Genomic DNA, 56,226 nt, shown 5'->3' on the forward strand with positions numbered 1-56,226 from the left:
CCTGCCGTCTTTCGTTGGCGCGAAGCCGTACCACCAGGCATCGATGCGCGGCGTGAAACTGATCGGCGCAACGTGCCACTACGTGACCGAAGAGCTGGACGCCGGCCCGATCATCGAGCAGGACGTGGTGCGCGTCAGCCACAGCGACAGCATTGAAGACATGGTGCGATTCGGTCGCGACGTGGAGAAGATGGTGCTGGCGCGCGGCTTGCGTTATCACCTGGAAGACCGCGTGTTGGTACACGGCAACAAGACCGTCGTATTCTGATCCAACGCAGAACCCGGTGGTGAGGGAGCAAGCTCCCTCGCCACGATTAGCCTTGAGAGGGCATGGACCATGACCGATCCCTTGGACAAAGCCACCGCCAAAGCTCCGCCAACCGTGGGCGAGGGCTGCCTGAGCCGCTACGATCCCGACGCGTTGAGCCCCGAGGACGGCACTGAGTTTCCCGACGCCGCGAAGCTCTGGGACGAGCTGAACGACAAGCCTCAGGGCGACTCCGAACCCAATCAATAAAGGGTCAGGCCTGCCTGAGCCTGATCAGCTTCTTGATCAATGGTCGCCCGACCATCAGGAAAAACACTGGCCCTCCGGCCAGCAGATAGAAGTAATAGGTCACCGCTCGCCAGATCAGAATCGCCGCCGCCGCGGTGGATTTTCCTACCATGGGCGCCAGTAGCGCCGCCGAGGTCAACTCCGCCGCTCCGGCGCCGCCCGGCAGCAGGCTGAACTGCCCCGCGCTCAGAGAGAGCATTTGGATCAGGAAACTCCACGCCCATTGCAAATCCGCCCCCAGCCCTTTCAATGCCAGATAAAGCACGCTGTAGCGCAGCGCCCAGTGCAGGCAGGTCAAGCCGAACACTTGGAAAAGTGTCATTCGGGGCAACTTCAACGTATCGGTGAACGCCGCCAGGAAATTGAGGATCTTGCGCCCCCAACGCCGGCGAGTGCTGGTTTTCACCCGTAGATGGCGCAACACTCGGGCACCCAGCAGAATCAGCCGGCGATGGTAGCGCGCGACCAGGGCGCAGCAGGCCAGGCCGCCGAACATCGAAATCGCGCTCAACGCCAGCATCCATTCCATGCGCTGGCTGAGGTTCTGGAACAGCGCGTAGAACAGGATGCCCAGCAACGCACACAGGAAAAACAGCAGATCGCTCAACTGATCCATCGCGAATACGGCGCTGCCATGGGCCGGGCGCATGCCGTTGCGCGCCAGCAGGGCCATCAGCGTCAAGGGGCCGCCGCTGCCGCCGGGCGTCGCGCACATGGCGAACTCGGTGGACATCACCACGCCCATGCTTTTGACCGCGCCGATGCGCCCACGGTGCTCGCCCAGCAGCAAACGCAGGCGCATCGAGTTCAGCGCCCAGCACAGCACAATCATGCCGAGCATGACCAACAGCAGCGACAACGGAAAGCGCTGCACCCGCGACCACATTTCCCCACCGCCCACCAGCATCGGCACCACAAGCGCGATGAGCAGGGCGGCGACCAGCCAGATCAATCGCTTCATGCGGCGTTACTGACCCGCAGGCCCTGGGTTGCCAGCCAGCCGGCCTTGGTCATCGGCACACGTCCGTCCTCAAGCAGGCGCTGCAGGGTGCGTAGCCAATAATCCCGGGAAAAACCGTGGCGCATGTCCACCGGGTGCAGCCCCAGGCGAATCACAGGTGCCTGGCGCCAGCGCTGTTTGCGCTGGTCGCTGATGATTTTCGACAGGCCCCGGCGCCAGGCGCTGCGCGCGCTCCAGACCAGGCCCGGCGCATCGATCTGGGTGAACTCTGGCAAACGGTAAAGGTGTTGGGTATCGCTGGTGTAGCTCAGAGGCAGCTGGCGCAAGGCTTGCCGGGTGCCTTCGCTCATCAGCCAGGCGGGCGCGACGAAACCTTGGAGCGGCCATTGGTACCGCTGGAAGATTTCGATACCGGCTCGTAGGCGAGCGAGGGCGGCCTCTTCGGACAATCCATAGAACTCGCCTTCGTGGGTGTAGACCCGCCGCATGAAAAAGTCCTTGGGATGAAGGGCGGGCGGGCCGTCGTCGCAATGGTAGTAACCGTGCAAGACCAATTCATCGCCGCGCTCGACCCGGCCGTCCAGCAAGCGCCTGAAGCCGGGGTGATCGTCCAGCGCATTGGCATGATGGAAATCCGGCACCACCAGCCAGGTCATCGGCACCTGGCCAAGGGCGTCGACGGCTTCAACGAAGGGCTGGTAGTCGGGCCAGGTCTGGGGCGCGACGTCATGGAGCACCAACAGCAGGCTGGGGGTGGGATTCATTGCCATCGACGTCGCCTCAACCATTGGCCAGCAGCGGCATCTCTGCGCCGAGCACACTGTAGTAATGGCCCAACAGGCTATTGACCACCGTGTCCCAGGCGTAATGACGCTCTACGTGTCGCCGAGCCCTGGCGCCACGTTGCTCGCAACCTTCGGCGAACAGCTGTCGAACGGCATTGGCCATGGCCTGCGGATTGTCAGGTGTGCACAGCAGACCGCAGTCCTCCTGGACGATTTCGCTGAACGCGCCGGCGGCGACCGCTACCACCGGGATGCCGCTGGCCATCGCTTCGAGGATCACCAGGCCAAAGGTTTCCTGGTCGCCAGCATGTAGCAACGCGTCGGCGCTGGCCATCAGCCGGGCGACCTGGGGCGCCGGGCAGAATTCGTCGATGACGGTGACATTGTCCGGCACCAGGGCGGGCATCGAAGAACCGACCAACAACAAGTGGTAGCGCTCGCCCAGGCGTTTCATGCACTTGAGCAGCACCGGCAGGTTTTTTTCCTTGGAGCCGCGACCGGCGAAGATCAGCAATCGCGCGTCTTCGGCGATGCCCAGCTCCGCCCGCAATTCGGGGTCGCGGGCGGCGGGGTTGAAGGTCTGGAGGTCTACCCCCAAGGGCTGTACATAGACGTTCTTGACGCCCAGCCCGGTCAGTTTGTCGGCCATGACCTGGCTGGGGGCCAGGACTCGGTCGAAGTTGCCGTACAACTTGCTGACGTAGGCCTCGATGTTGGGCGTGAACCAGCTTCCCATGCGGTTGCTGACCAGCAGCGGCAAGTCTGAATGATAAAAACCGATGACAGGCACATCGAGCTGGCGCCGGGCATCGAGGGCCGCCCAGGCGGTGAGATAGGGATCGCCTACTTCAATGAGATCAGGCTGCAAGTCGCGCAGGACATTACGCCAGGGCGCCAGGCGAAGCGGGAAGCGATAACCCTTGCCAAAGGGAAGCGGAGGGGCTGGAACTTTATAGATTCCGTCCTGCTCACTCAGGTGAGCGCCAGGAATCAAGAGGCTATGGCGGATACCGGGCCGATTGCCCAGGCGCCGGTGCTTGGCATCCAGATAAGTGCGCACGCCACCGCTGGCGGGGGCGTAGAACATGGTTATGTCCGCTATATGCACGATGAACGTCCCTCCGGTCTGTGTTCTCCTGTGTTGACCTTTAGTAAGAATAGATGTTCGGTTGGGGTTGTGAGGGCGGGTTGTCAGTGGAGTATTGCTGGGTTTGACAAGGCCTCATCGCGAGCAAGCTCGCTGCCACATGGGACCTGTGCGTACCACAACCCTGTGCGAGCTTGCTCGCGATAGGGCCCGCCCTGATTCGCAGCTATTATTCCTGCTGCCAACGCCTTAATGCCCAGGCATGCTTTTATTTAAGCGCGCAGAATGGCGTCATATCGCAAACACCACGGGTGACGAAATGCCTGACTCATCGCAACTGATCATCGGGGCCGATCTTGCCGGCCAACCTGTCGCCCAGGCCATGCGCCTGGCGAACCGCCATGGACTGGTGGCGGGTGCCACCGGCACGGGCAAGACCGTTACTCTGCAGCGCCTGGCCGAGATGTTCAGCGATGCCGGCGTGGCCGTCTTCGCGGCAGACATCAAGGGCGACTTGTGCGGCCTCGGTGCTGCCGGCGCTCCCCAGGGCAAGATCGCCGAGCGTATCGCCGGCATGCCTTGGCTTGGCCACAAGCCCCAGGCTTATCCGGTGACGCTGTGGGACATTCACGGCCAATCGGGTCATCCGCTGCGCACTACCTTGAGTGAAATGGGCCCGTTGTTGCTCGGCAGCCTTTTGGAACTGACGGACAGCCAGCAATCGGCGTTGTACGCGGCGTTCAAGGTCGCTGATCGGGAAGGCCTGCTGCTGCTGGACCTCAAGGACTTGAAGGCGCTGCTCAACCACCTCAAGGACAACCCCGAATTGCTAGGGGACGATGCCGCCTTGATGACCACGGGTTCCAGCCAGGCGCTGATGCGACGCTTGTCCACGCTGGAACAGCAAGGGGCCGACGCCTTGTTCGGTGAGCCGGCGTTGCAGTTGGAGGACATTCTGCAACCGGCCAGCGATGGTCGCGGCCGTATTCATCTGCTGGACGCCAGCCGCCTGGTCCATGAAGCGCCGAAGGTCTACGCGACATTCCTGCTGTGGCTGCTGGCCGAGCTTTTCGAGCAACTGCCCGAGCGCGGCGACGCGGACAAACCCTTGCTCGCGCTGTTCTTCGACGAGGCGCACCTGTTGTTTGCCGGCACGCCCAAGGCGCTGCAGGATCGCCTGGAACAAGTGGTGCGACTGATCCGCTCCAAGGGCGTCGGGGTGTATTTCGTGACCCAGTCGCCGGGGGATCTGCCGGACGATGTGCTGGCACAGTTGGGATTGCGCATCCAGCACGGCCTGAGGGCTTTTACCGCCAAGGAACAGAAGTCCTTGCGGGCGGTGGCGGAGGGTTTCCGACCGAACCCGCAATTCGATGCCTTGGCGGTACTCACCGAACTGGGCATCGGTGAAGCCCTGGTCGGCACCCTGCAAGAAAAAGGCACGCCGGAAATCGTCCAGCGCGTGCTGGTGGCGCCACCGCAGTCGCGTATCGGGCCGCTGAGCGAGGCCGAGCGGGCCGGGTTGATTGCCAGTTCACCGTTGCAGGGACGCTACGACAAGCCTATTGATCGCGAGTCGGCCTATGAAGTGCTGATGGGCCGCAAGGGGCTGGAACCGCAAGCCGAAGCGACACCGGGCAAGCCCACCGCTGAAGAGCCAAGCTTTACCGAAAAGGCCGGGGAGTTCCTTGGCACCGCGGCGGGCCAGGCCTTGAAATCAGCGATGCGCCAGGCGGCCAATCAACTGGGCCGGCAGTTGGTGCGGGGGTTGATGGGGTCGCTGCTTGGGGGCAGCAAGCGGCGGTAGTCGAGACCGAGTCGCCCCATCGCGAGCAAGCTCGCTCCCACAGTAGGTTTCTGCCAGATACAAAATTTGTGTTCGCCAGATCCCCTGTGGGAGCGAGCTTGCTCGCGATAGCTATCTAACAGGCGCCAGAAATCTCAATCCTTGGGCCGCGCATGTGCCGCCAACCGCTCCAGCGCCGCCTTCAGGTTAGGGTCGCTGATGCCCTCGGCGGTGGCCTGGATGGTCGCGGCCGCGTCGGTGGACAGGTCCAGGGTATGTCCCTTGGCGCCGGCCTGTATGGTCGGCGGCTGGACCTTGAACAGGATCCGCGTCAGGTTGGCGAATTCATCGAATGCCTGCAATTGACGCAGCAGGCGCTTCTGTTGGTAGCGCAGGCGCGTGGCCCAATGGCCGTCAGTGACGATCAGCAACAAGCTGCCTTCGCGCCAGGACGCTACGTGGCAATGCTCACGCGCGGCGGGCTGCAACTGGCTGTCCACCAGCCGTTGCAGATGACCGAGGCGCCTGGCGTGGCCGAAAATGGCTTTCAGCGGCTTGGCTTCGCGCAGCAGAACGGCGGGCGCCTTGGCTGGAAGAGGGCGGAAGGCCATGGTTGAATACCGCAAAATGACAGAGGCGCCATGGTAGCAGAAGCACCGGTCGCCCCGCCGCCCTGTCGCCCAGCGGCTTTAATCCCACACAATCAATAAGTAACTTATGCGCTTTGTGGGTTGAAGTTCGCGCAAAAGCCCTTATTTTAGGGAGGCCCCGTCACAGCGCTGTGCCAGCATCGTGGAATAACGCCACTTTCCTCACCATCGTTTCCGGGTAGAATGCTCGTTCGCATGCGGCCATGAGGGCTGCACGGGCGACTCACGGGGCCGCCCTCCATCCCTTTAGTGTGGAAGATCCTGCCGATATGTTTGCGCCTTTGTTAAAGAAACTTTTTGGAAGCAAGAATGAGCGTGAAGTCAAGCGCATGCTCAAGACGGTACAGATCGTCAATGCCTTCGAAGAGCAAATGGTGGCCCTTTCGGACGATCAGTTACGCGCCAAGACCGCCGAATTCAAGGACCGCATCGCCAAGGGTGAGACCCTTGACCAGATCCTGCCCGAAGCCTTTGCGGTCTGCCGCGAAGCCGGCAAGCGGGTCATGGGCATGCGTCACTTCGACGTCCAGTTGATCGGCGGCATGACCTTGCACGAAGGCAAGATCGCCGAAATGCGTACCGGTGAGGGCAAGACCCTCGTGGCGACCCTGGCGGTGTATCTCAATGCATTGTCCGGCAAGGGCGTACACGTGGTCACGGTCAACGATTACCTGGCCCGCCGCGACGCCAACTGGATGCGCCCGCTCTACGAGTTCCTCGGCCTGACCGTCGGCGTCGTCACGCCGTTCCAGCCGCCGGAAGAGAAACGCGCCGCCTACGCCTCGGACATCACCTACGGCACCAACAACGAATTCGGCTTCGATTACCTGCGCGACAACATGGCGTTCAGCATGGAAGAAAAATTCCAGCGTGAACTCAACTTTGCCGTCATCGACGAAGTCGACTCCATCCTCATCGACGAAGCCCGTACCCCGCTGATCATTTCCGGTCAGGCCGAGGACAGCTCCAAGCTGTACATCGAGATCAACAAGTTGATCCCGCAGCTCAAGCTGCACGTGGAAGAGGTCGAGGGCGAAGTCACTCAGGCCGGTCACTACACCGTCGACGAGAAGACCCGCCAGGTCGAGCTCAACGAATCCGGCCACCAGTTCATCGAAGAGATGCTGACCCGCGTCGGCCTGCTGGCAGAAGGCGAAAGCCTGTACTCGGCCCATAACCTGGGCCTGCTGACCCACGTCTATGCCGGCTTGCGTGCCCACAAGCTTTTCCACCGCAATGTCGAATACATCGTGCAGGACGGCCAGGTCGTGCTGGTGGACGAGCACACCGGCCGCACCATGCCGGGCCGTCGCCTGTCCGAAGGCCTGCACCAGGCCATCGAGGCCAAGGAAGGTCTGAACATCCAGGCCGAGAGCCAGACCCTGGCCTCCACCACCTTCCAGAACTACTTCCGCCTGTACAACAAGCTGTCCGGCATGACCGGTACCGCTGACACCGAAGCGTTCGAGTTCCACCAGATCTACGGCCTGCAAGTGGTGGTTATTCCGCCGAACAAGCCGCTGGCGCGCAAAGACTATAACGACCTTGTGTTCCTGACCGCCGAAGAGAAATACGCGGCGATCATCAATGACATCAAGGAAGGCATGGCCCAGGGCCGTCCTATCCTGGTGGGCACCGCCACCATCGAGACCTCCGAGCACATGTCCAACCTGCTCACCAAGGAAGGCATCGAGCACAAGGTCCTGAACGCCAAGTTCCACGAGAAGGAAGCCGAGATCATCGCCCAGGCCGGTCGCCCGGGTGCGTTGACCATCGCCACCAACATGGCCGGCCGTGGTACCGACATCCTGCTGGGCGGCAACTGGGAAGTGGAAGTCGCTTCCCTGGAAAACCCGACCCCCGAGCAGATCGCGCAGATCAAGGCCGACTGGCAGAAGCGTCACCAGCAAGTGCTCGAATCCGGCGGCTTGCAGGTGATCGCTTCCGAGCGTCACGAATCCCGCCGTATCGACAACCAGCTGCGTGGCCGTGCCGGTCGCCAGGGTGACGCAGGCTCCAGCCGCTTCTACCTGTCGTTGGAAGACAGCCTGATGCGCATCTTCGCCTCTGACCGGGTGAAGAACTTCATGAAGGCTCTGGGCATGCAGCCAGGCGAGGCGATCGAGCACCGCATGGTGACCAACGCGATCGAAAAGGCCCAGCGCAAGGTCGAAGGCCGCAACTTCGATATCCGCAAGCAATTGCTGGAGTTCGACGACGTCAACAACGAGCAGCGTAAAGTGATCTATCACATGCGCAACAGCTTGTTGGCCGCCGACGACATTGGCGAAACCATCGCCGATTTCCGTCGTGAGGTGCTCGACGCGACCATCAGCGCCCACATCCCGCCGCAATCGTTGCCGGAACAGTGGGACGTCGCTGGGTTGGAAGCCTCCCTGCGCAGCGATTTTGGCGTGTCGTTGCCGATCCAGCAGTGGCTCGACGAAGACGATCACCTGTACGAGGAAACCCTGCGCGAGAAGCTGCTGGCCGAACTGATCGCCGCGTACAACGAAAAAGAAGACCAGGCCGGCGCCGAGGCGCTGCGTTCCTTCGAGAAGCAGATCGTTCTGCGCGTGCTGGACGACCTGTGGAAAGACCACTTGTCGACCATGGATCACCTGCGCCACGGTATTCACTTGCGCGGCTACGCCCAGAAGAACCCGAAGCAGGAATACAAGCGCGAGTCCTTCACGCTGTTCTCCGAGCTGCTGGATTCCATCAAGCGCGACTCGATTCGTGTGCTGTCCCACGTTCAGGTTCGCCGCGAAGACCCGGTTGAAGAAGAAGCTCGCCTGCGCCAGGAAGCCGAAGCCTTGGCTGCCCGCATGCAGTTCGAACACGCCGAAGCGCCAGGGCTGGAAGTGGCCCAGGCGATGGAAGAAGGTGTCGACGTGGATGTTGCACTGGCCACCGCGCCGGTGCGCAACGAGCAGAAGCTGGGCCGTAACGAGCTGTGCTATTGCGGCTCGGGCAAGAAATACAAGCATTGCCACGGGCAGATTCAATAATCCCGTTTCAACGCTGAACGACCCGCGCCGCGACAGGTAACCCCTGTCGCGGCGTTTTGCCATTTGATTCGCCGTTTCGATGAAAACGGCGTCGATTTATCTATTAAGGAGCGCATTCATGGCTGTTGGTCTTGGTCCGTTGCCAACGTTGCACCCGGTTGCCGGTTTTGAACTCGGTATCGCCTCGGCGGGCATCAAGCGCCCCGGGCGCAAGGATGTGGTGGTGATGCGTTGCGCCGAGGGTTCGACGGTCGCGGGCGTGTTTACCCTCAATGCGTTCTGCGCCGCGCCGGTGATCCTGGCCAAGCAACGCGTGCAGGGACCGGTGCGTTACCTGCTGACCAACACCGGTAACGCCAATGCCGGCACCGGCGCGCCAGGCCTGGCCGCCGCCGAGCGCACCTGCGCCAAGCTGGCTGAACTGACGGGCGTCGACGCCAACCAGGTACTGCCTTACTCCACCGGTGTAATCGGCGAACCACTGCCGGTCGAGAAAATCGAAGGCGCGTTGCAAGCCGCCCTTGATGACCTCTCGGAAAACAACTGGGCCGCCGCCGCCAGCGGCATCATGACCACTGACACCCTGCCCAAGGGCGCGAGCCGCCAGTTCCAGCACGACGGCGTCACCGTCACGGTCACCGGCATCAGCAAAGGCGCCGGCATGATCCGCCCGAACATGGCGACCATGCTCGGCTACATCGCCACCGACGCCAAGGTTTCGCGCCAGGTGCTGCAAGACCTGATGCTCGACGGCGCCAACAAGTCGTTCAACCGCATCACCATCGACGGCGACACGTCTACCAATGACTGCTGCATGCTGATCGCCACTGGCAAGGCCAACCTGCCGCAGATCACCGAGGCCAGCGGCCCGCTGTTCATGGCCCTCAAGCAGGCGGTGTTCGAAGTGTGCATGGAAGTGGCCCAGGCCATCGTCCGTGACGGCGAAGGCGCGACCAAGTTCGTGACCGTGCAGGTCAACGGCGGGGGCAATCACCAGGAATGTCTGGACGTCGGCTACACCGTGGCGCACTCGCCACTGATCAAGACCGCATTGTTCGCCTCCGACCCGAACTGGGGCCGTATCCTCGCCGCTGTCGGCCGTGCCGGCGTGCCTGAGCTGGACGTGAGCAAGATCGACGTGTTCCTTGGCGAAGTGTGCATCGCCAGCCAGGGCGCCCGCGCCGCAACCTACACCGAAGCCCAGGGCGCGGCCGTGATGCAGCAGGAAGAGATCACTATCCGCATCGAGCTGGGACGGGGTGATTGCAGCGAAACCATCTGGACCACTGACCTGTCCCACGAGTACGTAAAGATCAACGCTGAGTATCGGACTTAAGACCGAGGCGCTCCTATCGCGAGCAAGCTCGCTCCCACAGGGCAACAGTGTCGTTCGTGTGGGAGCGAGCTTGCTCGCGATGGGCGGGAACCGACTCCATCAACGCTGAGGAATAGCGCGGTGAAACGAATCCACGTAGCGGCGGCGGTCATTCGCGATGCCGCCAGCAGAATCCTGATCGCCCGGCGGGCCGATACCCAGCACCAAGGTGGCCTGTGGGAGTTTCCTGGCGGCAAGGTCGAGGCGGATGAATCCGTCGAGATCGCCCTGGCCAGGGAGCTTCATGAAGAATTGGGCATCGTTGTCGGCGCCGCTCGGCCGCTGATCAAGGTGCGTCATGACTACCCGGATAAGCAGGTGTTGCTGGACGTCTGGGAAGTCTCGGCGTTCAGTGGCGAGCCCCACGGTGCCGAAGGCCAGCCGTTGGCCTGGGTGACGGCCCGTGAGTTGACGAATTATGAATTTCCGGCGGCCAATCAGCCGATCGTCGCGGCGGCCCGTTTGCCGGGCGAGTACCTGATTACGCCCGAAGGCCTCGAAACGCCGGCGTTGCTGCGCGGCTTGCAGAAGGCGATCGGGGGTGGGATCAAGCTGGTCCAACTGCGCGCGCCCAACGGCTACGATCCGCAATACCGTGATCTGGCGGTGGACGCGGTGGGGCTGTGTGCCGGCAAGGCCCAGCTGATGCTCAAGGGGCCGTTCGAATGGCTGGGGGATTTCCCGTCGGCCGGCTGGCACATCACCGCCGCACAACTGCGCAAGCATGCGGCGGCCGGTCGACCGTTCGGCAAGGATCGCTGGCTGGCAGCCTCGTGCCATAACGCAGAAGAGCTGTCCCTGGCGCAGCAGATGGACGTGGATTTCGTGACGCTCTCGCCGGTGCAGCCGACCCAGACCCATCCCGATGCCAAGCCGCTGGGATGGGACGAAGCGGCGCGGTTGATCGAGGGCTTCGACAGGCCGGTCTACCTGTTGGGCGGAGTAGGGCCGGATGAGCGGCAAAAGGCATGGGACGCCGGGGCCCAGGGCGTGGCGGGGATTCGGGCGTTTTGGCCTGAGGCGTGAGAGTGTGCAACAACTGACGCCATCGCGAGCAAGCTCGCTCCCACATTGGATTTTAGGCGGTCACAAAACCCCTGTGGGAGCGAGCTTGCTCGCGATGGCGGACTGACAGATCAGCCCCCAGGCTTGGCCGCCGCCTCCCAAAGTACCTCAGCCACCCCTTGGCGCCGGGCAATGACCCGCGCGGCCACGAACAACAGATCCGACAATCGATTGATGTAGGCCAGCCCCGGCCCGGCCAGCGGCTCCACTGCGTTCAATTGCTGGCAACGACGCTCGGCGCTGCGGGCCATGCTTCGGCAGACGTGGGCTTGGGCGATCAGCGTCGAGCCGCCGGGTAGGATGAAGTTCTCCAGCGGACCCAATTCCTCGTTCCATCTGTCAATCGCCGCTTCCAGCCGTTCGACTTCCGCCACGTTAAGCGCTTGATAGGCGGGCATCGCCAATTCACCGCCTAGGTCGAACAAGCGGTGCTGACATGGCGCCAACACCGTGATGACGTCTTCCAGCGCGGGATGCCGGGCCGTTTCCTCGGCCAGACCGGACAGCAACAGGCCCAACTGGCTGTTCAACGTATCCACTTCGCCGATCGCCTCGACCCGCGGGTGGTCCTTCGCCACGCGGCGACCATCCCCCAGCCCGGTTTCACCTTTGTCACCGGTGCGGGTGTAAATCTTCGACAGGCGAAAACCCATTGTTCAGCGCTCCACTTGCTTGTGTTCCTGGGCCACGATCGAAGTGCCCGCCAGCGGCAGGCGCAGGGTGAAGCAAGTGCCCTGGCCTGGCGCGGATTGCACTTCCATCTGGCCCTTGTGGTTGTTGGTGATGATGAAATACGAGACCGACAGCCCGAGGCCCGTGCCCTGGCCGATTTCCTTGGTGGTAAAGAACGGTTCGAAGGTGCGTTTGCGCACGTTCTCGCTCATGCCGATGCCGTTGTCCTCGACCTGGATTTCCGCCCACGGTGGATTCAGCCGGGTGCGCAGGATAATACGGCCGGGCTCGCCGTCGTCCTGGCGCTGATGGATGGCCTGGGCAGCGTTTTTCAGCAGGTTGAGCAACACCTGCTCCAGTTCGTTGGCGGTGCCTGGCACCGGCCCCAGGTTCGGGTCGAACTGACGGATGATGGCCTGGCCTTTGAAGTCGAAACCGATCGCCAGGTCGAAATCGTTGCCCGCAATCTCCACGGCCTGGTCGATCAAAGCGGGCAAGTCGCAGGGGGCCATCTGCCGGGTGCTGCGTCGACTGAAGCTGAGCATGTGGGTGACGATCTTCGCGGCCCGGGCACCGGCCTGCTGGATGCCGTCGAGCAGTTGCGGGATTTCCCGGCTCTCCAGGTAACGGTAGATCACCGGCAACTCGATGCCCAACTGCTCGGCCTGTTCGAGGTTCTTCGGCAGTTCCGCCGACAGGCGTCGGCGGATGTTCTGCACGTTGTGCAGGATCGCTCCGAGCGGATTATTGATCTCATGGGCCATGCCCGCCGCGAGGCCACCGACCGAGAGCATCTTCTCCGATTGCACCATCATTTCTTCCAGCGACAAGCGCTGGGTAATGTCATCGATACGGATCACCACGCCCCGCCCGGCACCGCCCATCAACGGATAGAACGTGAGGGCGTAGTGCCGGGCTTCGTCGTCCTTGGTCCAGGTGACACGTTCGATCTTGGCCACCGTGTGCTGTTCGACCGTCTGCTTGAGCTGTGGCAGATAGGGCTTGAGCGGTTCGAAGGCGAGGAAGATCGGCTGGTTCAGCGCTTCGTCCAATCGTGTGCCGGAGAGCGCGCTGGCTTCCTGGTTCCATTGGGTGACGTAGAGCTGTTCGTCGAGGGCGATCAGGGCCGACGGCATGGAGTCGATGATGCTGTTGAGGTAGTTCTGGAAGCCGGTGAGTTTTTTCTCGATCTTGCTGCGCACCTGGACTTCCAGTTCCAGCTTGCGGTTGGTGTGGCGGGTTTCCTCCGCCAGCCCCTGGGCCTGGTCATAGGCGGCCTGGGAATCGTCACGGGCTCGCTTGAGTTGCTGTTCGCGGGCTTCGATGCGCGACAGCATGGTGTTGAACGCCTCGGCCAGGCTGCCGATTTCGTCGTGGTTGCCCCGGGCGGCGCGCAGGGAATAGTTTTCCTCGCGGGTCACCTGGCGCGACAACTCTTCGAGCTGGTGGATCGGTTGGGTGATCAGCCGCTTGATCTGCTGGGCAATGACCAGCCACAGCAGCACGCTGAAGATGAGGATGCCGAGGCTGGCGGTCAACGTGCCGGTGTAGAACGCGGTGGGCAATTCGCTGCTGGCGACCAGCAAGAGATGGCCCGGCGTGGTGCCGGGACGGGGCAGGGTAATGACCTGGTTGCTGCGGAACTCGCCGGCCTGCCAGGTTTGCATGTGGCGGAAATGTTCCGGCAGCCTGAGTTTTTCGCCCTGTTGCAGCTGGGCCAGCCGTTCGCCTTGCCCATCGTAGAGTGCCGCTGCTCGCAGCGGGGCGTAGCTGTTGAGCTCATCGAGCAGGCGTTGGGCGCTTTGCGGCGATTGCAGCGCGTCGGCGATCAGGCTCGGGTTGGCCACCAGCCGGCCAATGGTCTGCAACGCCTGGGGGGCCATGCTTTCCTGGGAAATGTAATAGGCCGCGCTGATGAAGGTCAGGTTGGCCACCAGCAAAACGGTGGTCAACAACACCAACAGGGCCGCCAGCAGTTTCTGGCCGACCGGTAGATTTTCAAGGCGCTGGCGCAATGGCATCGGACTCGTCGCTAACAAGGAACACGAGGGCCAGCGTAGCCGCTGCTCAGTCGCTGGGCAATCCAAGGTTGTGCAGGTGGGCGATCAGTCGCTCGCGCATTTGTCCGAGATGCGGCACCGCCACGCCATGCCGCTGGGCGACCGCGCAGGCATGGCCGAGCAGGTAGCTGATTTCGGTGCGCCGCTGGTTGGCGACGTCCTGGTACATCGAGGAATAATTGGCGGCGGTGGCCTGGATCACCCGTTCGACTTCCGTCTGCAAGTCTTCGGCCGCCGCAGGCTGGCCGCAGCGTTCAAGCAGGTCGGTGAGTTCGGCGCAAAGGGTCGCCACTTCGCAGCGGTGGTCCTGCAGGCCACCGTTCTTACAATGTTGCAGTACCGTGAGTGGGTTGATCGCACAGTTGAGGGCCAGTTTGCGCCAAAGGCGGGTGAGGATATCGGCGCTCCATTCATGGGGGATGCCGGTGGCGGCCAAGTCATCCAGCCAGACCGGTGCCACCGGCTGGGCCGGATCGCCCAGCCAGGTGAAGCCGTGGCCGGCGAACACCACGCGCCAATCGCCATCGCGAAACGCGCCTTCGGTGCTGGAAGCGCTGATGCAGCGGGCCTGGGGCACGCGGTTCGCCACGGCGTCCTGGCTGCCGAGGCCGTTCTGCAACAGGATCAGTTCCGACTCGGCGCCCAGTCGATGGGCAATCGAAGCCACGGCTGCTTCCGCGTCGTAGGCCTTGCACGCCAGGAGCAGCCGCTGAACAGGCTCGGTGCCTTGCGCGGTTTCGCCGGGCACCGGGTAGCACTGCGCCTGGCCTTGTTCCACCAAGGTCAGGCCGCCGGCCTCGCGGTAAGCCTGCAACCGCTTTTCATTGCGCAGCACCAGCCGCACCGGCAGGCCGGCCCGGGCCAGGCGCGTCGCCCATAACGTGCCGAGGCTGCCGGCTCCAAGGACATGCCAGGTGGTGGACATCAGTTTTTTACTCGGTTTGGCGCAGGCATCTGAAGGGCTCGCGGTAAAGGCGGGAAAAGACCCGTTATAATGAGCCCGATTTTAACCACAAGCCAAGTGCGCGCCTTTGTCATGAGCGCGCCTTTTTATTTGGAGAACACTACATGCCGTCATTCGACGTGGTATCCGAACTGGACAAGCACGAAGTCACCAACGCCGTTGAAAACGCCGTCAAGGAACTCGACCGTCGGTATGACCTCAAGGGCAAGGGCAGCTTCGAGTTCAAGGAAAAGGATCTGACTGTCAACCTGACCGCCGAGGCCGACTTCCAGCTCGAGGCGATGATCGAAATCCTCAAGCTGGCGCTGGTCAAGCGCAAGATCGATGTGCAGTGCCTTGAAGTCAAGGACGCCTACGCGTCGGGCAAGCTGATGAAGCAGGAAGCCGTGCTCAAGGAAGGCATCGACAAGGAACTGGCAAAGAAGATCGTTGCCCACATCAAGGACGCCAAGCTCAAGGTCCAGGCCGCCATCCAGGGCGAGCAAGTGCGGGTGACCGGCAAGAAGCGTGACGACTTGCAGGAAGCCATCGCCGCGCTGCGCGGCAAGGAGTTCGGCATGCCGCTACAGTTCAATAACTTCCGCGACTGACACCAGGCTGTTCGCAATGACAGTGGCCCGATGCTGCTCCCGCCGGTAAGGCAGCGACCCATCAAAAAGGCGCTGCTGGGTAACCAACGGAGGCGATGTTTGGCCACACAGTGTTTGCACGGGTGTTGCGTGCAACGGGAAAAAAGGAGAACACGATGGACTTGAACGCTGAAGTGGACCACCTGGTCAAGGCCTCCCAGGCTTGGATACCGATGATCATGGAGTACGGCAGTCGTGTACTGCTGGCAATCGTTACCCTGGCCATCGGTTGGTGGCTGATCAACAAGGTTACGCAGAAACTCGGGGCGCTTTTGGCTTTGCGCAACGCCGACCTCGCCTTGCAAGGGTTCATCGGTACCCTGGCAAACATCATCCTCAAGATATTGCTGATCGTCAGCGTCGCGTCGATGATTGGCGTGGAAACCACGTCGTTCGTCGCGGCCATCGGTGCGGCAGGCCTGGCGATTGGCCTGGCCTTGCAGGGCAGCCTGGCGAACTTCGCCGGCGGCGTGCTGATTTTGCTGTTCCGTCCGTTCCGCATTGGCGATTGGATCGAAGCCCAAGGCGTGGCCGGCACGGTCGACAGTATCCAGATATTCCACACGGTGCTGCGTACCGGTGACAATAAGACAGTTATCGTGCCGAACGGCAACCTGTCGAACGGCATCATCACCAACACCAATCGCCAGCCCACCCGCAAAGTCGTGTTCGACGTGGGCGTGGATTACCAGGCCGACCTGCAAAAGGCTCGGGAAGTATTGCTGGAGTTGGCCAAGGACGAGCGCGTATTGGCTGATCCTGCGCCAGAAGCGGTGATTTCGACCTTGGGCGATAGCTCGATCACGGTTTCCCTGCGTATCTGGGTCAAGACCGCGGATTACTGGAACGTGATGTTCATGCTTAACGAACAGGCGCGGGACCGCTTGAAGGAGGCGGGCATTGATATTCCGTTTCCGCAGCGGGTGATCCGGATGGTTCATGAATCCACGTCGGCGTAACCGCTTCGCTTGTCGGATCCGACCAGGCATCCAAAAGTAGCGAGCATAAAAAAGGCCCATCCGAAGATGGGCCTTTTTTGATTACCGCAAACTGACTTTCGGCAATTACAGAACCGAAATCGGGTAGTCGACGATCAGGCGGAACTCTTTCACGTCGCCTTCGCCTTCGTCTTCGTTAGCGTAGTGCCAAGCTTGACGAATGCGGAAGGAGAGGTCTTTCGCTGGGCCAGACTGGACAACGTACTTGGCTTCGAAGTTGGTTTCGTTGTGCTTGCCGTTATTGCCGTACAGAGGGTTGCCGTCCTCGTCGCGGTATACGCTGTTAGCAGGCAGATCGGTACCATCAATGTCCCAACCCTTAACGTAGCGGGTCATGAAGCTCAGACCAGGAACGCCGTACTCAGCCATTTTCAGGTCATAACGGATCTGGGCAGATTTCTCGTTAGGCGCGTTGAAGTCGGAGTACTGGATGGAGTTGGCGAGGAAGATCGAGTCGCCGCCGCGGTTGTTCTTGCCCACGCCGATGTAGTCGAACGGCGTGTCGCCGTTGACCTTCTGGAAGGCCACGGTGATGGTGTGTGCTTTCAGGAACGAGAAAGCAGCTGCCAGGGAGAACGTCGTGTTGCTGATGTCACCGGCTTCGGCGCTGCCGGCATCGGTGGTGCGGTAGATGTTACCGTCCAGGTTCAACGACTGATCGCCACCCATTGGGATGGTGTAGTTCAGGTTGGCGTAGTACTGGTTCCAGATGTCTTCCAGCTTGGCGCCGTACAGCGATGCGCTCAGGTTGTCGCTGATCGCGTATTTGCCGCCCAGGTAGTCGATGGTGTTGGCTTCGACGCCAGCGTAGGTTGCGTACAGGCCGCCATTGCGGGAGTTACGATCCTGGCTGGTACCCGAGTAGAAGTGACCGGCTTCGAGGTCAAGGTCTTTGACTTCGCTGCTCTGCAGTTGGAAACCGCTGGCAGTTTGAGGAAGGATACGGGAACCGCCAACGGCAAACACTGGAGCAGTGCTTGGCTGCATGTCACCGACTTTCAGCTCGGTCTTGGAGACGCGGAATTTGATCGCTGCGCCGGCCTTGCCCTGGCTGTCGTTTACATCGCCATCGGCGTCGCGGCTCATGTTGCCGGTGCCGCCGGTGCCGTCGCCACCGTCCAGTTTCAATGCCAGGTAACCGAATGCATCGACGCCGACGCCAACAGTACCTTGGGTGTAGCCGGAGCTGAAGTTGCCCCAGATACCCTGGGTCCAGTCTTTCTGGTCGTTGCCACCGTTTTTGTTATCACGGTTGAAGTAATAGTTGCGCAGCAGCAAGTCGAACTTTGCGTCTTCGACAAAGCCTTTGGCTTCAGACTGGTCACTTACGAAAGGTGCGGCCGTAGCCATTTGAGTACTGGCTGCTGCAGCAACGGCCAGTGCGATCATGCTCCACTTCATCACGCGCATCGTGATTTGCTCCTTTGGTTTTAAGAGTACTGCCGTCCCACCTGTTTTATTATCTGGGCGGCTCTTTCTTTTTGTGTCGGCGCAAACTTATATCACGCCGACATTCTTTGGCGATACTTGCCCATTCAACCTTTCAGCTTCTTTACGACCATGTCGCCAATGGCTCGATCCATGTCGTAATTCAGCTGCTCCGAGGTAGGTGGAAGACAACTTCAAGTTGCTCTTTTTTCCACCATCGGCGTAAAGAGTCCATAAGTACAACGCTTGAAGCTCCTGAGGGCAGCCTTGCCACTTTAATTCTCATGCCTGCAGGTTTCGCGTCCGGCGATGCCCTGTAGGCGATATGGGCATGAATGCAACAAGCATGCACAAACCCGGTTTTCGTTCACATTTTTTTCACATTTTAGCTGCGGTTGCGGCGAAACCTCATGAAACCGGGCTCCAAAGGCCTTGTTTTAAATGGGGTTGACTGCTGGGCAGCTGACATGTTTGAAGCCGATAAACCTCGCGGGACAACCAAAAACGTTACCGGTTCACCCCGTCAGTGGGTAAAACACGGATGCCACGATCACAAAGCGTAGACGCATTGTGCTGTTTTGGTGCAAAAATTCTCAACGCTGGACGAAAAGAGAACAGCGCTTGTGCCAGCTAGCTGCAAAATGCGCTTTTACGATTCCGGGCGCCCGGTATTGGTGCGCAGTGAACGTTGCGCCGTTCACAGGTATGCTGGCGGCCTGCGTCCGGTGGCAGCCCGAAGGGCGTCGCATCGGGCCATCGATCAACGAGCGAGGAGTACGCCGGTGTTTGCCTTAGATCCACGATTGCAACAAGACACATTGCCCATCGGCGATTTCCCGCTGTGCCGCTTGCTCTTGTCCAATGACTCGAACTACCCGTGGTTCATCCTCGTGCCGCGACGGGAAAATATCAGTGAATTGTTTCAATTGGATGACGCTGATCAATCGCAGTTGTGGAAAGAAACCACGGCACTGGCTGAAACGCTCAAGGACTCGTTCGATGCCGACAAGCTGAATGTTGCAACCTTGGGTAACGTCGTCAGTCAATTGCACATGCACGTGATCGTACGCAAGCGAGAGGATGCCGCCTGGCCGGCGCCGGTCTGGGGCAAGCACCCGGCCCAGCCTTATGATGCCGGGCAGGTAGCGGCCATCCGCAAACGGTTGCGAGCGGTGTTGACCGATGATTTCAAGTTTCTGGAGGGCTGAGACCATGAATCTTGAAGAGCGCGTAACAGACCTGGAAAGCCGCCTGGCGTTTCAGGATGACACTATCCAGGCATTAAATGACGTGCTGGTGGAGCAGCAACGAGTCGTTGAGCGTTTGCAGCTGCAGATGGCGGCGCTACTCAAGCGCCAGGAGGAAATGGCCGGACAGTTCGAATCCTTCGAGGAAGACGCGCCACCGCCGCATTACTGACCGGTCCGAACGGCAGTCGATAAAAAACCGCGAGCAGCCAGGCTGCGTCGCGGTTTTTTTACGCCCGGATCAGCGGCGCGGCAGCGCGGCGATCACGTCTTCGGCCTGTAGGCCCTTGTCGCGATGCATCACCGAGAACTCCACGCGCTGGCCTTCGACCAGAACGCGGTGGCCTTCGCCACGAATGGCCCGGAAATGCACAAAAATGTCATCGCCGGAGTCGCGGGAAATGAAGCCGAACCCCTTGGAAGTGTTGAACCACTTCACGGTGCCGGTATCGCGGTTGGACATGTCGTAGTTCTGGGAGGCGGCCGCTGGCGACGACTTCCTGTAGAAGCTGACGGCCAGGTGCAGCAAGACAGCGAGCAATGCCGCGGCCAGGCTGGACAGGATGGCGGGTTGGCCGCCGATTTCCGGCATGGGCGCCAGCAAGGACAGGGTTTGCAAGGCAACAGCCAGTACCAGCAAGCCGCTGACAAGGTTTTGCAGTTGATGACGTGGACCTTTGTTCCAGTAAGGGATGACGGGTGCCAGGGTCAGGTTGAGCAGGCCGAAAAAGGCCAGGTACAGCGCGTCGGGATGTTGCAGGTAAGGTGTGGCTTCGGAACCCAGGCTAGGGATGAAGGACAGCAGCAGGGCAGCTGCGCCCATTAGCAAGTGGACGATTTTCAACATTTTGATTGGCTCACGGTTAAGACAGATCACAAGGAAGAGCTGGTCGGGGGCGGTTCGCTCCAGAAATGAGAGGCGTAGGAACACGCACCCGGATCAGCCTATGCGCGACGCCCGGAAAAATAGGCGTAGCGACACACTGCCTATTTAACAGCAAAGCCGGGGCCTTCTCAAACGTGTTACAGAGGCGCGGCACGCTGTTCGTCGGCCAGGGGCATGGGAGGGACGCTTGCCGGCGACGGGCAATGGATGTTGAATTTTCACCGTCTTGCCGGAACCGTCCGACATCCCGGCTTGTCGGTTCAGGATGGCTGGCGATTTGTCGCAGGCTATCGACGGCGACACCCGCTAGAGTGAATTCACCATCGTCAGGAGATCAACCATGGCAATTGATATCGGTATCAGCGAAGAAGATCGCAAGTCCATCGTCGACGGACTTTCGCGGCTGCTGTCGGACACCTACGTGCTGTACCTCAAGACCCACAACTTCCACTGGAACGTTACCGGGCCGATGTTCCGCACCTTGCACCTGATGTTCGAAGAACAATACAACGAGCTGGCGCTGGCGGTGGATTCGATCGCCGAGCGAATCCGTGCGCTCGGCTTCCCGGCGCCTGGCGCTTATTCGGTGTATGCGCGTTTGTCTTCCATCAAGGAGGAAGAGGGCGTACCGGCGGCAGAGGATATGATCCGGCAATTGGTCGAGGGGCAGGAAGCGGTGACGCGCACCGCCCGCGGTATCTTTCCTTTATTGGACAAGGTCAGCGACGAGCCCACCGCCGACCTGTTGACGCAGCGTATGCAGGTTCACGAAAAAACCGCGTGGATGTTGCGTTCGTTGCTGGAAGATCGCTAAGCCCCGGGCCGGCGATGGTGCTGCCGTTGGCGTCATCGCCCGCCACTGCGTGTAGGAACGCATGATTCATCGCCAGCGCCCTGTTGGCTTGTCCTACGTTGATGGTCAAAAAGTCATCTGGAACTGGCGATCCAGTTGAGCTTCCATAGCACCACAGATCGGTTGTTCCGACTGAGGTTCGTATGGCAAAGGAGTGTCAACGGTATGATCCAAGGAAAAGACCCCAGGGAAAGTGTGCGCGGACGACCGCAGTCCGTGAAGATCGACCCGTTCGTCAGTGGTTTTGACATGCAATTGGCGCGGCCGCTGGCCCGCTCCATCCGACTCAACGGATTCGCCACCTGCCTGCGGCTGGAGCAGGTCTATTGGGATATTCTCGGTGACCTGGCGCAGCTCAACAGCTGCTCCGTCAGCACCTTGCTGTCCCATGTGGACAGGGAGGTCCACCTGCGTCATGGCGGCGTGCGTAATTTCAGTGGGCTGGTGCGCGTTGTCTGCGTGGTTCACAGCCTGAAGGAAATGCACGGGAGTGATCCAGGTCTTGGCTGAACGATATTATCGGCAATGACTGTGCGGTCTTACGGCTGCACAGGCCGCATTTAATGGATATAATCCCGCTCTTTGCCGCAAAGCCGGGCTTTGCGTGAATAACCTGATCGCCGAGACAACCCCCATGCCGATGTACGACTATCAATGTGCTTCCTGTGGTCATCAGATGGAAGCCATTCAAAAAATCAGCGCGGCACCGCTGGTCGATTGCCCCGCCTGCCAAGCGCCGGAGCTGAAAAAGATGCTGTCCATGCCTGGTTTCCGCCTCGGCGGCACGGGCTGGTATGAAACCGACTTCAAGACCGGCGCCAAGAAGAACCTGGCCGGTGGCGACAAGGCTGACTGAGTTGAACACGCGCGGGTTCTTGCACGGGCAGGGCCTCCAACCGAATTTCGAATTACGAGAAGTGAAACCACTACCATGATGCGCAGCCATTATTGCGGCCAACTGAACGAAAGCCTGGAAGGTCAGGAAGTTACTCTTTGCGGATGGGTCCATCGTCGCCGTGACCATGGCGGGGTGATTTTCCTCGATATCCGTGATCGTGAAGGCCTGGCCCAGGTAGTGTTCGATCCTGACCGCGCCGAAACCTTCGCCACCGCCGACCGCGTGCGCAGCGAATACGTCGTCAAGATCACCGGCAAGGTGCGCCTGCGCCCGGCTGGCGCTGGCAACGCCAACATGGCGTCCGGCATGATCGAAGTGCTGGGCTACGAGCTGGAAGTGCTCAACGAGGCGGAAACCCCGCCGTTCCCGCTCAACGAATATTCCGACGTAGGCGAGGAAACCCGCCTGCGCTATCGTTTCATCGACCTGCGTCGTCCGGAAATGGCCGAGAAGCTGCGTCTGCGTTCGCGCATGACCACCAGCATCCGTCGTTACCTGGACGAGAACGGCTTCCTCGACGTCGAGACGCCGATCCTGACCCGCGCCACGCCGGAAGGCGCCCGCGATTACCTGGTGCCGAGCCGTACCCACCCCGGCAGCTTCTTCGCCTTGCCGCAATCGCCACAGCTGTTCAAGCAACTGCTGATGGTGGCCGGGTTCGATCGCTACTACCAGATCGCCAAGTGCTTCCGCGACGAAGACCTGCGTGCCGACCGTCAGCCTGAGTTCACCCAGATCGACATCGAGACCAGCTTCCTCGATGAAAAAGACATCATGGGCCTGACCGAAGGCATGATCCGCAACCTGTTCAAGGAAGTGCTGGACCTGGAATTCGGCGATTTCCCGCACATGACCTTCGAAGAAGCCATGCGCCGCTACGGTTCCGACAAGCCAGACCTGCGTATTCCGCTGGAGCTGGTGGACGTGGCCGATCAGCTCAAGGAAGTGGAGTTCAAGGTATTCAGCGGCCCGGCCAACGATCCGAAATGCCGTATCGCTGCCCTGCGCGTTCCCGGTGGCGCGAGCATGCCGCGCAAGCAGATCGACGACTACACCAAGTTCGTCGGCATCTACGGTGCCAAGGGCCTGGCCTACATCAAGGTCAACGAGCGCGCGGCGGGTGTCGATGGCCTGCAATCGCCGATCGTGAAAAACATCCCGCAGGACAACCTCAACGTGATCCTCGATCGCGTGGGCGCGGTCGATGGCGACATCGTGTTCTTCGGCGCCGACAAGGCCAAGATCGTCAGCGAAGCCTTGGGCGCATTGCGCATCAAGCTGGGTCACGACCTGAAGCTGCTGACCTGTGAGTGGGCTCCGCTGTGGGTCGTTGATTTCCCGATGTTCGAAGAAAACGAGGACGGCAGCTTCTCCGCGCTGCACCACCCGTTCACCGCGCCGAAGTGCTCGCCACAAGAGCTGGAGGCCAACCCGGCCACCGCCCTGTCGCGTGCGTACGACATGGTCCTTAACGGCACCGAGCTGGGTGGCGGTTCGATCCGTATCCACCGCAAGGAAATGCAGCAGGCCGTGTTCCGCCTGTTGGGTATCGATGAAGCGGAACAGGAAGAGAAGTTCGGCTTCCTGCTGGACGCCTTGAAGTACGGCGCGCCGCCCCATGGTGGCCTGGCCTTCGGTCTGGATCGCCTGGTGATGCTGATGACCGGCGCCCAGTCGATCCGCGAAGTCATCGCGTTCCCGAAAACCCAGAGCGCGGCGGATGTCATGACCCAGGCGCCTGGCGTCGTGGATGCCAAGGCATTGCGCGAGTTGCACATTCGTCTGCGTGAACAGCCAAAGGCTGAGTAAGGCTGGCTCTTGAGAGGGCGCATCTTCGGATGCGCCTTTTCATTGGGGTCGATATTTTTGCTTGTCGGCTACCGCGCATGCGCGGGGGCGGGCAATGTTCCAGAGAAAAACCGGAGCGAGTTATGGCAGGTCATTCCAAGTGGGCGAACATCAAGCACCGCAAAGAACGTCAGGATGCCAAGAGAGGCAAGATCTTCACCAAGTGGATCCGTGAACTGACAGTCGCGGCCCGCCAGGGTGGCGGCGATCCGGGCTCCAACCCGCGCTTGCGCCTGGCATTGGACAAGGCCTTGGGCGCGAACATGAGTCGCGACATCATCGACCGAGCGATCGCCCGTGGCGCCGGTGCGACCGAGGCCGACAATGTCGAGGAGCTGACTTATGAAGGCTACGGCCCGGGCGGCGTGGCGGTGATGGTCGAATGCATGACCGACAACCGCAACCGCACCGCCGCGGCCGTGCGCCACGCATTCAGCAAATGCGGCGGCAACCTGGGCACTGACGGTTCGGTGGCTTATCTGTTCGAGCGCAAGGGGCAGATCAGCTTCGCGCCGGGTATTGATGAGGATGCCCTGACCGAAGCGGCCCTGGAGGCCGATGCCGATGATGTGGTCGGTCACGAGGACGGTTCGTTCGACGTGTTCACGTCGTTCGCCAGCTTCTATGCCGTGCGCAACGCCCTTGAGGCGGCCGGTTTCAAGCCTGCCGACGCGGAAATCGTGATGCAACCGACCACCAGCGCCGAACTCGACCTGGAAGGCGCCGAGAAAGTGCTCAAGCTGATCGACATGCTGGAAGACCTGGATGACGTGCAGAACGTTTATTCCAACGCTGATATTCCTGAGTCGGTGGCTGAACAACTCGGCTGATAGGCGTAATGCTGCATGAGGTTTGTTTGAAATCATCGTGGCGAGGGAGCTTGCTCCCGCTGGGCTGCGCAGCAGACCTTTTTTGTGAGCGCTTCGCACTCAAGCGGGAGCAAGCTCCCTCGCCACGGATTCACTGAAAGCCTTTGATGAGCTGTATCCTTTTGCAACCGCATTACCTTTCGCAGGCGTTATGACTTTAATCCTTGGTATCGACCCTGGTTCGCGCATCACCGGCTATGGCGTGGTTCGCGACACCGGTCGCGGCTGCGTGTACGTCGCCTCTGGTTGCATCCGCACCGGCGCGGGCGAGCTGCACGAGCGCTTGCAGATTGTTTATCGCGGCGTGCGCGAAGTCATCCAGACCTACGGTCCGGTGACGATGGGCATCGAAAAGGTTTTCATGGCCCGCAATGCCGACTCCGCCCTGAAGTTGGGGCAGGCCCGGGGGGCGGCCATTGTGGCGGGCGCCGAGGAAAGCCTGGAGATTGCAGAATACACGGCGACCCAGGTCAAGCAGGCGGTCGTCGGCACTGGCGCGGCGAACAAGGAGCAGGTGCAGATGATGGTGATGCACTTGTTGAAACTGGTCAGCAAGCCGCAGATAGACGCCTCTGACGCCCTGGCCATCGCCATTTGCCATGCCCACACCCGTTCCAGCCTGTTGCCCCATGGCCTGGGAACCGCACGCAGTCGTGGCGGGCGCCTGCGTCTCTGATAGCATCAGCGCTTCATTCATGAGCCCGAGCGAATTGCGCCTGTGTCGTCGGCCTTCTGCTCGTGTTGTTATTCGCCAGCCAGTGGCTGGCCAACGCCCAAGGATCTGAAACGTGATTGGACGCTTGCGCGGCACCCTGGCTGAAAAACAGCCGCCGCACCTGATTCTGGATGTAAACGGCCTGGGCTATGAGCTCGAGGTGCCGATGACCACGCTGTATCGCTTGCCGTCGGTCGGTGAGCCGCTGACGCTGCACACTCATCTGGTCGTGCGCGAGGATGCGCAGTTACTCTATGGCTTCGTCGGCAAGCGCGAACGCGATTTCTTCCGCGAGTTGATCCGTCTCAATGGTGTTGGCCCGAAACTGGCCCTGGCCTTGATGTCGAGCCTGGAAGTCGACGAGTTGATTCGTTGCGTGCAATCCCAGGACACCTCGGCCTTGACCAAGGTGCCGGGGGTCGGCAAGAAAACCGCCGAGCGTTTATTGGTGGAGCTCAAGGACCGCTTCAAGGCCTGGGAAGCCGTGCCGGCAATGTTCGCGCTCGTTCCGAACCAGCCGGATGCGCCCGCACCGGCAGCCAGTGCTGAAAACGATGCGGTCACCGCGCTGATATCCCTGGGCTACAAGCCTCAAGAAGCCAGCAAGGCGATTTCCGCGATCAAGGAAAAAGGCTTGAGTACCGAAGACATGATTCGCCGCGCCCTGAAGGGAATGATTTAAGTGATTGAAGCCGATCGTCTGATTGCCGCCACGGGCGCGCCCCGAGACCGCGAGGAAGTCCAGGACCGCGCGATTCGCCCCGTCAGCCTGGCCGACTATATCGGCCAACCGACCGTGCGCGAGCAGATGGAACTGTTCATCCAGGCAGCCCGTGGACGCAGCGAATCGCTGGACCACACCCTGATCTTCGGCCCGCCGGGCCTGGGCAAGACCACCCTGGCCAATATCATTGCCCAGGAGATGGGCGTGTCGATCAAGAGCACGTCCGGGCCGGTGCTCGAGCGGCCAGGCGACCTTGCGGCGCTGCTGACCAATCTGGAGCCCCATGACGTGCTGTTCATCGACGAAATCCACCGGCTGTCGCCGATCGTCGAGGAAGTGCTGTACCCGGCCATGGAAGATTTTCAGCTCGACATCATGATCGGCGAGGGGCCTGCGGCGCGCTCCATCAAGCTCGACTTGCCACCTTTTACCCTGGTGGGCGCCACCACCCGCGCCGGCATGCTGACCAATCCGTTGCGGGACCGTTTCGGCATCGTCCAGCGCCTGGAGTTCTACAGCAACGCCGACCTGGCAACGATTGTCAGCCGCTCGGCCGGCATCCTCGGGTTACCGCTGGACCCGGACGGTGCGTACGAAGTCGCCCGGCGCGCCCGGGGTACACCGCGTATCGCCAACCGCCTGCTGCGTCGGGTCCGGGACTTTGCCGAAGTCCGGGCCAAGGGCCACATCACCAAGCCGATCGCGGACCTGGCCTTGAACCTGCTGGACATCGACGAGCGCGGTTTCGATCATCAGGACCGGCGCCTGCTGTTGACCATGATCGAGAAATTCGACGGTGGCCCGGTGGGCGTGGACAGCCTGGCGGCCGCCATCAGCGAAGAGCGTCACACCATTGAAGACGTGCTGGAACCCTACCTGATCCAACAGGGCTATATCATGCGCACCCCACGCGGGCGCGTGGTGACGCGTCATGCTTATCTGCACTTCGGCTTAAACATCCCGACACGAATGGGGGAGATGCCGGTGGTAGACGAGTTCCTCGATGCGGTAGACGATTGAGCGCGCGCTGTACGACGACTTTTTTTCAGTTCGTGCTGTCCCAGACCACGCCTGGAGCGTCAATGCGTTCGAGAATGAAAAAACAGTTGCCTGGCCGGATTGGCAACCTGAGGAGTAAGCACTAGAGTATGCGCGCGCAAAACGGGCTGGAGTCGTTCGCACATCGCTGTCGCGTTTATTACGAGGACACCGATGCCGGCGGCATCGTTTACTACGTCAATTACCTCAAGTTTATGGAACGGGCTCGAACCGAACGGCTGCGGGAACTGGGTTTCGCCCAATCCGCGCTGGCAGGGGAGGACCTGTTATTCGTCGTGCATTCCAGCGAAGCGCGCTACCACGCGCCGGCGCGACTGGACGACGAGCTTGTGGTGACTGCCGATGTCATCGAATTGAACCGCGTCAGCCTGCGCTTCAAGCAGCAGGTCAGGCGCGCTGCGGATAATGTGCTGCTCTGCGAAGGGCAGTTTTTGGTGGCCTGTGTGCGCACCCATAGTTTGAAACCCCGGGCCATTCCCGAAGCTCTACGCGCGGCCTTTGCCGGCGTGAGCGGCGCGGGTACACACTCAGAGCAGGAGATAAAGCGTGGAAGCTAACGTCGTCGACCATTCCTCCATGTGGAGCCTGGTCAGCAATGCCAGCGTCGTGGTGCAACTGGTAATGCTGACCCTGGTAGCCGCATCGGTGACCTCATGGATCATGATTTTTCAGCGCAGCAACATGCTGCGCGCCGGTCGCCGTGCCTTGGAGAGCTTCGAAGAGCGCTTCTGGTCCGGTATCGACCTGTCCAAGCTGTACCGCCAGGCCGGCAGCAACCCGGACCCGGATTCGGGCGTCGAGCAGATCTTCCGCGCCGGCTTCAAGGAGTTCTCCCGTCTGCGCCAGCAACCGGGCGTCGACCCTGAAGCGGTGATGGAAGGCGTGGCCCGTGCGATGCGCGTGGCCATCTCCCGCGAAGAAGAAAAGCTCGAACAAGGTTTGCCGTTCCTGGCGACCGTCGGTTCGGTCAGCCCGTACATCGGCCTGTTCGGTACCGTCTGGGGGATCATGAACTCCTTCCGTGGCCTGGCATCCGCCCAGCAAGCGACCCTGGCCACCGTGGCCCCGGGCATCGCCGAGGCACTGATCGCCACCGCCATCGGCCTGTTCGCGGCGATCCCGGCCGTTATCGCCTACAACCGTTTCGCTGCCCGCAGCGAAACGCTGACCAGCCGCTACTACACCTTCGCCGATGAATTCCAGGCGATCCTGCACCGCAAAGTGCACACCAGCGAAGAATAAGCAGGTATTTCCCGATGGCTTTAATCGCTCGAGCCCGAAACAAGCGCAAGCCGGTTGCCGAGATGAACGTAGTGCCCTACATCGACGTGATGCTGGTGCTGCTGGTCATCTTCATGGTGACCGCGCCCATGCTCAATCAGGGCGTGAAGGTCGATCTGCCCAAGGTTTCCAGCGAAGCCTTGCCGCAGGACAACAACACCCAGGTACTGACCATTTCGATCAAGGCTGACAAGACCTACTACTGGAATCTTGGCAGTGAAGTGGACACCGAGAAGCAGCAGGACCGGGCCATGACCTTGCCGCAGATGACCGACGCGGTGACCAAGATCATCAATGCCGGCAACAGCAATGGCAAGCGTACGCAGGTCTTCATTCGTGGCGACAAGACCGTCGACTACGGCGCCGTGATGGGCGCCATGGGCGGCCTGCAGAAAGCCGGGGTCGGTAATGTTGGCTTGATCACCGAGGCCCCCTGATGCAGCAACAGCGAGAGCCGTCCGCCTCGGAAAGCTACTTCTGGCCCAGTGTTCTGGCAATCGGCCTGCATGTGCTGGTGTTCGGCATGCTGTTTGTCAGCTTTGCCATGACCCCGGAGCTGCCGCCGGCCAAGCCGATCGTGCAGGCGACCCTGTACCAGCTCAAGTCCAAAAGCCAGGCCACCACGCAGACCAACCAGAAGCTTGCCGGCGAGGCGAAGAAATCCGCTGCGCGCCAGACCGAAGTCGAGCAGATGGAGCAGAAAAAGGTCGAGCAGGAAGCCGTAAGGGCAGCGGAACAAAAGAAAGAGGAAGCTGCTCAAAAGGCCGAAGAAGCGAAAAAGGCCGATGAGGCAAAAAAAGCGGACGAGGCTAAAAAGGCAGACGAAGCCAAGAAAGCCGATGACGCGAAGAAAGCCGCCGAGGCCAAGAAGGCAGAAGAGAAACAATTGGCTGATATAGCCAAGAAGAAGGCCGAAGAAGAAGCCAAGAAAGCCGCTGAAGAAGAGGCCAAGAAAGCGGCCGCTGAAGAAGCGAAGAAAAAGATTGTCGAGGACGCGAAGAAAAAAGCGGCCGAGGACGCCAAGAAGAAAGCTGAAGCTGAAGAGGCGAAGAAGAAAGTCGCCGAAGACGCGAAGAAGAAAGCCGCCGCCGACGCCGCCAAGAAAAAGGCCCAGGACGCAGCGCGTAAATCCGCCGAAGAGAAAAAGGCCCAGGCCCTGGCAGATTTGCTTTCCGACACGCCGGAACGCGAGCAGGCGTTGGCCGACGAGCAGGGCGATGAAGTCGCCGGTAGCTTCGACGATCTGATTCGCGCCCGGGCGGCGGAAGGCTGGGCTCGTCCGCCTTCGGCGCGCAAAGGCATGACAGTTGTATTGCAAATCGGCATGTTGCCCGACGGTACGGTTACCTCGGTCAGCGTAGCCAAGTCCAGTGGCGATGGTCCGTTCGACGCTTCGGCGGTCGCGGCGGTCAAGAACATTGGGCGGTTGACGGAAATGCAAGGGATGAAGCCGAGCGATTTTGCTCCGTATCGTTCGTTCAAGATGACATTCACACCTGAGGATCTAGCCTTGTGAGAAACCTTCTTCGATCAATGCTCGTCGTTATCTGCTGCTTGGCAGGGATAGCGGTAGCAGAGGAAAAGAACATCCTGGTCACCAGCGGCAGCGACCGGGCGACGCCGATCGCCGTCGTTCCGTTCGGTTGGCAGGGCGGCAGTGTCTTGCCGGATGACATGGCTGAGATCATCGGCAACGACCTGCGTAACTCCGGTTACTACGCGCCGATTCCGAAGCAGAACATGATCAGCCTGCCGACCCAGGCCAGCGAAGTCATCTACCGTGACTGGAAGGCGCTGGGCGCCCAGTACATCATGGTCGGCAGCATCGTTCCGGCGGGCGGTCGCCTGCAGGTGCAGTACGCCTTGTTCAACGTCGCCACCGAGCAGCAAGTGCTGACCGGCAGCGTATCGGGCAGTGTCGACCAACTGCGCGACATGGCCCACTACATCTCCGACCAGTCGTTCGAAAAACTCACCGGCATCAAGGGCGCGTTCTCTACCCGCATGCTTTACGTGACGGCCGAGCGCTTCTCCGAGAACAACACCCGCTACACCCTGCAACGCTCCGACTATGACGGCGCGCGCGCGGTGACCTTGCTGCAATCGCGCGAGCCGATCCTGTCGCCGCGTTTTGCCCCCGATGGCAAGCGCATCGCCTACGTATCGTTCGAGCAGAAGCGTCCGCGTATCTTCGTGCAACACATCGACACCGGTCGCCGTGAGCAGATCACCAACTTCGAAGGCCTGAACGGCGCGCCAGCCTGGTCGCCGGACGGTTCGCGCCTGGCGTTCGTACTGTCCAAGGACGGCAACCCGGACGTCTACGTGATGAACCTGGCTTCGCGCTCGATCTCGCGCGTGACCAATGGCCCTGGCATCAACACCGAACCGTTCTGGGGCAAGGATGGTTCGACCATCTACTTCACCTCCGACCGCGGTGGCAAGCCACAGATCTACAAGACCAGCGCCGGTGGCGGTGGTGCCGAGCGCGTGACTTTCGTCGGCAACTACAACGCCAACCCTAAATTGTCGGCGGACGAAAAGACTCTGGTGATGATCCATCGCCAGGACGGTTTCACCAATTTCAAGGTGGCGGCCCAGGATTTGCAGCGCGGTAGCGTAAAAATCCTAACTGATAGCACTCTGGACGAGTCACCTACTGTTGCGCCCAACGGCACCATGGTAATCTACGCCACCCGCCAGCAGGGCCGGGGAGTCTTGATGCTCGTGTCCATTAATGGACGCGTGAGGCTCCCGCTTCCTACCGCTCAAGGCGAAGTCAGAGAACCGTCCTGGTCCCCTTACCTGAACTGACGCGGCGCAATACGTTTTACTTAACACACTGGGGTTCATTAGGAGTTTCACGATGGAAATGCTGAAGTTTGGTAAATTTGCTGCGCTGGCTCTGGCCATGGCTGTAGCTGTAGGTTGCTCGTCCAAAGGCGGCGACAACGCCGGTGAAGGCGCTGTTGATCCAAACGCTGGTTACGGCGCTAACACTGGTGCAGTTGACGGCTCCCTGAGCGAAGAAGCTGCTCTGCGCGCAATCACCACCTTCTACTTCGAATACGACAGCTCGGACCTGAAGCCAGAAGCCATGCGCGCTCTGGACGTTCACGCCAAAGACCTGAAAGGTAACGGCGCTCGCGTTGTTCTGGAAGGCAACACCGACGAACGTGGTACTCGTGAGTACAACATGGCACTGGGCGAGCGTCGTGCGAAAGCCGTTCAACGCTACCTGGTTCTGCAAGGTGTTTCCCCAGCTCAGCTGGAACTGGTTTCCTACGGCGAAGAGCGTCCAGTTGCTACCGGCAACGACGAGCAGTCCTGGGCTCAAAACCGTCGCGTCGAACTGCGTAAGTAATTCGTCATGCGAACGTGCCGTCGTGCTGTAACTGTCCTGGCTCTCAGCCTCGCGCCGCTTGCGGCGTGGGCTGCGGTTCCTGTGGTCGATAACGACTCCGGCTATAACAATAGCGGGAGCAGCTATCCGCCTGCGGGTTACGGTACGAACGGCGCCTATGCCGGGGGAGGGGTTTCGGCCCCTGTCTCGGCACAGGGCGAGCTGTTCAACCAACTGCAGCAAATGCAGGATCAACTGTCACGCCAACAAGGCGCGATTGAAGTTCTGCAAAATGAAGTGTCGCGCATGAAGCAGGAAAGCCTGGAGCGATACCAGGATCTTGATCGGCGCATAGGAACCGGCGTTGCACCTGCCGCGACTCCTGAGAATTCTCCAGCCGGTGGCGACTTGAACGCCCCCGGTGCAGCCGCAGGCGCTGGGGCTAGCGCTCCAGCAGCACCTGCAGCCGGTGGCGAACCGGCGGACCCGGCGAAGGAAAAGCTCTATTACGATGCTGCCTTCGACCTGATCAAGGCCAAGGATTTCGACAAGGCCAGCCAGGCCTTTACCGCTTTCCTGCGCAAATACCCCAACAGTCAATATTCGGGTAACGCCCAATACTGGCTGGGCGAAGTGAACCTGGCCAAGGGCGACCTGCAAGGCGCCGGCCAGGCGTTCGCCAAGGTTTCGCAGCTGTATCCCAAGCACGCCAAGGTGCCGGATTCGCTGTACAAGCTCGCTGACGTAGAACGCCGCCTCGGTCACACCGACAAGGTCAAGGGCATTCTGCAGCAGGTGGTGGCCCAGTATCCGGGGACTTCCGCCGCCCAGTTGGCCCAGCGTGATCTGCAACGCATGTAAGGCTGTTTGACCTGCTTTGAAGAAACCCGCGCCTGTCGCGGGTTTTTTCGTTAGAATTCACGCCCTTTTTATGAAACACGCTTCCTGGGATCTACGCGTTGGCGGGGTTCCTCGAAGTGCCTGACGGAGGCGGACAGCCTGTTTAGCTGTTACGCCCGTGGCGACTATGCAAGACACATTGAGAATTACCGAAGTTTTTTACTCTTTGCAGGGTGAAACGCGAACGGCCGGGCTGCCCACTGTTTTTGTGCGCCTCACCGGCTGCCCGTTGCGTTGCCAGTACTGCGACAGCGCCTATGCCTTCAGCGGCGGCACAATGCGAACCCTCGACGATCTTCTCGAACAAGTGGCCGGCTTCCGTCCGCGCTATGTTTGCGTCACTGGGGGCGAGCCATTGGCGCAGCCCAATGCCATCCCTTTGCTCAAGCAGCTGTGCGACGCCGGCTATGAGGTCTCCCTGGAAACAAGCGGTGCGCTGGATATCTCGGCGGTCGATCCCCGCGTCAGTCGCGTCGTGGACCTCAAGACGCCTGGTTCCAAGGAAGCCCATCGCAACCGCTACGAGAACATTGAACTGTTGACCCGCAACGACCAGGTCAAGTTTGTCATCTGCTCCCGGGAAGACTATGACTGGGCGGTGTCCAAGCTGATCCAGCATGGACTCGACCAGCGAGCCGGCGAGGTGTTGTTTTCGCCAAGTCATCACGACCTCAATGCGCGGGATCTGGCGGATTGGGTGGTGGCGGACAATTTGCCGGTGCGCCTGCAATTGCAGTTGCATAAATATCTTTGGAACGACGAGCCGGGGCGCTGACATGACTGAACATTCAACCACTGCTGAAAAACGCGCGGTCATCCTGCTGTCGGGCGGCCTGGACTCGGCAACCGTCGTGGCCATGGCTCGTGCCGAAGGTTATCGCTGCTACACCATGAGTTTCGATTACGGCCAGCGCCACCGTGCAGAATTGCAGGCCGCTGAACGGGTCGCCCGGGATCTGGGCGTGGTCGAGCACAAAGTCATCGGCCTGAACCTCAACGGCATTGGCGGTTCGGCCCTGACCGACAGCGCCATCGACGTTCCCGAAGCGCCGAGCGAAGGTATCCCGGTGACGTACGTGCCGGCGCGCAACACCGTGTTTCTGTCCCTCGCGCTGGGCTGGGCCGAGGTGCTGGAGGCGCGGGATATTTTCATCGGCGTCAATGCGGTGGACTATTCCGGTTATCCGGATTGTCGACCGGAGTTCGTCGAGGCGTTCGAGCGCATGGCCAACCTGGCGACGAAGGCCGGTGTAGAGGGACAGGGTTTCCGCATCCTGGCGCCGCTGCAAAACCTCAGCAAGGCCGAAATCGTCAAGGCGGGCGTGAGCCTTGGCGTCGACTATGGGCTTACCGTTTCGTGCTATCAGGCCGACGATCAAGGGCGCGCTTGCGGCAAGTGCGACAGCTGCCGGCTGCGTGCCGAAGGCTTCGCTGCGGCGGGTGTGAGCGATCCAACACCTTATTTTTGATTTTTTTGAAATTAGGTGTTGAATAGTCCTTAAAAATCAGTATTATACGCGCCACCACACAGAGGGTCGTTAGCTCAGTTGGTAGAGCAGTTGGCTTTTAACCAATTGGTCGTAGGTTCGAATCCCACACGACCCACCATTTTCTGTAGTTTTAAAAGTCTGGAAGGCCCACGAAAGTGAGGATTTCCGGATTTTTTTTTGCCCGCGAAAAAGTCGGATCGATGCCGTGGTCAGCGCTGGCCGACCTCGGCGCAAACGTCCATGACCTGCTGGCGCAACCAGGTGTTCCGGTTGTCCTGGCTCGCTTTTTCGCTCCACATCATCTCAAGCGTAAAGCCCGGCAGCCCTGGTGGCGGCTGGCGCTCGCCGAATCGTTGGTCGTCGCAAAGCAATGCCTGGATGCGTTTGGGCAGGGTCAGGATATAGTCGGTTCCAGTGACCAGGGCCAAGGCTGTCACGTAGCTATTGGCGCGCGCGACGATCTGTCGCCTGGAGCCCTGGCGAGCGAGCCAGCCATCGATCATGTTGGTGTCGGATGTCCAAGGGGTCGGAAATACATGCTGCCCCGCGACAAATGCGTCGAGGCTGAACGCTTGCCCAGGGCCGGGGAAATGTTTATCCACCACGCACACCAGCTCATCCGTCAGCAGTACCCGTGATTGCAGACCCTTGGCATCGCCATGGAAATGCGGGCCGAAACCCACTGCAAGATCGAAGCGATCGTCCCTCAGCGCGTCGACCGGAATATCGCGCCGGAACTTCGTGGTGTTGATCACCACCGGAACACGGTTGCCGATGAAGCGCTTGACCAGCTTCGGAAGGATCAGGAGTTCGAAGTATTCCGGCGCGCAGAGGTTGAATGTGATCTCTTCCTGACGTGGATCGAATGGCTGGATGCCGGAGTGGCATTGGTTGATCGTGTTGAGCACCCCCAGCACCTGGCCATACATGACGATGGCCTTCCGAGTGGGGCTCATGCCTGCGCGTGTCACGGTGAACAGTTCGTCTTCGAAGCTGGTGCGCAGTTTTTTCAGACAATAGCTGACGGTCGACTGGCTGACACACAGGGCTTCGGAAACCAGGGTGACGCTGCGCTGTTCGAACACGGCGACGAACACCATCAGGTCTTGCATATCCAGCTTTCGAAGCAGGTTACTAATGAGCATCAGCTAATCTCGGCGCCATCCTTGCGTAACATCCTGTTCCCACGAAGGCCTCCTTTATACAGGAGCCTTGGCCGTTTATCTTTCGGCAGGGTAGATGTTTTGCTAGGACAGCGACGACTAGCCAATATGCCGCGCGTATTGCCTGGGGTTGAAGCGCAACACCATCAGGATCATCAGCCCCATCACCACCGCAAGCGACCACCACGCCCATTCGAAACTGCCCGATTGGTCACGGATCACTCCGGCAATCAATGGCGACAGGCCGGCGATCAGGTAACCGATGCCTTGCACGAATGCCGTCAACGCGCCGGCCCGGCGCGGGTCGTCCAGGTGGTCGAGGGAGACGATCAGGCTCATCGGGAACAGACCGCCGATACCGAGCCCCAGCAAGCATGGCCACAGCAGGCTGAAGCGATCCGGGCTGAGGATCAAGCCGCAGAAGCCAGCCATGATCAATGTCAGCAGTACCGTCAGTATCGGGCGTTTGTCTTGGCTGCGGTTGGCGATTGCCGGGGTGACCAGGCCGGACAACACTTCCATCGCTGTGAGGAACCCCAAGACCAGGCCGGCCTGCTGTTCGCTCCAGCCTTTTTCCAGGTAATACGGCGCCAGCCAGGCCAGTACGCACGTATAGGACGCGGTGCCCAGGCCGAAGAACAGGGCCAGCAGCCAAGCCCGGCGGTTGGCAAAGAACGAGCCCTGTTGTCGTCCCGGTGCTCTGGGTAATGGCATGACGACCGAGCGTTGAGCGTGCCAGCAGCCCAGCGCGACCAGCACCAGCAATGCCCAGATCGCCAGGCCGATGCGCCAGCTGCCCGTCTGCGCCAGGACGAACGGGGAAAATGACGCCGCGATGGCCGCGCCACCCATGATCGACGTGACGTACAGCCCCATGAACAACGAGACGTTATCGCCAAGCCGCGACTTGATCAGGGCTGGCAGCACCGCCTGGATCAGGGCGATGCCGATGCCGGCCAAAACGGCGCTGATGATCAGCGCTTCGGCGCTATCCAGGTACAGGCGCGAGACCGTGGCAAGGCCGATGACTACCAGCGACAGGACGATGGTGCGGTGTTCGCCAATGCGCAGGGCGACTCGCAGGCCCAGGAACATTGCCAAGCCCATGGCCATGACCGGCAACATCGTCAGCAACGATGCCATGCTGAACGTCAGGGGCACTTCGCCCCGAATGGCGGATAGCAAAGGCCCGACCGCCGCCATCGAAGGGCGCAGATTCAGCGCCACGCATACGATGCTGGTCATCAGCCAGAATACGCGGGTACTTGAGGCTTGAACGTTTTCCATGACAAGGCCTTGGCGGGGAAGAAAGCGCCATTTAGGCCCGGCCGCGTTGGGCTCGGCAAACTGAAAACTGGCTGGGGGAATTGAATAATTAAATACGTCACGCTCAGAACCACAGGCGCAGGCGCAAAGTCGTCTGCCGGGGCACAGGTCAGAATGATCTTTTGCAACGGCGGGATATTCTGTAGCCTTGCCGGCTTCACGCTGTCCCGTGCCTGATGACACTCACTTTCCCAGCGGTACCCGAGTGGTCCGGAGCCGGGTGTATACTCGACTTTCGCGCTAAACGCGCCTATAGGTCTTGCGAACATGACGCAGATTTCCGAACGCCTTCTGGTCCAGGCTCACCTCGATGCCAAGCAGCCCAAGCCGCTGTCCGCCGAGCAAGAGGCCTGGTACCGCGCCGCCATTGCCGCCGAGCTCAAGGCTCAGGACGCGGTGCTGGTTGCGCATTTCTACTGTGACCCGGTTATTCAGGCCCTGGCCGAGGAGACTGGGGGCTGTGTCTCCGACTCCCTGGAAATGGCCCGCTTTGGCAACGCCCATCCGGCCAAGACCGTGGTGGTGGCCGGGGTCAAATTCATGGGCGAGACCGCCAAGATCCTCAACCCAGAAAAACGCGTGCTGATGCCGACTCTGGAAGCCACTTGCTCCCTCGATCTGGGTTGCCCGGTGGATGAATTCTCGGCGTTCTGCGACCAGCATCCGGAGCGCACCGTGGTGGTGTATGCCAACACTTCGGCGGCCGTGAAGGCCCGTGCGGACTGGGTGGTGACGTCCAGCTGTGCCCTGGAAATCGTCGAGAGCCTGATGGACAACGGCGAGACGATCATCTGGGGTCCGGACAAGCACTTGGGCACTTACATCCAGCGCAAGACCGGCGCCGACATGTTGCTCTGGGACGGCGCCTGCATCGTCCACGAAGAGTTCAAGTCCAAGCAGTTGGAAGATATGAAGGCGCTGTACCCGGACGCCGCCATCCTGGTGCACCCGGAGTCACCGACGTCGGTGATCGAACTGGCGGATGCCGTGGGTTCCACCAGCCAGTTGATTGCCGCCGCCCAGACTTTGCCGAACAAGACGCTGATCGTCGCCACCGACCGCGGCATTTTCTACAAAATGCAGCAGCTGTGCCCGGACAAGGTCTTCATCGAAGCCCCTACCGCCGGCAACGGCGCGGCATGCCGCAGTTGCGCGCACTGCCCATGGATGGCGATGAACACGCTGGAGCGCACGCTTCAGGCGCTCAAGGAAGGCAGCAACGAAATATTCGTCGACCCGGCATTGATCCCCCAGGCGATTCGCCCGCTCAAGCGCATGCTGGACTTCACCCAGGCGGCGCGAATGAAGTTGGCGGGTAATGCCTGACGCTGAACAGATTTGAGGCCTGCCGGGCTTTTTGTGGCGAGGGAGCTTGCTCCCGCTGGGCTGCGAAGCAGCCCCAAACGAGACACTGCGGGGTTATTCAGTCATACCGCATTGGCTGGATTACGACTGCTGCGCAGCCGAGCGGGAGCAAGCTCCCTCGCCACGGGGTTGTAGTGAGTTCCTACTTGGTCTTCTTGGGAATCCGCACCAACTGCGTATCCGAATAGATGTCATGCCAGCCCCGCTTGCGCTTGTCGAAAAGCGCCCAGATGAAGCCCAGCCCCACCAGCAGCAATGACGCAATCGACACCACGAATCGCAACAACGCCTGCCACAAGCTAATGGCGGTGCCATCGGTGTTCTGCACGCGGATGCACCAGACCTGCATGCCCAGGGTCTGGCCGTTGTGGGTCCAGAACTTGGCGAAGAAGCCGAACAGCACGAACAGCAACACCGTGGACAGCAGCGGATCGCCATCCAGCGCGCCGGCGTCGGTAAGGGCACGCATCTTTTCTTCGCCGATGATCATCATCTGGATCATCTTGTACACGCCACCGGTGACGATCAGCAGCGCCGTGCACAGCAAAAAATCATAGAACATCGCGGCCAGGCGACGACCCAGGCCGGCGGGAGGGAAGTCACCCTGTGGGGTGAGCACGTGTTTGGACATGACGGCCTCGAACCAAAAAGAAGCCATTTTACGGATTTACGCCCATAAAAAAGCCCCTGATATCAATCAGGGGCTTTTTAGTTTGCGAAAGCTTAGCCTTCGGCTTGAACCTCGTCAGCCTGCATGCCTTTCTGGCCTTGCACGGCAACGAAAGTGACTTTCTGGCCTTCTTTCAGGCTCTTGAAGCCGTTGCCCTGGATGGCGCGGAAGTGCACGAACAGATCCGGACCGCTTTCAGGAGTGATGAAACCAAAACCTTTTTCGTCGTTGAACCACTTGACGGTACCGCTCTGACGTTCAGCCATTTTCTTATTTCCTTGACGCTAAATTAATGACAGCCTCTTTCCAGACGAAAGAGTACTGGGGCTGGGTTGCAGGAAAGTAAGATGACGTCGAACGGGTTGTAGCTAACTTCTTAGGCTACTGCCCAGGTCACGATCCAAGCGACCCATGCAAACACAGTGACGAAACTCTACGCCAACTTCCAAGGAAAAAACAACCCCCCTGAAGGCCCCGGATTTGCTCAGCTTGCTGGCGTTTTAGATGTTTTGCGGGAGGGGGCTTATTCAAAAGGCTAGTCCGATAGTTCCGTAGCGTTATAAGCCCGGTTGAATATCACTACATGCACCTTTTTATGGCGGTTGCGTTACACATTAGTGCACGTATAACGAAACCGCGTTACTTATAGAAACAACCAATCAACCACGGTAGTAGCGCTGCGGAACGAATGGCATTTTGCTTACAAGCAAAGGCACTTTTTTCCCACGCACAATGGCCCAGACCGGCGTGTCCAAGGCGACGAAGGCGCTGTCCAGATAACCCATCGCCAATGGACCGCCCAATGTCGGCCCGAACCCGCCGCTGCAAACCGTGCCGATGATCTCGCCGGCTTCGTTGACGATCTCCGCGCCTTCACGCACCGGTGTGCGTTCTTGGGGCAGCAGGCCGACACGTTTGCGCTTCACGCCTTGCTGTTGCTGGGCAAAAACAGTTTCCGCTCCGGGGAAGCCCCCGGCGCGCGCGCCATCGGCGCGGCGGACCTTGGAAATCGCCCACAGCAGGCTGGCTTCAATGGGTGTGGTTTCGGTGTTCATATCGTGGCCGTAGAGGCACAGGCCCGCTTCCAGGCGCAGGGAATCACGGGCGCCAAGGCCGATGGCGGCGACTTCCGGTTCGGCCAGCAGGGCGCGGGCGAGTTTCTCCGCATCGGCGGCTGGCACGGAAATCTCGAAACCGTCTTCACCGGTGTAGCCCGAACGGCTGACAAAGCAATCCACGCCCAGCAGAGTGACGCGCTGGAATTGCATGAAGGTCATCTTCGCCACTTCCGGCGCCAGACGCGCGAGCACGGTCACGGCCGCTGGGCCTTGCAGCGCGAGCAGGGCGCGGGCTTCGAACAGCGGCTCGATGCTGCACTGACCGCCGATGTTCGCTTGCAGGTGGGCCAGGTCCTGATCCTTGCACGCCGCGTTGACCACCAAAAACAGCTCATCATTGCCCAGGTTGGCGACCATCAAATCGTCGAGGATGCCGCCGTTGTCGTTGGTGAACATGGCGTAGCGCTGCATGCCCACGGGCAAGTCGATGATGTCCACCGGCACCAGCGTCTCCAGTGCCTTGGCCGCACCCGCGCCGGTCAGGCGGATCTGGCCCATGTGGGACACATCGAACAGCCCGGCCTGAACCCGGGTGTGCTGGTGTTCTTTCATCACGCCCAAGGGGTATTGCACCGGCATGTCGTAGCCGGCGAATGGCACCATGCGGGCGCCGAGTTCGAGGTGCAGCGCGTGCAGCGGGGTTTTCAACAGTTGTTCGGTGGACATATCAGCTCCTGGAAAATGAAAGGGGCACGCATCAGCATTCGATGATGTTGACCGCCAGACCGCCGCGGGCGGTCTCCTTGTATTTGCTTTTCATGTCGGCGCCGGTCTGGCGCATGGTGCGGATGACTTTGTCGAGGGAGACGAAGTGATGACCATCGCCGCGCATGGCCATGCGCACCGCATTGATGGCCTTTACCGAGCCCATGGCATTGCGTTCGATGCAGGGCACCTGGACGAGGCCACCGATGGGGTCGCAGGTGAGCCCGAGGTTGTGTTCCATGCCGATTTCGGCGGCGTTTTCCACTTGTTGCACGGTACCGCCCAGCACTTCGCAAAGCGCACCGGCGGCCATGGAGCAGGCCACGCCAACTTCACCCTGGCAGCCGACTTCAGCACCGGAGATGGAGGCGTTTTCCTTATAGAGGATGCCGATGGCGGCGGCGGTCAGCAGGAATCGCACCACGCCATCTTCGTTGGCCCCGGGAATGAAGCGCATGTAGTAGTGGAGCACGGCCGGAATGATGCCCGCCGCACCGTTGGTGGGCGCGGTGACGACACGGCCGCCGAAGGCGTTTTCTTCGTTGACGGCCAAGGCATACAGGTTGACCCAGTCCAGCACGGACAGCGGATCGCGCAAGGCCGCTTCAGGGTTCTTGCACAACTGGCGATACAACGCCGCAGCCCGGCGCTTGACCTTGAGGCCGCCCGGCAAGATCCCCTCGTTGCGACAGCCCGCCGCCACACAATCCTGCATGACCTGCCAGATCTTCAGCAGGCCGGCGCGGGTCTCGGCTTCGGGGCGCCAGGCGCTTTCGTTGGTCAGCATGACCTGGCTGATGGACAGACCGTAGGTGCTGCAGTGGGCCAGCAGATCTTTTGCGCTCTTGAACGGGAAGGTCAGGGGCGTGGCATCTTCGACGATACGGTCGGCGCCGGCGGCGTCTTCATCCACGACGAAGCCGCCGCCCACCGAGTAGTACTCGCGGCTGCGCACTTGCAGGCCGGCGGCGTCGAAGGCGCGGAAGATCATGCCGTTGGGGTGGTAGGCCAACGGTTTGCGGATCATCGCCAGGTGCAGTTTTTCATTGAATTCGATGGTGTGTTCGCCGAGCAGGTTCAGGCGACCGCTGCTGCGGATCTCCTGGAGCCGGGCGGTCACTGTTTCGGTGTCCACGGTGTCCGGGTGCTCGCCTTCCAGTCCCAGCAGCACGGCCTTGTCACTGCCGTGGCCCTTGCCGGTGGCACCGAGCGAGCCGTACAGCTCGACTTTGACGCTGGCAGTGGTATTGAGCAACTCATCACGACGCAACCCTTCGACGAAACGGGCCGCGGCACGCATCGGACCGACCGTGTGGGAGCTGGAAGGACCGATGCCGATCTTGAACAGGTCGAACACGCTTAACGACATGGTGTTTCTCCGGTTTCTTTTTATGGGTTCGACGGTTTACAAGATTTGAAAACAGATTCCCTGTGGGAGCGAGCCTGCTCGCGAAGGCGGCGTGTCAGTTGACATCTGATTGGCTGACATATCGCCTTCGCGAGCAGGCTCGCTCCCACAGGGGAAGATTCGGAGGGCGGATGGACCGCCCTCCACTTACCTCAAGCGTAGCTTTCGATCGACGGGCAGGCGCAGACCAGGTTGCGGTCGCCGAACACGTTGTCGACCCGGCCTACGGGCGGCCAGTATTTGCCTTCGATCAACGACGCCACCGGGTACACCGCCTGCTCGCGGCTGTAGGGGTGAGTCCAGTCGCCGACGAGTTCCGCCGCGGTGTGCGGGGCGTTCTTCAGCGGGTTGTCGTCTTTGTCCAGGCTGCCGTTTTCCACCGCGCGGATTTCTTCGCGGATGCAGATCATGGCGTCGCAGAAGCGGTCCAGCTCTTCCTTGGATTCGCTTTCGGTCGGCTCGATCATCAACGTGCCGGCCACCGGGAACGACATGGTCGGGGCGTGGAAACCGAAGTCGATCAGGCGCTTGGCCACGTCATCGACACTGATGCCGCTGCTGTCCTTGAGCGGGCGCAGGTCGAGGATGCATTCGTGGGCCACCAGGCCGTTGCTGCCGGAGTAGAGCACCGGATAATGCTCTTCCAGGCGACGGGCGATGTAGTTGGCGTTGAGAATCGCCAGCTGCGAAGCGCGCTTGAGGCCCGCGCCGCCCATCATGCGGATGTACATCCAGGTGATCGGCAGGATGCTCGCACTGCCGAACGGCGCCGCGCACACCGCGCCTTCCTTGCGTTCCATGTTGGCGTGGCCCGGCAGGAACGGCGCCAGGTGCGACTTGACGCCAATCGGGCCGACGCCCGGGCCGCCACCGCCGTGGGGAATGCAGAAGGTCTTGTGCAGGTTCAGGTGCGAGACGTCGCCGCCGAATTTGCCTGGGGCGCAGAGGCCGACCATCGCGTTCATGTTGGCGCCGTCGATGTACACCTGGCCGCCGTTGTCATGAATGATGCCGCAAATCTCGCGGATGCCTTCCTCGAACACGCCGTGGGTGGACGGGTAGGTGATCATCAGCGCGGCGAGGTGCTCGCGGTGCTCGATGGCCTTGGCCCGCAGGTCTTCGATGTCGACGTTGCCACGGGCATCGCAGGCGGTCACGACCACGCGCATGCCGGCCATGTTGGCGGTGGCCGGGTTGGTGCCGTGGGCCGAAGACGGGATCAGGCAGATGTCGCGACGGTCTTCGCCACGGCTCTGGTGATAGGCGCGGATCGCCAGCAGGCCGGCGTATTCGCCCTGGGAACCGGCGTTGGGTTGCAGCGACACCGCGTCATAGCCGGTGGCGGCGCAGAGCATGGCTTCGAGCTCGTCGGTCAGTTGCTGATAGCCGGCGCTTTGCTCGGCCGGGGCGAACGGGTGCAGGGCGCCGAACTCTGCCCAGGTCACCGGGATCATTTCGCTGGCGGCGTTGAGTTTCATGGTGCAGGAACCCAGCGGGATCATGGTGCGATCCAGCGCCAGGTCCTTGTCGGCGAGCTTGCGCAGGTAGCGCATCAGCTCGGTTTCGGAGTGGTAGCGGTTGAACACCGGGTGGCTGAGGATCGCCGATTGGCGCACCAGCTCGGCCGGGATGCGGCTTTGCATGCTGGTGGCCAGTGCGGTGAAGTCCGGCACAGGCTTGCCGTCGGCCAACAGGCTCCACAGTGCTTCGATGTCAGCCTGGTTGGTGGTTTCGTCCAGGGACAGGCCCAGGCGTTCGGCGTCCACTGCACGCAGGTTGATGCGCTGGGCGCGGGCCTTGTCGTGCAGCGCGGCGGTTTGCGCGCCAGTGTGCAGCGTCAGGGTGTCGAAGAAGCTTTCTTGCTCGACCTTCAGACCCATTGCGCCCAGACCCTTGGCAAGGATCGCGGTCAGGTGATGGATGCGGTTGGCAATTTGCACCAGGCCCTTGGGACCGTGGTACACAGCGTACATGCTGGCGATGTTGGCGAGCAGAACCTGGGCGGTGCAGATGTTGCTGGTGGCTTTCTCGCGGCGGATGTGTTGCTCGCGGGTCTGCATCGCCAGGCGCAGGGCCGGCTTGCCGAAACGGTCCACGGAAACGCCGACCAGCCGGCCCGGCATGTCGCGCTTGAACGCATCCTTGGTGGAGAAAAAGGCCGCGTGCGGACCGCCGAAACCCAGGGGAACGCCGAAGCGCTGGGCGCTGCCGATGGCAACGTCGGCACCGAACTCACCCGGAGGGGTCAGCAGGGTCAGGGCCAGCAGGTCGGCGGCCACGGCCACCAGGGCATTGGCGGCGTGGAAGCGTTCGGTCAGCTCGCGGTAGTCGAACAGGTCGCCATTGCTGGCCGGGTACTGCAAGAGTGCGCCGAAGAAGCTGCTGACGTCGCTCAGTTCGCGCTCGTCGCCCACGACCACGTCGATGCCCAGGGGCTCGGCACGGGTGCGCAGCACGTCGAGGGTCTGCGGGTGGCTGTGCACGGAGGCGAAGAACGCATTGCTGCCCTTGTTCTTGCTCAAGCGCTTGCAGAAGGTCATGGCTTCGGCGGCGGCGGTGGCTTCGTCCAGCAGGGAGGCGTTGGCGATCGGCAGGCCGGTGAGGTCGCTGATCAAGGTCTGGAAGTTCAGCAGTGCTTCGAGACGGCCCTGGGAGATTTCCGGCTGGTAAGGGGTGTAGGCGGTGTACCAGGCCGGATTTTCCAGCAGGTTGCGCAGGATCGGTGCCGGCGTATGGCAGTTGTAGTAGCCCTGGCCGATGTAGGTCTTGAACAGTTGGTTCTTGCCGGCGATGGCCTTGATCGAGGCCAGTGCATCGGCTTCGCTCTGGCCGTCGCCCATGTCCAGGACGCTGGTGCCTTTGATGCTTTCCGGGATCACGCTGGCGCTCAGGGCTTCCAGGGAGTCGTAGCCCAGGCGTTCGAGCATGGCTTGCTCGTCGCCTGCACGCGGGCCGATGTGGCGGGCGATGAATTCGTTGGCGGTGCCGAGATTAACGGTCATGGTGCGCTCCTCAGGCTTCGGCGTTGGCTTTGATCAGGCGGTCGTAGGCGTCTTGATCCAACAGCTTAGCCACTGCATCGGCGTCGGTCGGTTTAAAACGGAAGAACCAGCCTTCGCCCATCGGATCTTCGTTGACCAGCTCCGGGCTGTCGCCGAGTGCTTCATTCACTTCCAGCACTTCACCGTCCAGTGGCATGTACACGCCGCTGGCGGCCTTGACGGACTCAACGGTGGAGGCCTCGTCGCCTTTGGCGTAGGCCTGCAATTCAGGCAGTTGCACAAAAACCACGTCGCCCAACGCGTTCTGCGCGAAAGCGGTAATGCCTACGGTGACGCTGCCGTCGGTTTCGGCGCGCAGCCATTCGTGATCTTCAGTGAAACGCAACTCGCTCATGGAAACTCCTGGGGCCAGACTCGTCTGGTGGACGCGAAGAAAGGCGCGGGGCTTGGCCCGGCCGAATGGTTAAACCTTTAGCAAGAACGTGGCCAATGTTTAAAAGTCTTTGTTTATCAATGCATTGGATGGTTTTCCAGCGCACTCGCTATTACAAGCTGTAGCGAAAACGCTACAGCTAGGCGCCTGGAAAAAATCGTTGCGGGATCAAAGCCTTGCGCAGAGCAGGTCAGCGCGGGGTGTAGCGATATCGTTCCGCTGTAGCGCTTTCAGTACAGATGGAGGTCGTTTTTGACTAACTTTCAAATACGCCTCAGACCAATGTGGGAGCGAGCCTGCTCGCGAAAGCAGTTTTTCAGTCAATAATGATGTTGGCTGATATACCGCTTTCGCGAGCAGGCTCGCTCCCACAGGTAGCCGAGTAAAGCTAAGGCTTCCCGGAAATCCCGTACTTGCGCAACCGATGGGCAATTGCGGTATGGGAGGTCTGCAGTCGGCTGGCGAGCTGGCGAGTAGAAGGGTAATTGGCGTAGAGGCTTTCGAGCAGATGCTTCTCGAAGCTTTCCACCGCCTGCTCCAGGCTTTCGACTTCGACGTCGCCCTGACGCGCCACGGAGGTGCCGGCGATGTCCAGGTCGCCGATATCCACGAGGCTGCTTTCGCAGATGGCGGCGGCGCGGAAGATCACGTTCTGCAATTGCCGCACGTTGCCCGGCCAGCGGTTGCCCAGCAAGGCCGGGTAAGTGCCAGGGGCCAGGCGGCAGACCGGGCGCTGGATCTGCGCGCAGGCCTGCTGCATGAAATACCGCGCCAGCAGCAGGATGTCCTGGCCGCGTTCACGCAGCGGCGGGACTTCGACATTGAGCACGTTCAAGCGATAGAACAAGTCTTCGCGGAACGAGCCTTCGTTGACCATTTTCTCCAGGTTACGGTGGGTCGCGCTGAGAATCCGCACGTTGACCTTGATTTCCCGGTCGCCGCCGACCCGGCGGAAGCTGCCATCGTTCAGGAAACGCAGCAGCTTGGCTTGCAAGTACGGCGACATTTCGCCGATTTCATCGAGGAATACCGTGCCCTGGTTCGCCAGCTCCATCAGCCCGGGCTTGCCGCCCCGTTGCGCGCCAGTGAAGGCGCCCGGGGCGTAGCCGAACAGTTCACTTTCGGCCAGGTTTTCTGGCAGTGCCGCACAGTTGAGGGCCAGGAACGGTGCGCTGTGTCGGGCACTGATGGCGTGGCAGGCGCGGGCCACCAGTTCCTTGCCGGTGCCCGTCTCGCCTTGGATCAGCAGCGGTGCATCCAGGGCCGCGACCCGTTGGGCGCGGGCCTTGAGGGTGCGTATCGCCGGGGATTCGCCCAGCAGCGCGTCGAAGCCTTCGGCGTGATCGTGGTGCAGCGCCGACAGGCGTTCACCGATACGGTTGGGCTGATAAAGCGTCAGCAGCGCCCCGGCATCGGTGATGGGCGTGGCATCGAGGAGCAGCGTCTGGCCGTTGACGGTGATTTCCCGCAGCGGCAAGCGAAAACCGTTTTCCAACAGCGCGTCCAGCAGCGCCGCGTCATCGAACAGCTCCGCGACGCTTTCACCGGCCGGTTCGCGACCGTACAGGGCGATCAGCGCCGGGTTGGCGAGCAACACCTTGCCGGCGCTGTCCAGGGCGAGCACCGGGTCGGTCATGGCGGCGAGCAAGGCATCGAGCTGCAAGTGCCGGCGCTGGCCCGGCAGGATGTCCACCACCGTGACCGCCTGCACGCCGCGCACGCTGAACAGCGCCTCGCGCAACTCATCCAGCACCTGTGGGCTGAGAGTCGGGGCGTCGATGTAGACGTTGGGCGGGACCATCTCCACCGCATCCAGGTTGAGATTGCGCCCACCAAGCAAGGCCAGGACTTCCTGGGTGATGCCGACGCGGTCGATGAAACTGACGTGGATACGCATGGGGCGGCTTTGGGTTCTGGAATGCGGAGGGTGGCAAGTATGCCTTGGGGCGGGCTAATGGTGAAATCCTGGCGCAAGGCTTAAGGCTGTACAGAGATCCCTTGTGGGAGCGAGCTTGCTCGCGATGGCTGAGTGTCAGCCACCCTTTTATTGACTGATACACCGCTATCGCGAGCAAGCTCGCTCCCACAAAGGTTCCCGCAGAGGTAGCTACAACCCCACATCCCACGCCGGTGTTTCGGGAAACCTGAGCACCAGAAAATCCAGCAGGCTGCGCAACGCCGAGGGCATGTGCTTGCGTGAGGCATACACCGCATACATGTTCATCCGGCGCGGTTCGGCGTGGGGCAGCAGGCGCACCAGTTCGCCGTTCTGGATATGAGGGCCGACCTGGTAGCTGGGCAGCATCGCCACACCGGCGCCGGCTATCGTTGCCTGGAGCAAGGTGCTGGCTTCGTTGGCGCTGATGTTGCCCTGTACCGGCACCGACAGCTGTTCGCCGTCCTGCTCGAAATGCCACAGGCTTTTGCCTACGTAGGAATGGGTCAGGCAGTTGTGCTGGCTCAGGTCTTCCACCCGTTGCGGTGTCGAATGTTCGCGCAGGTAGCGGGGGGAGGCGCAGATGACCGAACGGCAGACCGTGAGACGCCGGGCGATCAGGTTCGGATCGAGATCGTTGCTCATGCGGATCGCCAGGTCGATGCGTTCGTCCACCAGGTTGACGGTGCGATCGAGCATTTGCAGGTCAACGCTCACGCCCGGGTAGCGCTGGACGTATTCGGCCATCGCACTCGCCAATTGCGACTGGCCGAACGAGGGGCTGGCGCTGATGCGCAGCATGCCCCGTGGCGCGTCTTCGGGCGTGCTGACGGCCGCTTGCATGTCGCCGCACAGCTCCAGCATCTGCCGGCAGCGGGGCAGGGTCTCCGTGCCTGCGGCCGTCAGGCTCAGCTTGCGCGTGGTGCGGTGCATCAGCCGGGCACCGACCCAATCTTCCAGCTCCGCCAGATAGCGCGATACCACCGGCCGCGACAGGTCCAGGTGCTCGGCCGCCGCCGACTGGCTGCCCAGGTCCACCACGGTGACGAACACTCGCATTGCTTGTAGACGATCCATGATCTGCCCGATTTTAGAAACAAACTATGTCCCAGCATCGCATTTTTTGTACTGAGTCTGGCAACTAAGCTCCGTTCATTCCCTTGCGGGCCATTGCACAACGGAGCACCTCATGACCGGTTTCACTCTTCTAAAACGCTTGTCGCTGGCGACCGCAGCGCTGGCCATCACGGCCCAGGCCTGGGCCGCCGACTTGACGCTCGACGTCTACAACCCCGGCGCGGCGGCGATTTTCCCGGTGACTTCGGTATTGGTCAGCGGTGAAAAAGAGGCGATCCTGGTGGACGCCCAATTTGGCAAAACCCAGGCCGAGCAGGTCGTGGAAAAAATCCGCGCCAGTGGCAAGGGGTTGACCACGATCTACATCAGCCACGGCGACCCCGACTACTATTTTGGCCTGCAAACCCTGGTAGCCGCTTTCCCGGAAGCCAAAGTCCTCGCATCCGCGCCAACCGTGGAGCACATCAAGGCCACTGCCGATGGCAAGTTGAAATATTGGGGGCCGATCCTGAAGACCGACGCGCCGTCCAAGACGCTGGTGCCCCAAGTGCTCAAGGGCGACAGCTTGACGCTGGAAGGCAAGCGCTTGCAGGTCATCGGCCTTGACGGCCCTCAGCCGGACCGCAGTTTCGTGTGGATTCCGTCGATCAAGGCGGTGGTGGGAGGTGTGGTGGTGGCGGAGAACATTCACGTCTGGATGGCCGATACCCAGACGCCGCAATCCCACCAGGATTGGCTGGCGACGCTGGATAACATGCAAAAGCTGCAACCGACCACCGTGATCCCCGGCCATTACCTGGGCGAAAGCGCTCGTTCCCTGGCGCCAGTGCGCTTCACCGCCGATTACATCAAGGCCTTCGACGAAGAAACCGCCAAGGCCAAGAATTCCGCCGCACTGATCGCCGCCATGAAACTACGCTATCCACAGCTGGGGGGGGACAGTTCCCTGGAGCTGAGCGCCAAGGTGGCGAAGGGCGAAATGAGGTGGTGAAACCCGAACTTTGATCTGGACGCTTTTGTGGCGAGGGAGCTTGCTCCCGCTCGGCTGCGAAGCAGTCGCAAAAATACTGGGTCTGCTGCGCAGCCCAGCGGGAGCAAGCTCCCTCGCCACGAACGTGTTCATGGTTCTAGAACGCGTTGAAGTAATCACTACGAATAACCATAGGAGAATCCCATGAGCACCATCGCAATCATCGGCGCTACAGGCCGGGCCGGCAGCCAACTGCTGGAAGAAGCCTTGCGCCGTGGTCACAGCGTGACGGCCATTGCCCGCAACACCGGAAAAATCGGCACACGGGCGGGAGTGGTCAGCAAGCAGTTGGACGTACTGGACAGCGAGGCACTGACCGCAGCGGTAGCAGGCCACGACGTGGTCATCAGTGCCGCGCATTTCGCTACGGTGCCAGCCGACAAGGTTGTCGCACCGGTGAAGGCCGCCGGAGTCAAGCGCCTGCTGGTTGTGGGCGGTGCCGGTTCGTTGTTGTTGCCGGATAACAGCCGCGTGATCGACAGCAAGGGCTTCCCGGAGGAATACCTGGCCGAAGCCACGGCCGGAGCGTTGTTCCTGGACGTGCTGGGAAAGGAGCAGGACCTCGATTGGACCTTCCTTTCGCCCTCGGCGGAGTTCGTCGAAACCGAACGCACCGGCCAGTTCCGCGTCGGCAAGGATCACTTGCTGTTCGATAACGCCGGGCGCAGTTGGATCGGCTTCGCCGACTACGCCATTGCGATGATCGATGAGGTCCAGGCGCCGCAGTTTTCGCGGACGCGGTTCACTGTCGGCTATTGAGCCATCGATCCGTGCAGCGAATCACCCGTGGATCCTCACCCAGACACTGACCAGCACCGTCGCCGCCATCAACCAGGCGACGGCAGCCACGGCCAATGACGCTTCGAGGCGCATCCGGTCGACCATCACGTACAGCGTCGCGAGATAGACGAAATACGGAATGATCGACCACATGCCGAACACGATGGTGGTCTTCAGGTCATCCACCGAGCGGCCCTTGCCGACGATGTAGTGGGCAATCAGCGCAAAGGTCGGAAACAGCGGCACCAGCCCGGCAATGTAATAGTTCTTGGTCTTGGCGAGCATCGCCAGGATGACGACAACGGCTGCGCCGAGCGCGGCCTTGAAAATAAGATCCACAGGTTCATGTCCCAGGTCAGTGGCTCAGGCCATATTTTTTGACTTTGTCGAAGAGCGTGGTCTTGGCCATGCCCAGTTCCTGGCTGGCCTGGGTCAGGTTGCCGCCGCTGCGTTGCAACGCATCCACCAGCAGGTTGCGCTCGAAGGCTTCAACCGCTTCGGCGAAGGCCAGGCCTTGGCTACCGGTGCTGGTGCCGGCTTTCTTGAACGCCGGCAAGCCCAGGGCGTAACGTTCGGCGACGTTGCGCAGCTCGCGCACGTTGCCCGGCCAATCGTGGCTCATCAGGTTCGACAGAGTGTGGTTGTCCAGCTCCGGCACGGTACGGTCGAAGCGCAGGGACGATTGCTGGAGAAAATGTTCGAACAGTTGCAGGATGTCTTCGCGCCGCTCCCGCAGGGGCGGCAGCTCCAGCGTCACCACATTGAGGCGGTAATACAGGTCGCTGCGGAACTGCCCGGTCCGACCCATTTCGTCCAGGTCGGACTTGGTGGCGGCAATCACCCGGCAATCCACGGACACGCTCTGGTTCGACCCCAGGCGTTCGAGGGTGCGTTCCTGCAACACGCGCAATAGCTTGATCTGCAAGGGCAGGGGCATGCTCTCCACTTCATCGAGAAACAGCGTGCCGCCATCGGCGTGCTCGATCTTGCCGATCCGGCGCTTGCCCGCGCCAGTGAAAGCGTTGGCCTCGTGGCCGAAAATCTCGCTTTCGAACAGGTTCTCCGGCAGGCCACCGCAGTTCAGCGCGACGAACTGCTTGTCGTGGCGCCGGCTGAAATCATGCAGGCAACGGGCGACCAATTCCTTGCCGGTGCCGGTTTCGCCTTCGATCAACACGTTGGCCGAGGTGTCGGCGACGTTGGCGATCAGCTCGCGCAGGTGCTGCATGGCCGGCGAGCGGCCGATGATGCGGCCTTCCAGGGAATCACGCTCGGCCAGTTGCCTGCGCAGCGAAGAAACTTCCCGGGCCAGGCTGCGCTGTTCCAGGGCGCGGCGTGCAACGTCCACCAGGCGCTCGGGGGAGAACGGTTTTTCCATGAAATCGTAGGCGCCTTTCTGCATCGCGCCTACGGCCATGGAAATATCGCCGTGGCCGGTGATCAACACCACCGGCAGGCTGCGGTCCCGGGCTTTGAGGCGGGTCAGCAGCTCCAGGCCGTCGATGCCCGGCAGGCGGATGTCGCTGATGACGATGCCGGCAAAATCATCGCCGACCCGCTCAAGGGCCTCTTCGGCGCTGCCCACGCCAATGCAGGGAATATCTTCCAGGCTCAAGGCCTGCTGGCAGCCCAGCAGGACGTGGGGGTCGTCTTCGACGATCAATACGCTCAGGTCGTTGTTCATAGCGGCTCGGCAGGTAAAAGGCTTACCAACGGTAAACTGAGGATAAACGTGGTGCCACCATCCTCCGGATGCTCGACTCCCAAATGTCCGCCGGCGGCGGCACACAGGCTTGCCGAAAGCGTCAAGCCAAGGCCCAGGCCTTGTTCGCCGGGTTTGGTGGTGAAGAACGGTTCGAACAGATGCTTGCGAGCCTCCGGGTCGATGCCGTGGCCATTATCCCGCACCCGCAGACGATATTTGCCATCGCTGCCTTGGCCTTCGAGCCACAGCTTCGGCGCGGGTTGTAGCTGCATGGCGTCAAGGGCATTGCCGATCAGGTTCACCAGGATCTGTTCCAGGCGCGTCTGGTCGATCTGGACCTGAACGTCTTCGAATGCCGTGTGGATCTGGATGTCGAGTTTTTCAAGGCGCGCGCCCAGCAATTGCAGCGCGGCCCCGACAGCCTTGCCCAGGCTCGCCCGGCCCTTGTCGTCGCCGCGCCGGGCGAAGGCGCGCAGGCTGGCGGTGATCCGACCCATGCGATCGATCAGGTCGTTGATGGTCCTGAGATTGGCGCTGGCGATATCCAGCTGGCCCCTTTCCAAAAAGCGCACGGTATTGCCCGACAGGGTGCGCAGGGCGGCCAAAGGCTGGTTGAGTTCATGGGCGATGCTGGTGGACATCTGGCCGATGGCCGCCAGCTTGCCGGCTTGCACCAGTTCGTCCTGGGCGCGCCGCAAGGTCTCTTCGGCCTGCCGTCGTTCGCGAATCTGGCCCTTGAGCCGTTCGTTGCTGGCCCGCAGGTCGGTGGTGCGTTCGGTAATCCGACGTTCGAGCTGATTGTTGGCCTCTTGCAACGCTTCGCGAGCGGCGAGGCGGGTCGCGATGACTTTGCGACGTTCGTTCCAGGCGATCAGCAGGAAAGCCACCAGGGCAAACGCCACGGCCACCAGGATGCCTTGGTTGATCGCTTGGCGGCGCAGGTCTTCGAGCGGGGTCAGTAACGTGAAATTCCACGGTGTGTCGCTCAGCGGCCGGGTCTGGGAAAGGTAGCTGGTGGCGCGCTGGTCAGCCGCGATTTCGGTGTTGGCGGGGAAAGTCAGCTTCTCCATGCCCTCGGCCAGCCGTTCCCGCGCCAGAGGGATCAGCTCGTTGAGCGGGAACCAGTAATATTGCAGGCTGCGGGCCAGGCGCTCCTTGGTTTCGTCGCTCAGCGGACGCACCGATTTGAGCCGCCGCGCCGGATCGCTGGAGAGGATGATGATGCCGTTCTCATCGCTGACGAAGGCTTCCAGGCGGGCCCGCTGCCAGCGCTCCTCCATGGCTTCGAGGCGGACCTTGACCACGGCCACGCCGATGATCTTGCCTTGTTGCTCCAGGCCATGGGCCAGGTAATAGCCGGGTTCGCCGCTGGTGCTGCCGATGCCATAGAAGCGCCCCGGCTGGCCGCGCACGGCGTTCTGGAAATAGGCGCGGAAAGACAAGTCTTCCCCCAGGTAGCTGTCGACGTCGCGCCAGTTGCTGGTGGCCATGACGCGGCCGGTGGTGTCCATGACGTAGATGGCCCGGCTGCGACTGCGCCGGTTCAGGCCCTCAAGGTATTCGTTGACGGTCTGGCGATGCTCGGGCGTCGGGTCGTCGAGCAATTTCGAGACGCTGGATTCAAGTTCCAGCAGGCTGGGCAAATAGGTGTATTTGCTGATTTCGCTCTCCACCGCGCGGGCGTGCAGCTCCAACTGACGCTCGCCATTCTCGGCGAGGCCGCGAATGCCATAGTGCTCGCTGATCCAGAAGCCGAGGTAACCCAGGCCGATCATCAACGCTATGACCAGCGGCGGCAGGAACAGATGGCGGATCAGGCGGGGTTTCACGGCGAGTGATGGCGGCGCGGCGCGATAAAGAGTGGGGTCGCATTTCATCACAGAAGCCTTGGGTCAACCAGTGTGGCGGCGGTCGTCCTTCGAACGCGGTCCTGTGGCGAGGGAGCTTGCTCCCGCTCGGCTGCAAAGCAGCCGCAAAACGGTTCATGCGGTATGCCAGAGACATTGCATTTCCGGTTTAGGGCCGCTGCGCGACCCAGCGGGAGCAAGCTCCCTCGCCACAAGGACAAGCGCGCCTAGAAAAGGCGATGCTTAGTGCTGCAGAATCTTCTCAAGGAAATGCTGTGCACGTTCGGAGCGGGCGCTGATGTCGCCGAAGAACTCTTCTTTCGGGCAGTCTTCGATGATCTGGCCCTGATCCATGAAGATCACCCGGTTCGCCACTTTGCGGGCGAAGCCCATTTCGTGGGTCACGCACATCATGGTCATGCCTTCGTGGGCCAGTTGCACCATCACATCGAGCACTTCGTTGACCATTTCCGGGTCAAGCGCCGAGGTCGGTTCGTCGAACAGCATTACCACCGGGTCCATCGCCAGCGCACGGGCGATCGCCACGCGCTGCTGCTGGCCGCCGGAGAGCTGGCCCGGGTGCTTGTGGGCGTGGGCCGACAGACCGACGCGCTCTAGCAGTTGCAGGCCTTTCTTGGTGGCTTCTTCCTTGCTGCGGCCCAGCACCTTGATCTGCGCGATGGTCAGGTTTTCGGTGATGGTCAGGTGCGGGAACAGTTCGAAGTGCTGGAACACCATGCCCACCCGCGAACGCAGTTTTGGCAGGTTGGTCTTCGGGTCGGCGATGGACGTGCCATCGACCACGATGTCGCCTTTCTGGAAGGGCTCAAGGGCATTCACGCACTTGATCAGCGTGGACTTGCCCGAACCCGACGGCCCGCACACCACCACAACCTCGCCTTTGCTGACCTCGGTGCTGCAATTGGTCAGTACCTGGAAGTCCCCATACCACTTGTTGATGTTTTTGATAGAGATCATACGGCGAACCTTTTTTGCAGACGCTTGACCAGCAGCGAGGCGGCAAAGCTGATTGTGAAGTACACGAGACCTGCGATGATCAGGAACTCATTGGAGCGGCCGATGATGTCGCCATTGGCTCGCGAAGCATTGAGGAAGTCCACCAGACCGACCGTGTAGACCAGCGAGGTGTCCTGAAACAGGATGATGCTCTGTTGCAGCAACAGCGGGGTCATCTTGCGGAACGCCTGGGGCAGGATGATCAGGCGCATGACCTGGCCATAATTCATGCCCAGTGCCTGTGCCGCGCCCATCTGGCCCTTGGGGATCGACTGCACGCCGGCCCGGACGATTTCGCAGAAGTACGCCGCCTCGAACATCATGAACGCCACGACGCAGGAGCCGAACGCGCCGATCGGCGTGTCTTCGCCAGTGATCCAGCGCAGCACGAACGGGACCGCCAGGTAGAACCAGGTGATGACCAGCAGCAGCGGGATCGAGCGGAAGTAGTTGACGTAGGCGCCAGCGATGTTGGAGATCAGCTTGTTGTGGGACAGGCGCATCAGCGCCAGGATCGTCCCCAGGATAATCCCACCGACGACACCCAGGGCCATCAGCTTGAGGGTCATCACCATGCCGTTCCACAAGCCGGGAATGGCCGGGATGATGCCTGTGAAGTCGAATTCCATTATTTACCCCCCACGGAGATCAGGCCGGGCACCGCGACTTTCTTCTCGACCATGCGCATGAGCAGCATCAGGCTCATGTTCAACGTGAAGTAGATCAGCGTCGCCAGGGTAAAGGCTTCGAACAGGTTGGCCGAAAATTCGGCGGTCTGCTTGGTCTGCGCGAGCAGCTCCATCAGGCCGATCAACGACGCCACGGAGGAGTTCTTGAAGACGTTGAGGAATTCCGAGGTGAGCGGCGGAATGATGATCCGGTAAGCCTGGGGCAGCAGCACGTTCCAATAGATCTGCGGCAGTTTGAAGCCCATGGCCCGGGCAGCGGATTCCTGGCCGCGCGGCAGCGCCTGGATGCCGGTGCGCACCTGTTCGCAGACCCGCGCGGCGGTGAACAGGCCCAGGCACACGACAACGCTCAGGTAGGCCGAGGTGGTCGGGTTCAGGTCCTGCTTGTACCATTCCTGCATGTCGGCTGGCAGCAGGTCCGGCACCAGGAAGTACCAGATGAACAGTTGAACCAGCAGTGGCACGTTACGAAAGAGTTCCACGTAGCAAGTCGCGATGCCCGATACCAGCCGGTTCGGCACGGTACGCATCACACCCAGGATCGAGCCCAGCAGCAGGGCAATGATCCAGGCGACGACGGCGATGGCGATGGTCCAGCCCAGGCCGGCCACGTACCAGTCGAGATAAATCTCGCTGCCCACGCCGGTGGACTTGAAGAACACGCCCCAGTCCCAGTTGTAATTCATTAGGGTCTCCCCTCAGATCGTTCGATGTACAAGTATCTGCAGGGGGAAATCCTTTCCCGCCCAATCTTGAGGATCGGGCACACACTCACGGCTCGACTTACCGTTGCGAGTGTTTCCTTTGGTTCCAGC

At 61.1% G+C, this 56,226-nt stretch carries 55 protein-coding genes and 1 tRNA gene (1 of these 56 cut by a window edge); 31 read left to right on the top strand and 25 right to left on the bottom strand.

Annotated elements, in window-relative coordinates; all coding sequences use genetic code 11:
• Together purU and J3P76_RS05825 are read left to right on the top strand one after the other, a co-directional pair.
• Positions 1 to 268: the 3' end of a formyltetrahydrofolate deformylase gene (gene purU / locus J3P76_RS05820; RefSeq protein ID WP_420765276.1), read on the top strand. 581 nt of this gene lie to the left of the window's left edge; only the last 268 of its 849 coding nucleotides appear in the window; its start codon lies beyond the left edge, outside the window; it ends in the stop codon at positions 266 to 268.
• 69 nt (positions 269 to 337) lie between these two features.
• The gene (locus J3P76_RS05825) at positions 338 to 517 is read left to right on the top strand and encodes a hypothetical protein (RefSeq protein WP_420765275.1); all 180 of its coding nucleotides are present in this window, start codon (positions 338 to 340) and stop codon (positions 515 to 517) included.
• Between the two features lie 4 nt (positions 518 to 521).
• Here J3P76_RS05825 and J3P76_RS05830 read toward each other — a convergent pair whose 3' ends face one another.
• Genes J3P76_RS05830 through J3P76_RS05840 form a run of 3 tightly spaced genes read right to left on the bottom strand, consistent with a single transcriptional unit; the run spans position 522 to position 3,389 of the window.
• Entirely contained in the window at positions 522 to 1,517 is a 996-nt protein-coding gene (locus J3P76_RS05830) for a lysylphosphatidylglycerol synthase transmembrane domain-containing protein (protein WP_434701660.1), read from the bottom strand.
• A complete protein-coding gene (locus tag J3P76_RS05835; protein ID WP_434701661.1) occupies positions 1,514 to 2,287 on the bottom strand; it encodes a DUF2334 domain-containing protein in 774 nt (257 codons plus the stop codon). The genes J3P76_RS05830 and J3P76_RS05835 overlap by 4 nt, the downstream gene beginning before the upstream one ends.
• Before the next feature lie 10 nt (positions 2,288 to 2,297).
• A complete protein-coding gene (locus tag J3P76_RS05840; RefSeq protein ID WP_420765272.1) occupies positions 2,298 to 3,389 on the bottom strand; it encodes a glycosyltransferase family 4 protein in 1,092 nt (363 codons plus the stop codon).
• 319 nt (positions 3,390 to 3,708) lie between these two features.
• Here J3P76_RS05840 and J3P76_RS05845 point away from each other — a divergent pair, with 319 nt between their 5' ends.
• Positions 3,709 to 5,196, top strand: coding sequence for a helicase HerA-like domain-containing protein (locus J3P76_RS05845; RefSeq protein WP_420765271.1), 1,488 nt, complete (start codon positions 3,709 to 3,711; stop codon positions 5,194 to 5,196).
• Between the two features lie 134 nt (positions 5,197 to 5,330).
• Here J3P76_RS05845 and J3P76_RS05850 read toward each other — a convergent pair whose 3' ends face one another.
• The gene (locus tag J3P76_RS05850) at positions 5,331 to 5,786 is read right to left on the bottom strand and encodes a DUF721 domain-containing protein (protein WP_434607456.1); all 456 of its coding nucleotides are present in this window, start codon (positions 5,784 to 5,786) and stop codon (positions 5,331 to 5,333) included.
• A 308-nt stretch (positions 5,787 to 6,094) separates the two neighbouring features.
• Here J3P76_RS05850 and secA point away from each other — a divergent pair, with 308 nt between their 5' ends.
• The 3 genes from secA (at position 6,095) to J3P76_RS05865 (ending at position 11,237) form a co-directional block, all read left to right on the top strand.
• The gene (gene secA, locus J3P76_RS05855) at positions 6,095 to 8,836 is read left to right on the top strand and encodes a preprotein translocase subunit SecA (protein WP_420765269.1); all 2,742 of its coding nucleotides are present in this window, start codon (positions 6,095 to 6,097) and stop codon (positions 8,834 to 8,836) included.
• Positions 8,837 to 8,954: 118 nt separating this feature from the next.
• Positions 8,955 to 10,172 (top strand): bifunctional glutamate N-acetyltransferase/amino-acid acetyltransferase ArgJ, encoded by a 1,218-nt coding sequence (gene argJ, locus J3P76_RS05860; RefSeq protein WP_434607452.1) that lies wholly within the window; start codon positions 8,955 to 8,957, stop codon positions 10,170 to 10,172.
• 120 nt (positions 10,173 to 10,292) lie between these two features.
• Positions 10,293 to 11,237, top strand: coding sequence for a Nudix family hydrolase (locus J3P76_RS05865; protein WP_420765267.1), 945 nt, complete (start codon positions 10,293 to 10,295; stop codon positions 11,235 to 11,237).
• Between the two features lie 110 nt (positions 11,238 to 11,347).
• On the opposite strand, the gene J3P76_RS05870 is transcribed toward J3P76_RS05865, so the two are convergent.
• Genes J3P76_RS05870 through J3P76_RS05880 form a run of 3 tightly spaced genes read right to left on the bottom strand, consistent with a single transcriptional unit; the run spans position 11,348 to position 14,933 of the window.
• Entirely contained in the window at positions 11,348 to 11,929 is a 582-nt protein-coding gene (locus tag J3P76_RS05870; protein ID WP_434701662.1) for a cob(I)yrinic acid a,c-diamide adenosyltransferase, read from the bottom strand.
• Positions 11,930 to 11,932: 3 nt separating this feature from the next.
• Positions 11,933 to 13,969 carry a sensor histidine kinase gene (locus J3P76_RS05875; RefSeq protein ID WP_434648736.1) on the bottom strand — a complete coding sequence of 679 codons (2,037 nt, stop codon included), beginning with the start codon at positions 13,967 to 13,969 and terminating at the stop codon, positions 11,933 to 11,935.
• Positions 13,970 to 14,015: 46 nt separating this feature from the next.
• Positions 14,016 to 14,933, bottom strand: a complete 918-nt coding sequence (locus J3P76_RS05880; RefSeq protein WP_434701664.1) for a putative 2-dehydropantoate 2-reductase — start codon at positions 14,931 to 14,933, stop codon at positions 14,016 to 14,018.
• Positions 14,934 to 15,076: 143 nt separating this feature from the next.
• Here J3P76_RS05880 and J3P76_RS05885 point away from each other — a divergent pair, with 143 nt between their 5' ends.
• Complete coding sequence (locus J3P76_RS05885; protein WP_003205057.1) at positions 15,077 to 15,562, top strand: YajQ family cyclic di-GMP-binding protein; 486 nt, start codon at positions 15,077 to 15,079, stop codon at positions 15,560 to 15,562.
• A gap of 155 nt (positions 15,563 to 15,717) precedes the next feature.
• Positions 15,718 to 16,560, top strand: a complete 843-nt coding sequence (locus J3P76_RS05890; RefSeq protein WP_420765263.1) for a mechanosensitive ion channel family protein — start codon at positions 15,718 to 15,720, stop codon at positions 16,558 to 16,560.
• A 105-nt stretch (positions 16,561 to 16,665) separates the two neighbouring features.
• Here J3P76_RS05890 and J3P76_RS05895 read toward each other — a convergent pair whose 3' ends face one another.
• Positions 16,666 to 18,009 carry an OprD family porin gene (locus J3P76_RS05895; RefSeq protein ID WP_420765262.1) on the bottom strand — a complete coding sequence of 448 codons (1,344 nt, stop codon included), beginning with the start codon at positions 18,007 to 18,009 and terminating at the stop codon, positions 16,666 to 16,668.
• Positions 18,010 to 18,809: 800 nt separating this feature from the next.
• Here J3P76_RS05895 and J3P76_RS05900 point away from each other — a divergent pair.
• Together J3P76_RS05900 and J3P76_RS05905 are read left to right on the top strand one after the other, a co-directional pair.
• A complete protein-coding gene (locus J3P76_RS05900; protein WP_434701665.1) occupies positions 18,810 to 19,235 on the top strand; it encodes an HIT family protein in 426 nt (141 codons plus the stop codon).
• A gap of 4 nt (positions 19,236 to 19,239) precedes the next feature.
• Positions 19,240 to 19,446 (top strand): SlyX family protein, encoded by a 207-nt coding sequence (locus J3P76_RS05905; RefSeq protein ID WP_420765260.1) that lies wholly within the window; start codon positions 19,240 to 19,242, stop codon positions 19,444 to 19,446.
• A 69-nt stretch (positions 19,447 to 19,515) separates the two neighbouring features.
• On the opposite strand, the gene J3P76_RS05910 is transcribed toward J3P76_RS05905, so the two are convergent.
• Positions 19,516 to 20,121 carry a cold shock domain-containing protein membrane protein gene (locus J3P76_RS05910; RefSeq protein ID WP_434701666.1) on the bottom strand — a complete coding sequence of 202 codons (606 nt, stop codon included), beginning with the start codon at positions 20,119 to 20,121 and terminating at the stop codon, positions 19,516 to 19,518.
• A gap of 379 nt (positions 20,122 to 20,500) precedes the next feature.
• Between J3P76_RS05910 and J3P76_RS05915 the strand changes: the two genes are divergently transcribed.
• From J3P76_RS05915 to J3P76_RS06000, 18 genes are all read left to right on the top strand, one after another.
• Positions 20,501 to 20,974, top strand: coding sequence for a Dps family protein (locus tag J3P76_RS05915; RefSeq protein WP_039591690.1), 474 nt, complete (start codon positions 20,501 to 20,503; stop codon positions 20,972 to 20,974).
• A gap of 204 nt (positions 20,975 to 21,178) precedes the next feature.
• The gene (locus tag J3P76_RS05920) at positions 21,179 to 21,523 is read left to right on the top strand and encodes a ribbon-helix-helix domain-containing protein (RefSeq protein WP_434560329.1); all 345 of its coding nucleotides are present in this window, start codon (positions 21,179 to 21,181) and stop codon (positions 21,521 to 21,523) included.
• 124 nt (positions 21,524 to 21,647) lie between these two features.
• Positions 21,648 to 21,869, top strand: a complete 222-nt coding sequence (locus tag J3P76_RS05925) for an FmdB family zinc ribbon protein (protein ID WP_003178589.1) — start codon at positions 21,648 to 21,650, stop codon at positions 21,867 to 21,869.
• A 75-nt stretch (positions 21,870 to 21,944) separates the two neighbouring features.
• Positions 21,945 to 23,720: an aspartate--tRNA ligase gene (gene aspS / locus J3P76_RS05930; RefSeq protein ID WP_434701667.1), complete on the top strand. Its 1,776-nt coding sequence runs from the start codon at positions 21,945 to 21,947 to the stop codon at positions 23,718 to 23,720.
• 122 nt (positions 23,721 to 23,842) lie between these two features.
• Complete coding sequence (locus J3P76_RS05935; RefSeq protein WP_434560327.1) at positions 23,843 to 24,589, top strand: YebC/PmpR family DNA-binding transcriptional regulator; 747 nt, start codon at positions 23,843 to 23,845, stop codon at positions 24,587 to 24,589.
• A 190-nt stretch (positions 24,590 to 24,779) separates the two neighbouring features.
• Positions 24,780 to 25,304, top strand: a complete 525-nt coding sequence (gene ruvC, locus J3P76_RS05940) for a crossover junction endodeoxyribonuclease RuvC (RefSeq protein WP_024776477.1) — start codon at positions 24,780 to 24,782, stop codon at positions 25,302 to 25,304.
• A gap of 112 nt (positions 25,305 to 25,416) precedes the next feature.
• The gene (gene ruvA, locus J3P76_RS05945; protein ID WP_039591695.1) at positions 25,417 to 26,025 is read left to right on the top strand and encodes a Holliday junction branch migration protein RuvA; all 609 of its coding nucleotides are present in this window, start codon (positions 25,417 to 25,419) and stop codon (positions 26,023 to 26,025) included.
• The gene (gene ruvB, locus J3P76_RS05950; RefSeq protein WP_175363048.1) at positions 26,026 to 27,087 is read left to right on the top strand and encodes a Holliday junction branch migration DNA helicase RuvB; all 1,062 of its coding nucleotides are present in this window, start codon (positions 26,026 to 26,028) and stop codon (positions 27,085 to 27,087) included.
• Positions 27,088 to 27,215: 128 nt separating this feature from the next.
• Positions 27,216 to 27,683 (top strand): tol-pal system-associated acyl-CoA thioesterase, encoded by a 468-nt coding sequence (gene ybgC, locus J3P76_RS05955; RefSeq protein WP_030140799.1) that lies wholly within the window; start codon positions 27,216 to 27,218, stop codon positions 27,681 to 27,683.
• Entirely contained in the window at positions 27,673 to 28,368 is a 696-nt protein-coding gene (tolQ, locus tag J3P76_RS05960; protein WP_030140798.1) for a protein TolQ, read from the top strand. The genes ybgC and tolQ overlap by 11 nt, the downstream gene beginning before the upstream one ends.
• 23 nt (positions 28,369 to 28,391) lie before the next feature.
• Complete coding sequence (gene tolR / locus J3P76_RS05965) at positions 28,392 to 28,844, top strand: protein TolR (protein ID WP_162254906.1); 453 nt, start codon at positions 28,392 to 28,394, stop codon at positions 28,842 to 28,844.
• A complete protein-coding gene (gene tolA / locus J3P76_RS05970; protein WP_045156747.1) occupies positions 28,844 to 29,923 on the top strand; it encodes a cell envelope integrity protein TolA in 1,080 nt (359 codons plus the stop codon). The genes tolR and tolA overlap by 1 nt, the downstream gene beginning before the upstream one ends.
• Positions 29,920 to 31,221 carry a Tol-Pal system beta propeller repeat protein TolB gene (gene tolB / locus J3P76_RS05975; protein WP_039591701.1) on the top strand — a complete coding sequence of 434 codons (1,302 nt, stop codon included), beginning with the start codon at positions 29,920 to 29,922 and terminating at the stop codon, positions 31,219 to 31,221. The genes tolA and tolB overlap by 4 nt, the downstream gene beginning before the upstream one ends.
• Before the next feature lie 52 nt (positions 31,222 to 31,273).
• Positions 31,274 to 31,771 carry a peptidoglycan-associated lipoprotein Pal gene (pal, locus tag J3P76_RS05980; protein WP_042121796.1) on the top strand — a complete coding sequence of 166 codons (498 nt, stop codon included), beginning with the start codon at positions 31,274 to 31,276 and terminating at the stop codon, positions 31,769 to 31,771.
• 6 nt (positions 31,772 to 31,777) lie between these two features.
• On the top strand, positions 31,778 to 32,611 hold the full coding sequence (ybgF, locus tag J3P76_RS05985) for a tol-pal system protein YbgF (RefSeq protein ID WP_420765254.1): 834 nt from the start codon (positions 31,778 to 31,780) through the stop codon (positions 32,609 to 32,611).
• A 166-nt stretch (positions 32,612 to 32,777) separates the two neighbouring features.
• On the top strand, positions 32,778 to 33,425 hold the full coding sequence (gene queE, locus J3P76_RS05990) for a 7-carboxy-7-deazaguanine synthase QueE (RefSeq protein ID WP_420765253.1): 648 nt from the start codon (positions 32,778 to 32,780) through the stop codon (positions 33,423 to 33,425).
• Between the two features lies 1 nt (position 33,426).
• A complete protein-coding gene (queC, locus tag J3P76_RS05995) occupies positions 33,427 to 34,119 on the top strand; it encodes a 7-cyano-7-deazaguanine synthase QueC (protein ID WP_420765252.1) in 693 nt (230 codons plus the stop codon).
• Positions 34,120 to 34,182: 63 nt separating this feature from the next.
• Positions 34,183 to 34,258: transfer RNA gene (locus J3P76_RS06000), tRNA-Lys, on the top strand.
• Positions 34,259 to 34,349: 91 nt separating this feature from the next.
• Here J3P76_RS06000 and J3P76_RS06005 read toward each other — a convergent pair.
• Positions 34,350 to 35,285: a LysR family transcriptional regulator gene (locus J3P76_RS06005; protein ID WP_434701668.1), complete on the bottom strand. Its 936-nt coding sequence runs from the start codon at positions 35,283 to 35,285 to the stop codon at positions 34,350 to 34,352.
• A 117-nt stretch (positions 35,286 to 35,402) separates the two neighbouring features.
• Entirely contained in the window at positions 35,403 to 36,590 is a 1,188-nt protein-coding gene (locus tag J3P76_RS06010; RefSeq protein ID WP_434560323.1) for a cyanate transporter, read from the bottom strand.
• 306 nt (positions 36,591 to 36,896) lie between these two features.
• Between J3P76_RS06010 and nadA the strand changes: the two genes are divergently transcribed.
• Positions 36,897 to 37,955: a quinolinate synthase NadA gene (gene nadA, locus J3P76_RS06015; RefSeq protein ID WP_434607436.1), complete on the top strand. Its 1,059-nt coding sequence runs from the start codon at positions 36,897 to 36,899 to the stop codon at positions 37,953 to 37,955.
• Between the two features lie 181 nt (positions 37,956 to 38,136).
• Here nadA and J3P76_RS06020 read toward each other — a convergent pair whose 3' ends face one another.
• From J3P76_RS06020 to J3P76_RS06055, 8 genes are all read right to left on the bottom strand, one after another.
• Positions 38,137 to 38,625, bottom strand: coding sequence for an RDD family protein (locus J3P76_RS06020; RefSeq protein WP_434701669.1), 489 nt, complete (start codon positions 38,623 to 38,625; stop codon positions 38,137 to 38,139).
• A 92-nt stretch (positions 38,626 to 38,717) separates the two neighbouring features.
• Complete coding sequence (locus J3P76_RS06025) at positions 38,718 to 38,930, bottom strand: cold-shock protein (protein ID WP_003365337.1); 213 nt, start codon at positions 38,928 to 38,930, stop codon at positions 38,718 to 38,720.
• A gap of 393 nt (positions 38,931 to 39,323) precedes the next feature.
• Positions 39,324 to 40,448 (bottom strand): glycine cleavage system aminomethyltransferase GcvT, encoded by a 1,125-nt coding sequence (gene gcvT / locus J3P76_RS06030; protein ID WP_434701670.1) that lies wholly within the window; start codon positions 40,446 to 40,448, stop codon positions 39,324 to 39,326.
• Positions 40,449 to 40,479: 31 nt separating this feature from the next.
• Positions 40,480 to 41,856, bottom strand: a complete 1,377-nt coding sequence (locus J3P76_RS06035) for an L-serine ammonia-lyase (RefSeq protein ID WP_434701671.1) — start codon at positions 41,854 to 41,856, stop codon at positions 40,480 to 40,482.
• Positions 41,857 to 42,047: 191 nt separating this feature from the next.
• The gene (gene gcvP / locus J3P76_RS06040; protein ID WP_434648724.1) at positions 42,048 to 44,897 is read right to left on the bottom strand and encodes an aminomethyl-transferring glycine dehydrogenase; all 2,850 of its coding nucleotides are present in this window, start codon (positions 44,895 to 44,897) and stop codon (positions 42,048 to 42,050) included.
• Positions 44,898 to 44,907: 10 nt separating this feature from the next.
• Positions 44,908 to 45,291: a glycine cleavage system protein GcvH gene (gcvH, locus tag J3P76_RS06045; RefSeq protein ID WP_420765244.1), complete on the bottom strand. Its 384-nt coding sequence runs from the start codon at positions 45,289 to 45,291 to the stop codon at positions 44,908 to 44,910.
• A 427-nt stretch (positions 45,292 to 45,718) separates the two neighbouring features.
• Positions 45,719 to 47,227, bottom strand: a complete 1,509-nt coding sequence (locus J3P76_RS06050) for a sigma-54-dependent transcriptional regulator (protein ID WP_420765243.1) — start codon at positions 47,225 to 47,227, stop codon at positions 45,719 to 45,721.
• Positions 47,228 to 47,437: 210 nt separating this feature from the next.
• Positions 47,438 to 48,343, bottom strand: coding sequence for a LysR family transcriptional regulator (locus J3P76_RS06055; protein WP_434701672.1), 906 nt, complete (start codon positions 48,341 to 48,343; stop codon positions 47,438 to 47,440).
• Between the two features lie 112 nt (positions 48,344 to 48,455).
• Between J3P76_RS06055 and J3P76_RS06060 the strand changes: the two genes are divergently transcribed.
• On the top strand, positions 48,456 to 49,334 hold the full coding sequence (locus J3P76_RS06060; RefSeq protein ID WP_434701673.1) for an MBL fold metallo-hydrolase: 879 nt from the start codon (positions 48,456 to 48,458) through the stop codon (positions 49,332 to 49,334).
• A 183-nt stretch (positions 49,335 to 49,517) separates the two neighbouring features.
• Positions 49,518 to 50,132, top strand: a complete 615-nt coding sequence (locus tag J3P76_RS06065; RefSeq protein ID WP_420765240.1) for an NAD(P)-dependent oxidoreductase — start codon at positions 49,518 to 49,520, stop codon at positions 50,130 to 50,132.
• Positions 50,133 to 50,153: 21 nt separating this feature from the next.
• Here J3P76_RS06065 and J3P76_RS06070 read toward each other — a convergent pair whose 3' ends face one another.
• The 6 genes from J3P76_RS06070 to J3P76_RS06095 form a co-directional block, all read right to left on the bottom strand.
• Positions 50,154 to 50,483 carry a GlpM family protein gene (locus J3P76_RS06070; RefSeq protein ID WP_212800569.1) on the bottom strand — a complete coding sequence of 110 codons (330 nt, stop codon included), beginning with the start codon at positions 50,481 to 50,483 and terminating at the stop codon, positions 50,154 to 50,156.
• Between the two features lie 25 nt (positions 50,484 to 50,508).
• Positions 50,509 to 51,789, bottom strand: a complete 1,281-nt coding sequence (locus tag J3P76_RS06075; protein WP_434628593.1) for a sigma-54-dependent transcriptional regulator — start codon at positions 51,787 to 51,789, stop codon at positions 50,509 to 50,511.
• 44 nt (positions 51,790 to 51,833) lie between these two features.
• Complete coding sequence (locus tag J3P76_RS06080; protein ID WP_434701674.1) at positions 51,834 to 53,735, bottom strand: sensor histidine kinase; 1,902 nt, start codon at positions 53,733 to 53,735, stop codon at positions 51,834 to 51,836.
• A gap of 213 nt (positions 53,736 to 53,948) precedes the next feature.
• Entirely contained in the window at positions 53,949 to 54,683 is a 735-nt protein-coding gene (locus J3P76_RS06085) for an amino acid ABC transporter ATP-binding protein (RefSeq protein ID WP_018614195.1), read from the bottom strand.
• On the bottom strand, positions 54,680 to 55,351 hold the full coding sequence (locus J3P76_RS06090) for an amino acid ABC transporter permease (protein WP_030140772.1): 672 nt from the start codon (positions 55,349 to 55,351) through the stop codon (positions 54,680 to 54,682). The genes J3P76_RS06085 and J3P76_RS06090 overlap by 4 nt, the downstream gene beginning before the upstream one ends.
• Positions 55,351 to 56,097 carry an amino acid ABC transporter permease gene (locus J3P76_RS06095; RefSeq protein WP_053124568.1) on the bottom strand — a complete coding sequence of 249 codons (747 nt, stop codon included), beginning with the start codon at positions 56,095 to 56,097 and terminating at the stop codon, positions 55,351 to 55,353. Before J3P76_RS06095 ends, J3P76_RS06090 begins: the two co-directional genes overlap by 1 nt.
• Between the last annotated feature and the right edge of the window lie 129 nt (positions 56,098 to 56,226).

It is taken from the genome of Pseudomonas sp. D1-36 (genome assembly GCF_051132205.1).
Lineage (GTDB): Bacteria > Pseudomonadota > Gammaproteobacteria > Pseudomonadales > Pseudomonadaceae > Aquipseudomonas.

Excerpts from the sequence above, each read along its gene's own strand:
- queE (WP_420765253.1), top strand. The coding sequence starts at position 32,778 with ATGCAAGACACATTGAGAATTACCGAAGTTTTTTACTCTTTGCAGGGT.
- J3P76_RS06085 (WP_018614195.1), bottom strand. The coding sequence starts at position 54,683 with ATGATCTCTATCAAAAACATCAACAAGTGGTATGGGGACTTCCAGGTA.
- aspS (WP_434701667.1), top strand. The coding sequence starts at position 21,945 with ATGATGCGCAGCCATTATTGCGGCCAACTGAACGAAAGCCTGGAAGGT.
- J3P76_RS05825 (WP_420765275.1), top strand. The coding sequence starts at position 338 with ATGACCGATCCCTTGGACAAAGCCACCGCCAAAGCTCCGCCAACCGTG.
- argJ (WP_434607452.1), top strand. The coding sequence starts at position 8,955 with ATGGCTGTTGGTCTTGGTCCGTTGCCAACGTTGCACCCGGTTGCCGGT.
- J3P76_RS05895 (WP_420765262.1), bottom strand. The coding sequence starts at position 18,009 with ATGCGCGTGATGAAGTGGAGCATGATCGCACTGGCCGTTGCTGCAGCA.
- J3P76_RS06025 (WP_003365337.1), bottom strand. The coding sequence starts at position 38,930 with ATGGCTGAACGTCAGAGCGGTACCGTCAAGTGGTTCAACGACGAAAAA.
- J3P76_RS06080 (WP_434701674.1), bottom strand. The coding sequence starts at position 53,735 with ATGAAATGCGACCCCACTCTTTATCGCGCCGCGCCGCCATCACTCGCC.
- J3P76_RS06005 (WP_434701668.1), bottom strand. The coding sequence starts at position 35,285 with ATGCTCATTAGTAACCTGCTTCGAAAGCTGGATATGCAAGACCTGATG.
- J3P76_RS05915 (WP_039591690.1), top strand. The coding sequence starts at position 20,501 with ATGGCAATTGATATCGGTATCAGCGAAGAAGATCGCAAGTCCATCGTC.
- J3P76_RS06055 (WP_434701672.1), bottom strand. The coding sequence starts at position 48,343 with ATGGATCGTCTACAAGCAATGCGAGTGTTCGTCACCGTGGTGGACCTG.
- J3P76_RS05935 (WP_434560327.1), top strand. The coding sequence starts at position 23,843 with ATGGCAGGTCATTCCAAGTGGGCGAACATCAAGCACCGCAAAGAACGT.
- ybgC (WP_030140799.1), top strand. The coding sequence starts at position 27,216 with ATGCGCGCGCAAAACGGGCTGGAGTCGTTCGCACATCGCTGTCGCGTT.
- secA (WP_420765269.1), top strand. The coding sequence starts at position 6,095 with ATGTTTGCGCCTTTGTTAAAGAAACTTTTTGGAAGCAAGAATGAGCGT.
- J3P76_RS05875 (WP_434648736.1), bottom strand. The coding sequence starts at position 13,969 with ATGCCATTGCGCCAGCGCCTTGAAAATCTACCGGTCGGCCAGAAACTG.
- gcvH (WP_420765244.1), bottom strand. The coding sequence starts at position 45,291 with ATGAGCGAGTTGCGTTTCACTGAAGATCACGAATGGCTGCGCGCCGAA.
- J3P76_RS05905 (WP_420765260.1), top strand. The coding sequence starts at position 19,240 with ATGAATCTTGAAGAGCGCGTAACAGACCTGGAAAGCCGCCTGGCGTTT.
- J3P76_RS05885 (WP_003205057.1), top strand. The coding sequence starts at position 15,077 with ATGCCGTCATTCGACGTGGTATCCGAACTGGACAAGCACGAAGTCACC.
- J3P76_RS05850 (WP_434607456.1), bottom strand. The coding sequence starts at position 5,786 with ATGGCCTTCCGCCCTCTTCCAGCCAAGGCGCCCGCCGTTCTGCTGCGC.
- J3P76_RS05830 (WP_434701660.1), bottom strand. The coding sequence starts at position 1,517 with ATGAAGCGATTGATCTGGCTGGTCGCCGCCCTGCTCATCGCGCTTGTG.
- ruvC (WP_024776477.1), top strand. The coding sequence starts at position 24,780 with ATGACTTTAATCCTTGGTATCGACCCTGGTTCGCGCATCACCGGCTAT.
- J3P76_RS06095 (WP_053124568.1), bottom strand. The coding sequence starts at position 56,097 with ATGAATTACAACTGGGACTGGGGCGTGTTCTTCAAGTCCACCGGCGTG.
- tolA (WP_045156747.1), top strand. The coding sequence starts at position 28,844 with ATGCAGCAACAGCGAGAGCCGTCCGCCTCGGAAAGCTACTTCTGGCCC.
- J3P76_RS05840 (WP_420765272.1), bottom strand. The coding sequence starts at position 3,389 with ATGTTCTACGCCCCCGCCAGCGGTGGCGTGCGCACTTATCTGGATGCC.
- J3P76_RS06050 (WP_420765243.1), bottom strand. The coding sequence starts at position 47,227 with ATGCGTATCCACGTCAGTTTCATCGACCGCGTCGGCATCACCCAGGAA.
- J3P76_RS06065 (WP_420765240.1), top strand. The coding sequence starts at position 49,518 with ATGAGCACCATCGCAATCATCGGCGCTACAGGCCGGGCCGGCAGCCAA.
- pal (WP_042121796.1), top strand. The coding sequence starts at position 31,274 with ATGGAAATGCTGAAGTTTGGTAAATTTGCTGCGCTGGCTCTGGCCATG.
- nadA (WP_434607436.1), top strand. The coding sequence starts at position 36,897 with ATGACGCAGATTTCCGAACGCCTTCTGGTCCAGGCTCACCTCGATGCC.
- J3P76_RS05925 (WP_003178589.1), top strand. The coding sequence starts at position 21,648 with ATGCCGATGTACGACTATCAATGTGCTTCCTGTGGTCATCAGATGGAA.
- gcvT (WP_434701670.1), bottom strand. The coding sequence starts at position 40,448 with ATGTCCACCGAACAACTGTTGAAAACCCCGCTGCACGCGCTGCACCTC.
- J3P76_RS06010 (WP_434560323.1), bottom strand. The coding sequence starts at position 36,590 with ATGGAAAACGTTCAAGCCTCAAGTACCCGCGTATTCTGGCTGATGACC.
- J3P76_RS05910 (WP_434701666.1), bottom strand. The coding sequence starts at position 20,121 with ATGTTGAAAATCGTCCACTTGCTAATGGGCGCAGCTGCCCTGCTGCTG.
- queC (WP_420765252.1), top strand. The coding sequence starts at position 33,427 with ATGACTGAACATTCAACCACTGCTGAAAAACGCGCGGTCATCCTGCTG.
- gcvP (WP_434648724.1), bottom strand. The coding sequence starts at position 44,897 with ATGACCGTTAATCTCGGCACCGCCAACGAATTCATCGCCCGCCACATC.
- J3P76_RS06090 (WP_030140772.1), bottom strand. The coding sequence starts at position 55,351 with ATGGAATTCGACTTCACAGGCATCATCCCGGCCATTCCCGGCTTGTGG.
- J3P76_RS06060 (WP_434701673.1), top strand. The coding sequence starts at position 48,456 with ATGACCGGTTTCACTCTTCTAAAACGCTTGTCGCTGGCGACCGCAGCG.
- J3P76_RS05920 (WP_434560329.1), top strand. The coding sequence starts at position 21,179 with ATGATCCAAGGAAAAGACCCCAGGGAAAGTGTGCGCGGACGACCGCAG.
- J3P76_RS05835 (WP_434701661.1), bottom strand. The coding sequence starts at position 2,287 with ATGGCAATGAATCCCACCCCCAGCCTGCTGTTGGTGCTCCATGACGTC.
- J3P76_RS06035 (WP_434701671.1), bottom strand. The coding sequence starts at position 41,856 with ATGTCGTTAAGCGTGTTCGACCTGTTCAAGATCGGCATCGGTCCTTCC.
- ybgF (WP_420765254.1), top strand. The coding sequence starts at position 31,778 with ATGCGAACGTGCCGTCGTGCTGTAACTGTCCTGGCTCTCAGCCTCGCG.
- J3P76_RS05880 (WP_434701664.1), bottom strand. The coding sequence starts at position 14,933 with ATGTCCACCACCTGGCATGTCCTTGGAGCCGGCAGCCTCGGCACGTTA.
- J3P76_RS05845 (WP_420765271.1), top strand. The coding sequence starts at position 3,709 with ATGCCTGACTCATCGCAACTGATCATCGGGGCCGATCTTGCCGGCCAA.
- J3P76_RS05890 (WP_420765263.1), top strand. The coding sequence starts at position 15,718 with ATGGACTTGAACGCTGAAGTGGACCACCTGGTCAAGGCCTCCCAGGCT.
- J3P76_RS06020 (WP_434701669.1), bottom strand. The coding sequence starts at position 38,625 with ATGTCCAAACACGTGCTCACCCCACAGGGTGACTTCCCTCCCGCCGGC.
- J3P76_RS05870 (WP_434701662.1), bottom strand. The coding sequence starts at position 11,929 with ATGGGTTTTCGCCTGTCGAAGATTTACACCCGCACCGGTGACAAAGGT.